A 57,671-nucleotide genomic window follows, 5' to 3' on the forward strand; every position below is an offset into this window, starting at 1 on the left:
TATCCGCATTTCCGGGATCACATTCGTTCAATGCTTCCGCATAGTTCAGGTAGATTTCTCCCAAACGGCAGATGGGCCAGGAGAAACGTCCGTATTCACTATTCTTGTGATTGAGAGAGTGGTCGGACATCTTACTGATCAGGTAACCAGTCTTCGAATAATTGTGTGAAGAACCGGGACCGCTGTTTCCTCCATAATAGAATTCTACATCGATGGTTGTAGAACCGGCTTTCCATTTCTCGCCACTCCAACATACGCTTACATAGAATCTGGGTTCGCGATTCATATACATTGTATTGGTGTTACTGTACGTTGTACCATCCGCAGGATTCTTTACATTCTGAAATTTCCCTTCCGAGTAGTTGGCTATCGGATCAAAAACCGGATTTGCACCATTGTTGGTATATCCGATGATGGGATAACGACCATTGCTCATTGCATAAGCATCTATCATCTTTTGTGTTGCGGATACACCACCGTATGAAAGGTTTCCAATGCCTCTTGGTGTTGTTACATATCTCCATTGTCTGGCATCGAGTGCACGCCCGAAAATCACTTCACTGTTCCAAAGTGACAGATAAATGCCTGCATAAGATTTATAAGGGTTTATTTTCTCATCAGTGTATTCTTTGTGTAATTCATAAAGATTCAGGTCGATGACAGCTTTGTTGGCCTCTGCTGCCCATTCCCATTTCTTCGCATTATACGACTGTGGAAACAAGTGCTTGCCTTCCGTAGAAACTATATTCTTATAGAATGAATCATCACTGTTATACAGTTTTCGGGCAGAATAAAGTAGCATACGGGCTTTGAGTGCCATTGCCGCTCCGATCGTTGGCTTGCCATACCAGTTTGTTTCCTGCTTCTCAGGCAATATCTCGGCTATTGCATCAAACTCTTCACAAATATAGTTCATACACTCTTCCCAAGTAGAACGTTCCTTGCCTAAGTCCAGATCTGCCGAGGTAATGTCCGATACTTCATCGCCGACCAAAATAACCGGACCATACATACGCATCATCATAGCATAGTAGTAAGCACGCAAGAACCGTGCTTCGGTTTTCCATTGGAGCTTTTCTTCAAAGTTGATTTCCGGGCATTTGTCTACATTCAGCATGAAGAAATTCGCTTCACGTATCCCTTGGTAATAGGATTTCCAAAAATTTTGATAAGGAGGAGAGTCTGGTGACCATGCGCCATTGTTCATATAACAGTAACCTCTTTGCAGATAAGTGATACAGGCTTCATCCGATGCTCCCAACCAGGGAGTATTTGATGCTGTATTTGACTCATCGACCATGTAGCTGTACACATTAAACAGGTATCGTTGGGTCGTTGAACGTTTCTGGAAAATCATTTCGATAGTCAGAGTGTCATCAGGCTGTCTGTCCAGATACGAATCACAAGAATTCAGCATCAGCACACAAACAGAAATTCCGATATATTTTATAATGTTCTTCATCTTAATATATTATTTATAGTGTTAGAAGTTTACGTTAATACCGAAGTTGAATACTCGGTTGGCTGGATAATTGGCACCTTGTCCGTGCAGAACTTCCGGATCCCAGAGCTTGAACTTGCTGAAAGTTAATAAGTTCACCCCTGATGCGTAAAGTCGCAAGCCACTTATGTGCATAGTCTCAATCCATTTTGTCGGGAAGTTATAACCAATTTCCACAGACTTTAAGCGTAAATAGCTCATGTCTTTCAGCCAGAATGAAGAACTTCGGAAATTATTTTCATTAGCACCTAACGATAAACGAGGATATTTAGCCTGTGAGTCAGGATTGCTTTCCGACCAGTGATTGTAATAAATGTCTTCATATACGCCGCTTTCTACCATATTTCGCCCTTTAAATGCCTGGATGGCAGAGCCTGATAACATTTGGACTGTGTGACCTGCACCCTGGAAGAATACGGAGATGTCGATCCCTTTCCATATAGCCGATAAACCAAATCCATAGACTATTTCCGGCACGCCTGTCCAACCAAGAGTTTTCTCATCATTCTTGTCAATCTGGCCGTCGCCATTGATATCGATATATTTAATGTCACCAGGTTTCACATCGCCGAAAGTCTGTTTAGGCCATGAATCGATATCTTCCTGTGACTCAAACAATCCGGCTGCTACCAAACCGTATTGTGGCCATAAAGATTGTCCTCTGCGGTTCAGGTATGGATACTTCCAGTCCGGTTCATCATTATCCACTATTTCATTGTGAGCATAGGTAAAGTTGGCTTTTCCTGACAACCGAACTTGGCCTACACGTTGATTGTATTCCAGAGAAGTATCAAACCCTTTGTTTTTCATCTTACCCACATTCACATATGGCTTTGTGGTGATACCCATATACAAAGGTAATGAATTACGTTCAAGAAAGATGCCTTCACGTTTTTCAGCAAAATAATCTACTTGAACCTTTAATGCATTGAAAAAGGAAGCCTCGATGCCCACATTCATTTTCTTTGCGCGTTCCCATCCTACATTCGGATTGGCCCAGTCGCCTACACGTAATCCTTTTTCTGTATGTGCATTTTCGCCGAAGTCATAGCTGCCTCCACCTACTACGGTAGCATTATAGATGAAACGTCTGCCTCCACCAATCTGGTCGTTTCCTACTTCACCATACGATCCTTTGATCTTAAGCATATCTATCACATTAGCTATTGGTCCCCAAAACTTTTCATTAGACACCAACCATCCGGCAGCTACTGACGGGAAGAAACCAAAACGGTGGCCCGGACTGAAATTCTCGGAACCGTTATAGCCAAAGTTGCCTTCGATGAAGTAACGATTGTCGTAAGCATAGGTGATACGTCCGGCAATACCCTGATGACGATAGGGTAGTGCATCTTCTGCATTGCTTACACCTATTTTATTTTTCTGTTTCTGGTTATATAAAAATAAAGCTCCCAGGGCATGTACTCCGAATGTGCGGTTATAATTCATCGATGCTTCGATGTAAGTAGTTGTATATCCGCTGTTGCCTGTGGAGTAACTCAGGTCTTCTTGTCCTACGTTTCCTTGGGTGTAGAGTAATCCGCCTTCTTCATCACGTCCGTTAGCCATATAAGTCGGTACTTGTTTGGAACGTTTAATCCAGTTGTAATTATGTGCATCAAAAGAAATTTTCACATTGGCAGTCAATCCCGGGGTGATGAGTTCGGAAAAGTCTTGCGTCAGTCCAATTAGTGACTGTGCATTGTTCCAGAACTTCTCGTAATATCCCGATTGAGTGAGAAGATTATAAGGATTGTTTCCTTCTGAAGTGGTGGGTCCTGAGAATTTTCCGTCTGAATAGCGTACAGGGAAAGCATTTGGCGCAGTGATAAATGCATAGTTCCAAATGTCAGAAGCATCGGCTCCCGGACCATTCACTTTCTCAAATATGGACGATAAGTTTACATTCAACATTGTAGTGCGATGCAATTTTACATCTACATTAGAGCGGAAGTTATAGCGTTTGAAATAAGTCGAGGTGTTGTACTTGTTCATCGAATCACTTTTGAACATACCTCCTTCGTTATAAAATGCACCGGAAATATAGTATTTGGCAATGTTACCACCACCACTGATACCTAGATTTACTCGTTCGCTGAATGCATAGTTATTGTAAAGCTCTTCCATCCAGTTTACATTTGGATACAAGTCCGGATCCTCTCCTGTACGATATTTTTCAATCACTTCATCGTTGTAGTAGTTCTTTCCACCATTATCGGCACTGTAGGCTTCATTATACATCTCTACAAACTGCATGGCATTCACCATTTTGGGGCTTTTGGTAGGACCCAGCATACCGGCTTCCGCCCGGAAAGAAATTTTAGGTTTTCCTTCTTCACCTGTACGGGTGGTAATCAGGATTACACCATTGGCACCACGAACACCATAAATTGCCGTTGCAGCAGCATCTTTCAATACAGAAAACGTTTGGACATCTTCCGGGTTTACAAGGTCCATCTCACGCTCAATACCATCTACCAGTATGAGTGGCTTCTTGTTGGATCCAAATGTGCTGATACCCCGGATCCAAAATTCTGTGCTGGCACCCGGTTCGTTATTCTTTTGCAAGGTAATCAAGCCGGAGAGCTGTCCACCCAGGTTATTACTCAGTTTGGATACAGGCATTTTCAATGCATCTACTTTGATACTGGAGATGGAACCGACTACACTTTCTTTCTTTTGTGTACCATATCCCACTATCACCACTTCATCCAGTTTCTGGTTGTCTTGCTCGAGTTTGCATAAAATCGGTTGATTACCTTTTATTGTAATTTCTTCGGTTTTGTAGCCAATGTATGAAATAACCAGGATACCTACTCCACCTTTTACTTTCAACTCAAACTCTCCGTCTACATTGGTCACTGTCCCGTCCGGAGTCTCTTTCAGCCAGACCTGTGCACCTATAATCGGCTCGTTGGTTGCTGCATCCAGTACAGTACCTTTTACCGCTTGTAGCGTTGGATTTGTCTGAATTTTAGGCTGCGGAGTTGTTTTTACCAGAATGATATCGTTCGATTTGATCACATAAGACAGTCCGGTACCATTTAAGGCTTCATCCAGAATCTCCTCGACAGCTCCTTTCTTGTTTTTGATATGTACGGAAATATTGTCGATAAGACCTTTCACATACGAAAAACGATAACTACTGGAACCCTCTATCTGTTGTATCAGATCTTTTAGGCTCTTTACTTGGTTTGTGCTACTTAAATGTATTTCCTGTGGCGATTTGTTATCTGCGTTTACCGGTATGGTAAAGCACAAAAGGAGTGCTAGAAACGACCATAGTATGGGCCGCCTCGGATAAAAAATTAATTTCATAAGTAAAAATGTGTGTTAAATTATTTTTTTAGATATATGGTGTCATTAATAGTTTGAAGATGTGTTTCAGTTGCCAAAGTAATGACATCAAGCGAGTGCTTTAGTGAATTGTTCCGGTCAATACATCCGGAGAATACAATATTCCGGCTCGCTTCATTGACTACGACATTGGCATTATAGATACGGTTAAGGATTTCAATTACTTCTTTTAGACTTATATCTTTGAATGTATATCGTCCATTGCGCCATTCGGTGTCTTCAAGATTCGTTTTCTGTATGACCATCTTTTTGTCATCAGTGTTGTAAACTAGTCGTTGTTCGGGTTTCAAAGGGATACTTTTGTCTTCGGCGCAAAACACGATTGCACCTTTTACTAAAGTAGCTTCTACGGTTGGGTCATCCTGATAAGCACGGACATTAAACTCTGTACCTTTTACTACAATTTGTGTGCCTTTAGAACATACGGCAAATTCATTACCGTTTATTTGTTTCCTGACTTTGAAAAAGGCTTCTCCATCTAAATTGACAATACGTTTCCCGGAAAGAAAATCACCGGAATATGAGATCTTTGAGTTGGAATTAATGATTACGACAGAACTGTCAGGCAGCATCACTTCAGATATAGAACCTTTCGGTACAGTGATCTCACTTAAAGCTAAAGATGAGTCCATAGGAGTCAGATACATAGCAGTCATTGTACTGACGATTCCCAGAGCGAAAACGGCTGCATATTTCCATATTCTGCTGAAAGGGGAAGTTGTATGAATTTCAGTTGCTGTTTTTTCATTCTGATCTTTCTGAGATTCATTTTTATCTATATTACTTTTGATCCGCTCGTAAATTGCCTTATATTCAATCATGTTTTCCGGTAAAGAGTCAACGGATACTTGTGTCGTCGCAAATAGGTACATTTGCTGATTGGTATGGCTTTTTTTTCTCCATTCATCAATAAACGTCTGTTCTTCTTTACTGAGAACAGCATTTTTGATGATTTTGGCTAAAATATTAAATGCCTGATTATTTTCCATAATTTTCTATTTGTATTATTTTTGTAAGGCTCTTATAACGTTTTTGTATCGTTTACTATAGTATGGACGAAAGGAAAAGAAAAATCCCCTATCGAGAAACTCTATTTTTTTTAAATGATAATATATTTTTTTTTTGAGATGAAAAATTCTATATTTGCACAAAGTACACAACGACAAATTTGATGGAAATAGATAATCAAATCTTAAATCAATTATATGCTAAAATACGTCAGGATGATTCGAAAGCCTTCGAATCTCTCTATCATTTAATGTATAAGCGTCTGTATAGTGTGGCTAATATGATTCTTCAATATCGGGAGCTGAATGAAGAAGTATTAGAAGAGGTGTTCACTTCGTTATGGATAAATCGTCATAAATCAGTTGTTGAGAATGTTTTTACTTATCTTTATGTTTTGACGAAAAATAAAGCAATTGATACTAAGCGGAAAGAAGATCGTTGGGCATATCTTACTTTAGAGGATGTACACGATGACTTGCTTTGTAGTTCTGCCACTCCGGAAGCGGCTATTGTTTCAAAGGAAGAATTACATATCATTCATTCTATTATTAAGAATTTGCCGGAGAAAAGAAGAAATGTACTGATGCTTACCAAATATCATGGTTTAAAAATAAAAGAGGTAGCTGATATTCTGGGTATTTCAGTGAAGACAGTGGATAATCATTTAGCGGCTGCGATTCGTGATATACAGGAAGAACTTAAAGAGAAAGGAACAGATAAAGTAAGTCAAAAGAGAATTATGAGTTGGTTGCTTTGATTCTTGAATATTTATTTTATTCGAATGGTATATCCTACATTATTAATAATAAAATAGCATGGCGTCTCATTCATGGTAAGTGAGGCGAAAAGTAAGGTAATCATCCGCAGGCTGCTGCTATAAAACTCTGAAAAAGAGTTTATGGGGGAGCCTAGGAGGCAGTAGCAGACAGTCGCAGATGATACTTGTGATAAGTCGGGTATTATCGTTTTACAGTTGAAATATATTGCTCGTACAATGTCTGGTAGCAATTAACCAGTGGGATTCGTATATGCATCGACCTTTGTAATTAGCTTCATTAAATGCGGAAAGTATATCCACCCAATTGTTTTCTCTGCCTGAACAAGGAAAATAATGGCATTCGTTTTTCCCATCTCCGTAGGACACATATACTGATTTTAACTGTTTGCTTAATGCGCAAATCACTTTCTCCGGATTCTTGATGTGGTTCATATCAACAGCAGCATAAATACTTTTAGGAAGGCGATTCGTAATCTTCATCATTTTATCTACTGTTCTGCAAAGCGGTCGTTCCCGGTTTTCGTCTTTTAATAGTTCATATCCAAGCATATAGATTGAGAATTTACGGATACTAAAAGCAAGCAGGATATTAACAATATTTGCAAGTAAGTTTTTTGTCTCATAGTCATATTGATTGGATTATATAGCGTTTACATTCAGACGATTTTACAGTCGTCTGAATGTAATTTTAGATGGATTATTTTTCTGATGTAGAATCTGAATCGTTGATTTGATAAAGTCGGTATCCTCACACGTGTAAATATCCACGAACTGTTGTGGATTGCGATCTATCAGCGGAAACCAGGTACTTTGTATTTGAACAACGAGGCGATGTCCTTCTTTAAATGTATGAGCGATATCCGGCATAGTGAAACGCACTTTGGTTGGTTGCTTCGGAATAAAAGCTTCCGGGCGTTCAAAACTGTTTCTGTATCTTCCACGCATGACATCTCCCCGTACCAACATTTGGTAGCCGTTCATCAAATAACGGTATCCGCTTCCTTTGCCGTCCTTTTGATCATTGTATGCAAAATCTTCAGGAAATTCGTCAATGACTTTGACAATAAAGTCCGCATCTGTTGTTGTCATAGACACATCTAATTCTACTTCCACTTCTCCACCTACAGTCAAAGGTTGTTTCAGAACTTCGGTTTTGAAGCAAAGTACATCCGAACGGCGTTCAGCAAAACGTTGGTCGTCAGTCATGTATTCTTTTGAACGGGCATAAGTTGTTTTATCGGTATAAGGAACGGGCTTTGCAGGGTCAGAGACATATTCCGAATAAGAAATTGTTTTGTCCGGAACTTGAGTGCTAAGTGTTCCTTCTTCATTCAGATAGTAGGATATCTTTTGAGCATCTTTATCCGGCCAGGATACGAATTCTTTCCATTGGTTTTCTCCGGAGAAAAATACATTTGCTTTGCGTGAATCGCTTACCGGAGTTCCTTTCCCCTTTAAGTAGTATTGTAAGAAAGGGTATTCTATTTCATTCTGATAGTAAAGTGCCGTTTTCGTACCAAAGCGGACGTTACCCAGATAACTTCCATCGTTCCCTTCCCACGCACCATGATGCCAAGGACCTATGATTAGTTGCAAGTCTGTGTCTGGGCTTTGCTTATGAATAGCTTTGTATAATTCCCAGGCACCGTAGCAGTCTTCTGCATCAAATAATCCTCCTACTACTAATACGGCGGGTTGAATATTGTAACAAGAACGTCGCGTATCTCTTTGTTGCCACCAGCTGTCATAATTGGGGTGAGTCATTAAATCGTTCCAATAAGCAATACTATCACCTAATAAATGGGTGAGATTTTTCAATGCGCCTGCTTTCAGGAAGAAAGAGTATTCATCTGTTTTATAATAAGGTTTGGAAGGAGTGCTCTTTTCGGTGGGAAAGGGGCGCGGGCGATTCATATAAACCGCCAAGCTAAAACCGTCACGAAGCATGAAAGCACCGTTGTGATGATAGTCATCTCCCATAAACCAGTCAGTCACCGGTGCTTGCGGTACGGCTGCCTTGATAGCAGGATGTTTGCTTAATGCTCCCATTGTTGAATAAAAACCGGGGTAGGAAGTTCCGATGATTCCGATTTTTCCGTTATTATTGCGAGTATGGTGCAATAGCCATTCCGCCGTATCATATACGTCACTCGCTTCGTCAATGTCTTTTTTCTTTTTCTTGTTAGCTATAAAAGGACGTACATTTACATATTCTCCTTCACTTTTCCAACGTCCGCGAACGTCCTGTATAACGAAGATATATTTTTCGCGTGCGTAGTTCTGCCAAACACTCCAAAGACGGCTGCTCATATTCTTTCCATAAGGAGATGCCTTGTAAGGAGTACGGGTAATCAAGATGGGTGAAGGATCCTTTTGATGGATGGGTTCGTAGATTGCAGTATATAAGTGAATTCCATCTCGCATTGGTATCATTTCTTCTCTTTTGGTATAGTTTTCTTTTATCCACGTTTCGTTTATTTCTTGTGCGAATAAACATCCCCCAATAAATAAGAAATAGAAAAGTGGGGCAAAGCAAAAAACTTTGCTCCACTTGTTAATATCATAAGTCATGGTGTTTTTCAGATAGGAAAGTTATACGATAATCAGCTCTATGCCCATTTCTTCAATAGATTGTGCCATAGTTTTAGATATACCGGAGTCAGTGATAATCACATCTATCCGGTCCAGATTGCAGATCTTGCCGAAACCTCTGCGTCCAAATTTAGAGGAATCTGCCAGAATGATTGTACGAAGAGAAGCCTCGATCATTTTTTTATTCAGAATAGCTTCTTCTATGTTTGAATTGGTGATACCATATTCCAGATCAATGCCGTCCACTCCCAGAAAGAGTTTTGAACAAGTGATTTGCTCGAAGAATTGTGAAGTGTAATCACCAATAACAGAGAACGAGTTTTTCCGAACAATTCCTCCCAACTGTATAACCTCTATATTGTTGATAGCATTTAGTAACAATGCTGTTTTAAGAGAAGCTGTTACTACTGTTAGGTGGCTGATCGGTGTAATTTGTTCGGCGAACATATGTACTGTCGATCCTGAAGCAATAATGATAGAATCATTTTCTTCAACTAATTTAGACGCTTCGATTGCGATTCTTTTCTTTTCGTCCTTCCGTAGCTTTTCTTTTTCATGAACGTCTATATCAGAAGTTAGCGGGTTAATAGGACTTGCACTCCCATGAGTGCGATACAATAGCTTCTTTTCTTCCAGGTATTTTAAATCTTTTCGGATTGTAACTGGGGTAACATCCAGCTCTTTGGCGATATCTATCACTTTGATGAAGCCATTCTTGGCTAAATTGTCAAGAATATACTTATGTCTTTCTGCTATACTTGTCATACTCTCATATTTTTTATTACAAAGATAAATTAAATATTAATATGTGGCAAATGAAAGTCGGAAAAGTTTCATTGTCTAATGAAAATAGATGTTTTTGATCAGAAAACATCTCGTAAAAGAAAAATAGTTTATTTGTTTTATTGCATTGTATTTCTTTTTATGTATTTTTGTGCCGTTAAACGATTATAAAGAAAAGAAAACGAAATTGGAAGGCGAAAATTTGCGAGTTGTCTTTAAATGAAAAATAGTATGAAAAAACATTCTTTTTTATTCGGAGGGGCGTTTGCCTTATCTTGGATGTTATTTATGAATGTACCTACTTTACAGGCACAGAGTAAGCAACTAAATGCACTGAAATTTAAGAACACTACTCAGTTGAAGGATTTTTTCAAATATAAAGGCGATGGCTCCATTATTATCAGCGGACACCGGGGGGGCTATGAAGAAGGTTATTCTGAAAACTGTATTGAGGGTTTTGAAAATGTACTGACTCAAATGCCTGCTTTTTTTGAAATAGATCCCCGTTTGACTAAGGATAGCATTCCTGTTCTTATGCATGATCCGACTCTGGACCGTACTACTACCGGAAAGGGTAAAGTGAGCGATTATACATTAAAAGAGCTACGCGAGTTGCGTTTGAAAGACCATGCAGGTAATGTGACTGATTGCAGAATTCCAACTTTGGAGGAAGTGATTATCTGGAGTAAAGGAAAAACAATTATCAACTTAGATAAGAAAGATGTTCCGATGGAAATAGTTGCTGCTTTGATAAAGAAACATAAGGCGGATGATCATGTTATGCTGACTGTACATACCGGAGCACAAGCCAGATTCTATTATGATCGCTTCCCTAATATAATGATGTCTGCTTTTGCACGCAATATGAAGGAATATGAGGATCTGGTAATTTCTGGTGTTCCATGGCAGAATATGATTGCTTATGTGGGGCCTACTATTACTCCGGAAAACCGGAAGATATGTGAAATGCTTCGTACTCGTGGAGTACGTTGTATGATTAGCGTGGCTCCAACACATGATAAATTGAAGACGGAAAAAGAGCGTGCAGCGAAATACAAAGAAGAGGTTAATAAACGACCGGATATTATAGAATCTGATATACCCACTGAGGTATGGAAGGTTTTACAATCAGGTAGATAAATTTTAATACTGTGAAAATGTCAAGAGTAGAAGAAGCTTTGAAGGCTGCGAATGAAACACGTGCCCTTCGCATAGGTGATGGAATATTAGGAGAAGTTGCCGAATTGTTTAAAGAACAGTTTCCGGGAAAGAAGGCGGTTGTTATAGCTGATAAAACTACTTTTCCTATTGCCGGGAAAAGAGTGGAAGAAGAGTTGCGACAAGCAAATATAGAGATACTCCCTTCCTTTATTTTTTTGGATTCTGATTTATATGCAGAATATTCTTATATAGATAGGTTGGTTGATTCGTTGAAAGGACATGATGCTATTCCTGTAGCAGTAGGTTCCGGTACAATCAACGATTTGACAAAGTTATCGTCCCATCTTACGGGAAGAAGATATATGTGTGTGGCGACAGCCGCTTCAATGGACGGATACACGGCTTTTGGTGCGTCTATAACAGCAGATGGTGCCAAGCAAACTTTTAGCTGTCCCGCACCGCAGGCGGTTTTGGCAGATACATCGATCATTAGTAAAGCACCCGGTCCGATGACAGCTTCCGGATATGCCGACCTGTTTGCAAAGATTACTGCCGGTGCAGACTGGATTTTGGCGGATGCGTTGGGAGTGGAAGCTATTGATGAGAAGGCATGGTCTATCGTGCAGGATGGTTTACATGATGCTTTGTCGTCTCCTAAAGAGGCGGCTGAAGGAGAAGAAAAAGCGATTTCTCAACTGATTGAGGGATTGATGTTGGGCGGTTTTGCTATGCAATGGTCGAAATCGAGCCGTCCGGCTTCGGGAGCTGAACATCAGTTCAGTCATCTTTGGAATATGGAACACCATCTGAACAATGGTGAACATATTTCTCATGGCTTTCAAGTAAGTATCGGTATGTTAGCTATTACCGCATTTTATGAACAAGTGTTGCAGACTCCATTCGAACAGTTGGATGTAGATGCTTGCTGCACAGCTTGGCCGGAACCGGAGATAGCGGATAAAATAGCTTTGGATATGTTTGCGGGTACTGACTTCCCGAATATCGGTTTGCAGGAAACAAAAGCAAAATATGTGAATCGCGGACAATTGAAAGTTCAGCTCCAACAATTAAAAGAAAACTGGCCGAAGATAAAAGAGCATTTGTCCGGACAACTCATTCCTTATAGTGAAGTCAAGCAGAGGCTTCAATTGGTAGGAGCTCCAACGGAACCGGAAGAGATTGGTATAACGAGAAAACGTTTGCGTGAGACATTTATCCGTGCACAATTTATTCGTCGCAGGTTTACCGTACTTGATCTTGCAGTACGTACCGGATATATGGATCGTTGGTTGGAAGGATTATTTAGTGAAGGTAAAATCTGGGAAATAACAGACTAAATACGAAAAAGATGGAACTACAAGGAATGGCGCCTGAAGTGGCAAAGAAATTTAAATATTGGCAGACGCGGACCATTATTGCGAGTATGATAGGATATGCATTATTCTATTTTGTTCGCAAGAATCTAAGTATTGCCATGCCTGCCATGCAGGAAGATTTAGGTATTACAAAAGGAGATTTAGGACTGTTTCTAACGTTGCATGGCCTGTTATATGGCGTGTCAAAGTTTGCAAATGGTTTTATAGGTGACCGTGTGAATGCCCGTTATTTTATGGTGACCGGTCTGGTACTTTCCGCTGCCTGTAATATCCTGTTCGGATTTAGTTCAGCAGTGGTGATGTTTGGAGTTGTATGGATGTTGAATGGTTGGTTTCAGGGAATGGGCTTCCCGCCTTGCGCCCGATTGCTGACTCATTGGATTCCTCCTACACAACTGGCCACCAAGATGTCCGTATGGAACACTTCGCATTCTATCGGTGCAGGGTTGGTAGTAATTGTCTGTGGCTATATTGTTAGTATGGGATGGCGCTGGTGTTTCTGGATTCCTTCTATTATAGCTTTGGTGGGGGCTGTCGGACTATGGTTCGCTTTGCGTGACACTCCACGTTCGGTAGGTTTGCCGGAGTTAAATCAGAAAACGTCGGATGATGAGAAAGAAGATACTTCTGCCGAGTTTAAACGTTTTGTACGAAAGAAAGTTTTTGGTAATCCTGCTATTTGGGTATTGGCTATTGCTAACTTCTTCGTATATACAGTACGCTATGCAGTCCTTGATTGGGGACCAACTTTATTGGGCGAATGGAAAGGTATTTCTATTCAGCATGCCGGCTGGATGGTTGCAGCTTTTGAAGTCTCCGGAATTGTGGGAATGCTTGTAGCCGGATGGGCTACCGATCGTTTCTTCGGTGGACGCGGTCCGCGGGTATGTGTCATTTGCATGGCGTTGGCTACGGTATTCATTGGTTTGTTCTGGGGAGTACCTCATCCTCCGATGTGGCTAGCTACTCTGTTGCTGGGAGCAGCCGGATTCAGTATTTACGGTCCACAGGCGTTGGTGGGTATTGCTGCGGCTAATATTGCAACGAAAAAAGCGGCGGCAACAGCTGTCGGATTTACCGGATTGTTCGGATATGCCAGTACACTGATTTCCGGCTGGGGATTAGGGCTTCTGGCACAACATTACGGTTGGGATTATGCAGTCGGAGGATTAATTCTGATTGCCATTATGGGAACTTTAATATTTTTAGCTGCATGGTCAGCAAAAGCGAATGGGTATGATAACGATTGAAAATAAGATAGAAGAGTCATTGAGTATGGAAACGGCAACACGGTTAAGACAGATAAAACATATCGCGCTGGATATGGATGGTACGATCTATAATGGAAGTACACTGTTTCCTTTTACCATCACTTTTTTGAATAAAATGAAGGAATTGGGAATTGGTTATTCGTTCCTGACTAATAATCCTTCGCGCAGTACTGCTGATTATTTGCACCATCTGAAAGAGATGGGAATTGAGGCAACTGCAGATGAGTTTTATACTTCTGCACAAGCAACAATTGATTATATACACACGCATCATCCGGAATGCAAGAGGCTATTTTTGCTGGGTACACCAAGTATGATCCGGGAGTTTGAAGAAGCAGGCTTTATATCTACATCGGATGATGCAGAAGATGAGCCGGATGCAGTGGTAGCTAGTTTTGATATGTCATTGGCGTATCCAAGATTGTGTCGTGCGGCCTGGTGGGTTAGTCAGAAAAAGCTCTATATAGCAACCAATCCCGACCGGGTTTGTCCTACGGATAAGCCCGTGGTACTGGTAGATTGCGGTTCCATTTGTTCGGCTCTGGAATATGCTACAGGGCGTAAACCGGATGTGATTGTAGGTAAGCCTGATCCGCGTATGTTGCATGGAATCATGGAACGCCATGGATTGCGTGCTGAACAGATCGCTATGGTAGGCGACCGTATTTATACGGATATTTTAATGGCTCAGAATGCACAGGCTCTTGGTGTATTGGTATTGTCCGGAGAGACAACTTACGATACAGCCATGTCCGTTCAGCCCGGTCCGGATTTAATCTTACGGGATTTGGCCGAACTTCAGGAATTAATTATATTTGCTCAAAATATAAGTTAGTGAATGCGAAAGTTAATTATTTGTGTCTTGCTATTTTTACTTGGTAGTGGTGAAGGTAGTATGTTGCGGGCGGCAAAATCGTCCGCAACAGTTTTTTTGAAAGCCATGCAGATGAACATCTGGATGGGTGGTTCCAAAGTGGAAGGTGCTGTCGGTATGATTGCGGATGAAGTCATTCATTCGGGTGCAGACGTTGTATTTCTCAACGAATTGAGTGATTACAAAGGTGAGAATTTTATTCTTCATATGGTGAAGGTATTGAAGCAACGTGGATATACGTTTTATGGAACGGAGACATCATTGTCTGTAGGCATATTGACACGTTATCCAATTGAGGAACAACAAATTGTCTGTACCCCGGGAAAGGGGAGCAATGGGGCTGTTGTGCGTGTACAGTTATCAGTTGCCGGTAGAAAGGTGGCTGCTTATGCTACACATTTAGATTATCGTCATTACGCTTGTTATATGCCTCGTGGTTACAATGGTAGTACATGGAAAAAGATGGATGCTCCGGTGACCGATGAAGCGACTGTCTTGGAAATGAACCGAAAAGCTTATCGTGAAGAAACGATCACTGATTTTCTGCAAAAGGTACAGCCGGATATTGAACAAGGATATATCGTATTATTGGGTGGTGACTTTAATGAACCTTCCCATCTGGATTGGCAAGAAGATACGAAAAACTTATGGGAGCACAACGGTGCGGTTATCAATTGGGATTGTTCTCGTTTACTATATGAAGGCGGATTTAAAGATGCCTATCGGGTAGTTTATCCAAATCCGGTTACTCATCCGGGATTTACTTTTCCTGCCGGTAATCAAGCGGTCCCTGTTAAACAATTAACCTGGGCGCCGGAAGCGGACGAACGTGACCGGATTGATTTCATTTATTATTATCCAACTACTTTTATTACTCCTGAGAAGGCTTGGGTGGTGGGACCTGCTTATTCGGTAGTGAAAAGTGAGATAAATAAAGAAAAAGGTCGTGACCGTTTTCTGCGTCCGAAAGGAGGATGGCCTACTGATCATAAAGCAGTAATGGTCTCTTTTAAGGTAAAGTCTGATCCGAATACTTGTGAGAAGACTACTTCCGGTAAATTTGGCAAGACCGGTTCTGCTGTATTCAATACAAAGTATTTTGAAAAGTTATCTGCATCCAAGATCAAAGGAAAAATAGAATAAGAAAGATCGTATTGAAGTGGTACCTGTTTCAACGATCATTTACAGCTTTCAATTCAGGTACTGAGTAGTGATGTTTCCCCCAAATCATAAAGCGATATGATTTGGGGGATTTTGATTGTATAACTTTCTTCTATCCCGTTTTTTTTATTTTAATTTGCAATCTGAATCTAAAATGAGGTAAATCGTTATGCGCTATTCCGTTATTGTTCCTGTTTACAATCGTCCCGACGAAGTGGATGAATTGCTTGAAAGTCTTACCAAACAGCATTTTAAAGATTTTGAAGTGTTGATTGTAGAAGACGGATCTTCCATTTCTTGTAAAGAGGTAGTGGTACGTTACGCAGACCGACTGAATATTAGATATTTCTTTAAATCTAATTCCGGACCGGGGCAAACACGCAACTATGGTGCAGAGCGCAGCGAAGGTGATTATCTTATTATATTGGACTCGGACGTTATTTTACCAGAAGGGTATTTCGAAGCAGTCGAGAAAGAGCTCCAGACTTCTCCTGCCGATGCGTTTGGCGGTCCCGACCGTGCGCACGATTCATTTACCGATATTCAAAAAGCGATTAATTATTCGATGACCTCTTTCTTCACCACGGGCGGTATCCGTGGTGGGAAAAAGAAAATGGATAAGTTTTACCCCCGTAGTTTCAATATGGGTGTTCGTCGCGAAGTGTACGAAACTTTGGGAGGCTTTTCTAAGATGCGTTTTGGCGAAGATATTGATTTTAGTATTCGAATCTTTCAAGGAGGATATGTTTGCCGTCTTTTCCCCGATGCTTGGGTATATCATAAACGCCGTACTGATCTGAAGAAATTCTTTAAGCAGGTTTACAACTCAGGAATTGCGCGCATTAATCTTTATAAAAAATACCCTGATTCATTGAAACTGGTGCATTTGTTACCGGCTGTGTTTACATTAGGAGTAGCTCTATTATTGCTTGGTACTCCCTTTTGTCTGTTTAGCTTTACCCCGATTTTGCTTTATGCATTATTAGTGTGCGTCGATTCAGCGATTCAAAACAAAAGTTTGAAAATCGGTTTATATTCTATAGCAGCTTCCTTTATTCAGCTAATAGGTTATGGTACAGGATTCTGGTTTGCATGGTGGCAGCGTTGTATTCGAAGAAAGGATGAAGTTGAGGCTTTTCGCAAGAACTTCTACAAATAGCCTATACTATTCTCTTGCTTAGACATTTTTTCTCAATATCTTATGTCGTTTTCATATGGCTTAAAAAAAGAGAGACACTTCACATGCCCCTCTTCCCATAATGAATTACTTCATTCTTATCATTACTAATTAAAATTATTTGTGATGAACGCCTAGAGGTTGTTCGTAGTGGGGGGCATAATTCAGGTTATAATACCTCCATCTTTCGAACTGTTGTTGCAATCTTTTCAAATATTCTTCCCAATTTCTGTTTTCTAAAAAAGTCCATCCAATCTCGGCTACTGCATTGGCGCGAGGATAAGTCATGTATTCTACCATTTCCGGAGTACGGAGATATTCGGACCAGACATTGGCTTGTATGCCTTTTATGTGTGATGCTTCTTCGGGAGTCAATTCATTGGGGATAGGATCGTAGCTATACGTCCATTCTAGAGAAGCTACCCGGCCGTTACCTAAAGGAGCTATATCCATATTTGTCTGATAATGATCCAGATATACATGTGTATTGGGAGTCATTATCACTGGATGACCCGACTTGGCAGCTGTGATACCGGCTGCAACACCACGCCATGACATCAGAGTAGCATTTGGTGCTATTCCACCTTCCAAAATTTCGTCCCAGCCAATCAGTTTCTTTCCGTTATCATTAAGGAACTTTTCCACTCGTCTGATTACATAACTTTGCAGTTCATGCTCATCCTTCAAATTTTCCGCTTTCATCTTAGCCTGACATTTCGGGCATGCTTTCCAACGGGTTTTAGGGCACTCATCTCCTCCGATATGCACATATTCGCAAGGGAACAGTTCGAATACTTCTTTTAATATATCCTCAATAAACGGATATATCTTTTCGTTTCCGGCACAAAGTACATCATCGTAAATACCCCATCGGGTTCCTACTTCGTACGGGCCTCCTGTACAACCCAATTCAGGGTATGTAGCCAATGCAGCAAGCATATGTCCCGGAAGATCAATCTCAGGAATAACAGTAACATACCTTTCTTTAGCGTATTGGACGATTTCTTTTATTTCCTTTTGGGTATAGAAACCTCCATAAGGTGTATTGTCGAATAGGAGGGGGCCCTGAGCTGTATAACGGTTCTTTATCGTTTCTTTTCTCATCGAACCGATTTCCGTTAGTTTAGGATATTTTTTTATTTCGATTCTCCACCCTTGATCCTCAGTCAAATGCCAATGGAAACGATTCATTTTCTGCATGGAAAGTAAGTCAATATACTTTTTGATAAACTCTACCGGATACAGATGTCGGCCAACATCCAAATGAAGTCCGCGATATTCAAATCTGGGTACATCCTTAATTTCTACAGCGGGAATATCCCAGGTGCTACAATCTTCTCGTTGTGAAGAGTAGATTTGACTGGGGAGAAGTTGCAATAGAGTTTGGACGGCATAGAAAAATCCGGATGGTTCATTCGCTTCGATTTGTATATTCCGTTTGGTAGCGCGAAGTGAATAACCTTCTTTGCCAAGACTGGGGTCATTGGTCAGACTGAAGATGATGGCATTATTGTCATCTTTGGTTGTTTTGACAACGGGGAGTGTTAAGTTGGCAACTGTTCCTAATCGGTCAGTGAGGAAATGAAGAGGTTCTTTGGCTTTGGGGGTTCTTACGATAATACGTGTTTGTTTGTCGATGGTGAACCATTCTTCATTTTTAATGGGGGTAATTGAGTTGGGTTGGGGGATAACGCATAATCTATTCGTAGGAATAGTACCTTCCAGATAAAGAGTACCGGGTATCCGCAGAGTGTATGCAAGTTGTTTTCCGTCTATAAGTCGTGTATTCTGTACTTTTGCAGAAATCAAATATTCATATTGATCGATTGGATTTCCTGTAAAGTAGATGATTGTTTCTTTCTTTCCGTCCAGAGAAAGAGTTTTTTGTTCGGTTTGCAATCCGTCTGTCTTTTCAATGGAAAGGGTATATGGAAGACTGCTTTTATTCGTGATGCTGACCATCAACTTGTTATTGTTGCTAATTAGTCTGGAATGTATTTCCAAAGAATTATCGATAAGTTTTTTTATCCATTGGGGAGTACCATAAAGCGTATCGCAAGCATACTCAACGAAGCATTGGTCGATAATGGCATTCCGAGTGTAGCCATCACTGCGTTCACGAGCGAATACGAATGTAGTGATTGGATGATTTTTGTAGGGAACAATCGATTTGTATTTTGATAATGTATAGTTGCTGAGCGGTATGATTCCTTTATTGTTTGCCTGCTCAACCAATGTACGGTCGTTGGCAGTATAGATGGCATTGTAACCCGACTGAAGCGCATCTTCTATCTGTTGTTTATCTTTTATTTTAGTATTAAAGTCACACTTCATTAAAGTGAAATCCATCAATTCCGGGATGAGAAGCGGATTATCTTTGGTCTGCGCATTGGCATAGGGAGTGATCAATAAGCAATACATTACAAATAATAGTATGCTTTTCCTGCTTGTACTTTTCATAATATTAAACTTTTAGCAATTGTTTATAATTTGCTTTCTTTCTATTTATGCTGCAAATATATTTAAAAAGAAAATAATATGAAACATTATTTTCTTTTATTTTCTTTTTTGTGGCGATATTAAGATCATTAAACGAAAGGACGTGAAAAAGTTATGTATCAAATCTTCTTATATAGTACATATTTCTGTAATAAAGTTTACCTTTGTAGACCTAATTTTATAAGAATGGAAGTTAAACACAAACTATCCATCAATCAATGGGCACTGGAGGACCGCCCACGGGAGAAGATGATGGAAAAGGGAGCAGCTGCCTTAAGTGATGCCGAGCTACTTGCCATATTGATAGGCTCCGGAAATACTGATGAAAGTGCTGTCGAACTGATGCGTCGTATGTTGCTTTCTTGTGATAACAATCTGAATTCGCTTGCAAAATGGGAGGTGAAAGATTATTCGCATTTTAAGGGGATGGGACCGGCTAAGAGTGTGACTTTAATGGCAGCTCTTGAACTCGGCAAACGACGGAAGTTGCAAAGCGTCAAAGAACGTACTCGAATAACCTGTTCAAAAGACATTTATGCTATTTTTCAGCCTATCATGTGTGACCTGGAACAAGAAGAGTTCTGGGTCTTATTATTAAATCAGGCTACTAAAGTCATAGATAGGGTACGTATCAGCACAGGTGGTATCGATGGAACCTATACGGATGTACGTACTATTCTCCGGGAAGCCATTTTGCAAAGAGCTACACAAATAGCGGTTGTACATAACCATCCTTCAGGCAATATTCGTCCGAGCCAGCCCGATAAAACGCTGACGGAGTATATCCGTAAGGCAGGTGATACAATGAACATTCGTTTAATAGACCACGTTATTGTTTGTGAAGATAGGTTCTATAGTTTTGCTGACGAAGGACTGCTCTGAATAAATTTATTCTTATATTTGCAATGTATTAAAAAGAAAGCCCTATGGAAAAATTTGAAATAGAAGAAAAAATTGTGGCAATGCTGAAGACTGTATATGACCCGGAAATCCCGGTTAATGTATATGATCTTGGTCTTATTTATAAGATTGATGTATCCGATAACGGAGAAGTGGTTCTTGATATGACTCTGACTGCCCCCAATTGCCCGGCTGCCGATTTCATTATGGAAGATATCCGGCAAAAGGTGGAATCAGTAGAAGGAGTAGGTTCAGCCACTATTAATCTGGTGTTTGAACCCGAATGGGATAAGGATATGATGAGCGAAGAAGCTAAACTGGAACTTGGATTCCTCTAAAAAAGTCTTATCTTTGAAAAGTATAATTCCATTTACTGTTTGTAATTTAGTAACTAATCATTTATAACTTTGATGAAGAACGTTTATTTCCTTTCCGACGCACATCTCGGTTCACGGGCAATAGCTCATGGACGGACACAGGAACGGCGTCTGGCAAATTTTCTCGACAGTATAAAGCACAAAGCTTCTGCTGTCTATTTATTAGGAGATATGTTCGACTTTTGGTATGAATTTAAGTTGGTAGTCCCCAAAGGATATACCCGTTTTCTCGGAAAACTCTCCGAACTGACAGATATCGGGGTGGAAGTGCATTTCTTTATTGGCAATCATGATATCTGGTGTGGAGACTATCTGACCAAAGAATGTGGAGTCATCATTCATCGTGAAGCATTGACTACGGAAATTCTTGGAAAAGAGTTTTATCTGGCTCATGGTGATGGGTTAGGAGATCCGGATAAAAAGTTCAAAATCCTTCGTTGGATGTTCCACAGTGATACGTTGCGAACTTTGTTTTCTGCTATTCATCCTCGTTGGAGTGTTGAGTTAGGATTAAACTGGGCAAAGCACAGCCGTCAAAAGAGGGTGGATGGAAAAGAACCTGAGTATATGGGAGAGAATCAGGAACATCTGGTGCTTTATACAAAGGAATATCTGAAAAGTCATCCCAATATCAATTTTTTTATATACGGACACCGGCATATTGAATTGGATTTGATGCTAAGTGCAACTTCCCGTGTTTTGATTCTGGGAGATTGGATCAATTACTTCTCCTATGCTGTGTTTGATGGTGAGAATCTCTTTTTGGAAGAGTATGTTGAAGGGGAAACACAAACTTGATTTTTCTCATTGATATATATAATGTGCCAATTGTTATACGGTTATTACCCGTAATGCAATTGGCACATTTTTTATAATCTGTCAGTACCTTATCCTGTGAATTACTTTTTCGTCACAACCACTTCGGCTTTCACTTTATTGAAGTAGATATTAATACTATAAGTACCATCTACACTCTGCCCTCTTCTTTATCATAAGTATACCCTTCTTTATCTCCTTCGCTTCCATCGGTCTGATTGGAGTAGGTGATGTCATGGTTGGCATAATAGAAATGTGCCAGGAGTAACCTGCCATTACATCAATACGGCTTTTGATGGACTGGATATCTTTGGCGTAATTCAAGTAAAAGTCCAAAAGATGGTTGCGACGCAGGTTATCCCACGTATTGCCTCCTCCCAGATTAGGGAAATTAGTGTATTGTGCACTTTGGATGGAACCGGGTAGTGCGAAGTTACGTCCTGTTGTTTTGGTAACGTCGTAGCCCAGGTTCAGGTTGGCGTGAAGATATTCCAGTCCATGAATTTTATAGTCCAGTTGGATATTTCCTAAACTACGGTTTGTCTTTCTGTTATTATCTTTGTCATATAATAAAGAAAAGGGATTGTAAGTCGCTACCGACTGTACTGCTCCGGGTATTTCCGACTAGTTCCAATAACCATGATAGTTTCCGTTTTCTGTGTGCATCGGTTTTGTCGGGTCAAAGAAAGCGGCTGTGCCTACTGCTCCCGAATCGGCAAAACGATTCTTGTTGATCGTACCTTTTATGTTGATGTCCACGCTTAGGTACTCCTTAAAGAACTTTAGACTAAGGTTGATAGCAGCCTATATCTTTCGTAGGTAGATGTCTTGAGAGTACCCCGTTCATTATTGTAACCGAGGCTGACTCGGTAAGGCAAGATACCTGTTTTACCGGCGATAGCAATGTTTTGGTCGGTGCTCAAACCTGGCTGGTAAATAGTGTCTTGCCAGTTGGTAGACTGATTGGGGTATTTTTAGTACGGTGAACGTTTCGATGTCGTTAGGATTGATCGTAGCTAGCGCATTAGGAGTACTTGGAGCGGCATCGTTGGAAATAGGGATACCATCGATCACAATCAACGGATCGTTGGAGGCATTCAGTGATGTGCCTCCGCGGATACGGATGGTAGAACCTGCTCCAGGGCTGCCATCGCTCGGAGCTACAAATAGCCCCGGTACTTTGCCTTGGATTAATTCTTGTGGTGAAGTAACAGCACCACGATTCATATCTTCTGCTTTATCGCTACTACGGAACCGCTTAAATTACTCTTCTTTACTGAATCGTAGCCGATTACAACGCCATCATTCAACAGTTGGCTATCGTCTTGCAGGGTGACTGTAACGGAGGGAGCTGCTTTTACTTCTGCCTGTTTGTATCCGATATAGGAGATAGTAAGTATGGCATCTTTGGCTACATTCAGTGTAAAGTTACCGTCGAAGTCGGTAATTGTACCTGTTTCAGTACCTTTGATGATGATATTTGCACCGATCACCGGCTCTCCTGTAGCATCTTTCACGTGTCCTTTGACTGTAATCGGCTGTGCATACGCGCTCAATGATAAGAATAGCCCTAGTAATATGGGGAGAACCGTTTGAAAGATTCTGAAATTAGATTGCTTCATGTATTCTTATATTTAAAGTTTGCAGTATTAATAATTAAGTGCATATCCTCAAAACATCTTGTTATAAATACCTATTGAAAACATATATTCTTAAAGGACTATATGGATTATAATTTCTTTAGTCCTTTGCTTTCCGAATGATCTTTTACCTCTTTGATGCTGATCGCATATCCGCCACCGTTAGCGGCACGCAGGTTCAGTTTGCTTTTGCTGGTCAGAATGCCTTTTTTGATTGTATATGCTTGTGGGTTCTCTTTCCAGTCAGCGTCCTTGGCATCTGCATAAACTGTGGCAATATATTGTTTGCCCGGAGTCAGGAAGTCGAATACCAATTCGGAGGTATGGCCGTTTTCTCCGGCTGTGCAGCCTATATACCAATCATCTGTTCCTTTTGCTTTGCGGGCGATAGTGATGTAATCTCCCGGTTCTGCTTCCAGGTATTTGCTTTCATCCCAGTCTATGGCGACATCTTTGATAAATTGGAAAGCGTCCATGAAGCGTTCATAATTTTCGGGAATGTCGGCGGCCATTTGTAGTGGGCTGTACATGGTGACATACAAGGCTAATTGACGAGCTAATGTCGAACGTACTTGTGAATTATTGCCCGGATTCATCTTGTTGCAATGTGTTTCGAAAATGCCCGGAGTATAATCCATCGGACCACCAATCAGTCGCGTGAATGGAAGGATAGTAGTGTGATATACTTTATTTCCTCCGAAAGATTCATATTCGGTTCCGCGTGCTGATTCGTTGCCGATCAGGTTGGGATAAGTGCGACAAACACCGGTTGGGCGGGTAGCCTCGTGGGCATTGACCATGATTTTGTAGTCGGCAGCTTTGGTCACTGCATATAAGTAGTGGTTGTTCATCCATTGTCCGTAATGGTGTTCTCCGCGAGGGATAATGTTGCCTACATAACCACTTTTTACAGAGTTGTATCCGTTGTCTGCCATGAATTGGTAAGCCTGATCCATGTGTCGTTCGTAGTTGCGGACAGATCCGGAAGTTTCGTGGTGCATCATCATTTTGATCCCTTTGCTTGCTGCATAGCGGTGGACTTCCTGTACGTTGAAGTCGGGATAGGGAGTCACAAAGTCGAATACATAGTCTTTGCTGTTGCCAAACCAGTCTTCCCAACCTTCGTTCCATCCTTCTACAAGTACTGCGTCAAATCCGTGAGTTGCCGCAAAGTCGATGTAACGTTTCACGTTGGATGTGTTGGCAGAATGTTTACCGTTCGGTTTTGTCTTGAAGTAGTCGGTTTCACCCAATTTTACGCTGGTCAGTTCGTCAGTATAAGCCCATGAACCTTTTCCGGTGATCATGTCCCACCATACGCCGATATATTTCACCGGTTTCACCCAAGAAGTATCTTCAATCTTGCAAGGTTCGTTCAGGTTTAAGGTAATGCGTGAAGCAAGGATATTGCGGGCGTCATCACTCACGATTACAGTACGCCACGGGCTGTTGCAAGGTGTTTGCATATAACCTTTGTCTCCTTTAGCGTCCGGTGTCAGCCATGATTCGAATATCATGTTTTTGTCATCAAGGTTCAGGTTCATGCAGGAGTAGTCGATCAGAGCTGCTTCGTGAAGGTTGATGTATAAGCCATCATCGGTTTTCATCATCAGTGCTGTCTGAACACCTGTTGGTGAGAACGGAGTCTGAGAAGTGTTGGGAGTAATGGCTTGCTTCATCAAACCTCTGATTTCGGACAGGCGGGAAATGGTGTAGTCATATTCTTGTGTGTCATAATCGCCTGGTATCCAGTAGGTGGTGTGATCACCTGCCATTGCAAATTGGGAATGTTCTTCTTTAATCACGAAGTAGTTCAGTGACTTCTGCTGTGGAAATTCATAACGGAATCCCAGTCCGTCATTGAATAAGCGGAAACGCAAAAGGATAGAACGGTCATTGGCGGGTTGATAGAGGATGACTGCCAGTTCATTATAATGATTGCGTATTTCCTTTTCTTCACCCCAAACCGGTTGCCAGGTTTCGTCAAAAGTGGAAGTGCGCGCGTCTTTCAGTTCAAATCCGTTATAAAGGTTGGTCTTTGAATCGAGCTTATTCATATCTCTGCGGTCTACCCAGTCGAAATCTGTTTTAGCCGCATTCTCTTTCTTCAGTTCCAGACCTAATTTACTCGGTTTGATGACTGCTTTTTCATTGTAGTTTAATTCATACGTTGGTGCACCTTCTTTGTCTAATTGGAAGGTCATTACCAGATTTCCATCCGGTGAGGTCAGTTTCTGCTGTGCGTTCGTAAAAAACGAAATGCAGAGTAAGGCAATAATCAATAAATTCTTTTTCATTCTTTTTATGGTATTAAATTATAATTCAGTTCTCGATAGTTGTTTTATAAGGTTCTGAAGGGGTTTATTAACCGGTTTGTGGAGTATTAATAGTCTACTTCTCAGGTATTAATAGTCTACGAATCAACTATTAATACCTATCAACTCAACTATTAATGGCTAATAATCCGGTTGTTTTTACCCTTAAAAATAGGTTTTGTCCATCTGGAAAGATCGCTTGATGCACTTGTGAAAATTGGAAGTTGCAGACTATTCAATTTAGGTTTTTCAGTGCTTCACATAAAGGATGTCACAAATATAGATGGTATCTTTTCCGTTAAATTTAACTGGAAAGAAAATATAAGTATTTGCAAGCACTAATGTATTGTTATACAATGTATTGATTGCTTGTAGGCTTCTGGCAAATATAAGTTGTTATGAACTTTTTCAGAACGATATGACCCATATCCCCCGGCTTGGGAGAGTTAGTTTTTCTCCTAATTCAACCTTTTCATCGGTCAGTATATTGTAGGCGGAAGAGGCGGGTAATATTTCCCGGTAAGTTGCTAGGTCAATTGTTTGCTCCCGGTTGTTTCCATTCAGGAATACGACAACTGATTTATCACCGTATTTGCGTTCGTATACATAAATTCCTTTGTCTGGAGTAAAATGTTTCAGTTTGCCTTTGGCAATCACTTCGTTGCCTTTTCTCCATTGAAGCAGCTTTTGCAAGAAGGAGAATGCTTCGTTTTGTTGAGGCGTACGGTTGGCGGTATTAAAGGAATTGTTTGTGTCACCGTGCCAACCACCGGGGAAATCACGGCGAAGCAGTCCGTCTCCGTTTGCTTTATCGGCAGCCATTAAGATTTCCGTTCCGTAATATATCTGAGGGATTCCGCGTGTTGTCAGCAAGAAAGTCAATGCTTGCTTGTATCTGTCCAGATTCTTGGTATCCGCATCCGAACGATAGAAACGGGATGTATCATGGTTGTCGAGGAAGATTAGCAGATTCATCGGGTCGGCATATACGATGTCTTGAGCCAGGTATTCATACAGGCGGCAAAGTCCACCGTTCCAGTCTGTTGTTTCTTCATCGAAAGCACTGTTTATCTGATCCATTAGCGGAAAATCCATGACGGTGCGTAAGTTCGAATTCTTGGGTGCGGCTACTTTACTGTCTTTTTGCCAATAGGAGACAAGTACATTGCTGCCTATCCAAGTTTCTCCTACAATATTGAAGTCAGGATATTCTTCTGTAACCGCTTTGCACCAGTGAGACATCATGTCGAAGTCTGCGTAAGGATGCGTGTCCTGACGGATACCATTAATTCCTCCATATTCAATCCACCAAATACTGTTTTGTATCAGATACGTGGCTACATGACGGTTGCGTTGGTTGAAATCGGGCATAACTTGGGTGAACCAACCGTCTACTACTATCTTTTTTGCATACTCTGAGGCATACGGATCTGATGGTGTAGCAGTTTTGAAAGTAGTCTGTGCATAGCTGCCTTTGAAGTTGAACCAGTCTTTGGAGGGCATATCTTTGAAAAGATAGTTCTCGTTTCCACAATGATTGAAAATCATGTCCATTACAACTTTCAGCCCTTTGTTGTGAGCTTGTTTCACTAGATTGCAGAATTCTTCGTTACTTCCGAAACGGCGGTCTATCTGGTAATAGTCGGTAATGGCGTAACCATGATAGGAACCTTCTTTCATATTATTTTCTTGAACCGGATTGAGCCAGATGCTTGTTGCTCCCAGATCTGCTATGTAGTCCAGATGGTTTTCTATTCCTTTCAGGTCACCACCGTGGCGGGCAAATGGATCATTACGGTCTACTTTTGCTTCCAACATTCCGGGGGCGATATCATTGGAAGAATCGCCGTTTGCAAAACGGTCCGGCATGATGAGGTAAAGTACGTCGCCGGCATTAAATCCTTCTACTTCCGAGGCTTTCGGTTTTCTTTGTTTTAACTCGTAGGGGATTGTCGTACTTTTTTTCCCTTCTTTCAGGATAATATTGAATTGTTGGGGAGCTGCTTCCGATAGGTTTAGATATAATAGCAGATAATTGGGATTTTCCTGTTTTACGACTTCTTGCAGAGTGATATCCGCGGAGGATATACTGACTTCCGCAGAAGATATATGATCTCCATAGATTAATACTTGTAGTTCGGGGTTTTTCATTCCCGCCCACCAGAAGGCAGGAGCTACTTTCTTAATGGCAGTTGTTGCGAATGTTTGGTGGCAACTGAATAATAGCAGTAAGATTGCAAATAAAAAATTCCTTTTCATGGCAGCATAGATTTTTAATGTTCGCTCGGAGAACCGATGTCGCAAATGTAAAGGGATGAAGTATGCCAAATTGAAATTAGAATATAAATATAAGTTCGTATGATGATTATAATATTGATTATTAAACTTTTAAATATTTGCGGACTACTGAAAAATATAAGTGATAATGAAAATTGTTATTCTTAATATATTTCATTATCATTACTATATTTATTATATTTGTGACATCTTTAAAATGTACTTTATGAGGAATGTAGCTTATTATATTTTTTCTTTCTTATTCGCTTGTCCGCTTTTGTCTTTTGCAGAATATGCGGATAATAAGGCAGCACTTAAAAGCTTGGATGATGTAATAAGCAGGAAAGAAATATTTCAAGTTCAGAAAGAAAAGAAAATTGATAGTCTGAAGGTTCAACTTGCTCATACTACAGATCCTTTGGGTAAGTATAGTTTGTATGATTCTCTGTTTGATGCTTATGTCCATTATCAAGCAGATTCTGCCCTCCATTATGTAAATGAAAGAATGAATATTCTGCCTCTGTTAAACCGTCCGGAACTGGAGAATGAAATCATAATTGACCGGGCAACTGTCATGGGGGTGATGGGTATGTATATGGAGGCTATGGAGCAATTGGAGAAGATAAATCCTCGAATGCTGAATAAAGAGACTTTATTGTTTTATTATCAAACTTATCGAACTTGTTACGGGTGGCTTGCTGACTATACTACTAATAGAGAGGAGAAAAAGAAATATTTGTTGAAAACGGAATTATACCGGGACTCTATTATCAGTGTAATGTCTCCGGAAACGAACAGAACTATTGTTGCGGCAGAAAAATGTATTGTGAATGGGAAGGCTGATACTGCTTTGGTGATGCTGAACGATGCACTGAGGGATGTGGTTAATGAACGCCAGAAAGTATTCATTTATTATACGATGTCCGAAGCGTATCGTATGAAAAAAGATACAGAAAAAGAAGTATACTATCTGATATTGACGGCTATTGCTGATCTGGAATCTTCGGTTAGAGAGTATGCCTCTTTACAAAAGTTGGCTTATTTAATGTATGAGCTGGGTGATATTGATCGTGCATACAAATATTTAAGTTGTTCGATGGAAGATGCTGTTGCCTGTAATGCCCGTCTGCGTTTTATTGAAGTGACAGAATTCTTCCCGATCATTGACAAAGCTTATAAACTAAAGGAGGAAAAAGAACGTGCGGCTTCTCGTGCTATGTTGATTAGTGTCAGTTTGCTTTCCTTATTTCTTCTTATTGCTATTTTCTTCCTGTATCGCTGGATGAGGAAACTGACTGCTATGAGACGTAACCTGAGTATGGCTAACAAACAAATGTCCGAAGTGAATAAGGAATTGGAGCAAACCGGAAAAATCAAGGAGGTATACATTGCCCGTTATCTGGACAGGTGTGTGAACTATCTGGATAAGTTGGAAACTTATCGTCGGTCGTTAGCTAAATTAGCGATGGCGTCTCGTGTGGAGGATCTGTTTAAGGCGATCAAGTCCGAACAATTTATCCGTGATGAACGGAACGAGTTTTATAATGAGTTTGACAAGTCTTTCCTGAAACTTTTTCCAAACTTTATTTCTTCCTTTAATAACTTACTGGTGGAAGAGGGAAGGGTATATCCTAAGTCTGACGAGTTATTGACGACGGAACTCCGTATTTTTGCACTTATCCGCCTAGGGGTAGTTGATAGTAACCGAATTGCTCATTTCCTGGGTTATTCTTTGGCAACTATCTATAATTATCGTAGTAGAATGCGTAATAAGGCTGCCGGAGATAAAGACCGATTCGAGCAGGATGTGATGAATCTATAAATGGGTAATTTCAAAATAGATAATTTACGCGTATCTATTATTCATAATTCAGCATACAATAATCCCCTTATTCTGACTCTATTGATGAAGTGAAATAGAGAAGAATAAGGGGAAGTTTAATTTCCAAAAGTCTCAGTCTATCAGTTTTTAAATTCTAAATTCGGTTCTTGAAACTTCTTCTTGTAATCTATTCTTTATTATTTATACCCTGCCGCTTTGGCTATTCTTTGAGGTATTTCTGTATTGTCAATCTTCTCGCCGAATAATTGAGAACCCGCACCGATAGCAAATACGGGAACATAACCGGCAGAGTGTCCACCGCTTGCCCAATCTATCATAGCAATATCATTTATTATTTCCTTAGCACAAGCTGCTATTGGTTCGCTTTTTGAATACATACTTTCGGCAAATACTACTTTATTCTTTATGAATGATTCTTCAAACTCATCACGCAATTCTCTTTCTTGTTTCCAGGAAATAGGCACTTCTTTCCAGAATCCCATTTCTTCTCCAAGAAATTCCTTCATATCTTCCCAAGTTACCTTATTCTCTTTGGACTTTCTTAGTTCACTGATACGTTTAGAGAGTCCGTCTGTAGACTTTTTCTGGTACTGAAGGGCTTTCAGATTTAGTTCATATCTTCCTTTGCCTAATGCGATTCCGCCTGTCTCGTGGTCTGCCGTAATAACAATCAGCGTTTCTTTCGGGTGTTTCTTGTAAAACTCATAGGCTACTTTTACGGCTGCATCCATATCTTTTATTTCATTGAATACTGTTGCTGCATCATTGCCATGAGCAGCCCAGTCAATTTTTCCACCTTCTACCATAAGGAAGAAACCCTTGTCTTTGCCTTTCATCAGAAAGTCAATGGCACTTTCTGTGATTTGTACCAATGTTAAGTCGTTATCATCCCGGTCGATAGCGTAAGGCAAGCAATCAGGATCTTTACCTTCTTCTTGTATCAGGATCATTTTCTGTGCTTTATCTGCTTTTGATTTGTAGTCATTGTAACCACGTGCAATAGTATATCCCGCTTCTTCTAAAATAGGGTAGATGCTAGGTGCATCTTTCTTATTATAAGTTTTTGAAGGTTTAAGAAAACCGCCTCCGGCGTAAAAATCAAAGTTAGCTTTGGGGAGATCTAATGCAATCTCATAATACATATTTCTATTGGGTTGGTGAGCATAGAAAGCAGAAGGAGTTGCATGATCAACACTGACGGAAGTGGTTATACCTACTTTTTTTCCGGCTTTCTTGGCTTTCTCGGCAATGGTTTCAAGAGGTTGTTTGTCTTCCCCTACGGCAATGGCACTATTATAGGTTTTCTTACCCGTGGATAGAGCCGTGCCAGCCGCTGCAGAGTCTGTTACAGAGTTGGTTGCAGAAAAGGTGGTTGCCATAGTAGCTACCGGAAATTGAGTGAACAACAATGGCTCAACGCCGATTCGTCCGTTTTGTATCTCGGCATAATACATTTCGGCACCATTTACCTGATTAACTCCCATTCCATCGCCGATGAAATAGAACACGTATTTTGCCTGTCCGTTAGCTACAACAGATATAAGGACGAAAAATAATGTATAAATTAGCTTTTTCATTTTGAACATTTGATAATGAGTTAGTGATTGTGCAAAAGTAGTGAAAAAAGAAAATGGTCGGTAGATATCGGAGGTCAAATATTGGATATTTAATTAGATCTTATTATATATGACATTGTTATATTAAAGAAAGAGGATATTCTGCTTAGAATATCCTCTTTCTTTAATTATAATTATAAATTAAGCCTTAACGCGACCTACGTAAGAACCATCACGCGTATCGATTTCGATTGTTTCGCCTTCATTGATGAACAAAGGAACACGTACGGTTGCACCTGACTCTACAGTAGCGGGTTTCAATGTGTTAGTAGCAGTATCGCCTTTCATACCCGGTTCGGTGTAGGTAACTTTCATCTGAACTTTGATCGGCATATCTGCATAAAGTACAGTCTCAGTAGTAGCATCAGAAACAACTTCCAATATTGTACCTTCGAGCAAGAAATCAACACCATTGATCAAATCATGAGCAATGGGATGTTGGTCGAATGTTTCTTGATTCATGAAGATATAATCTTCTCCTTCTTTATATAAGAATTGGTATGGGCGACGTTCTACACGTACGTCTTCCAGTTTCTCACCGATGTTGAAACGGCGTTCAAGAACGTAACCACTGATTACATCTTTCAGTTTGGTACGCATGAAAGTGTTGCCTTTACCCGGTTTTACATGTAGGAATTCGATACAGAAATAGAGCTTTCCGTCCATACGGATACAAGTCCCGTTTTTGATGTCTTGAGAATTAATCATACTGATATTTTCTTATTTATATTATTGTTATTTAGTTGTCGCTATCTTAATTCGAGTACAAAAGTAATCTAAATCGGTAAAAAACACAAAAACTTTTGAGCAAAAAAGAGTTATCTCTTGGTTAATTTAAAAAAAGTGCCTATTTTTGCAGCCCAATTACGTAGAATAATAACATAAAAACAAGATACAGTAATGAAAAGAACATTTCAACCCTCTAACAGAAAGAGAAAAAACAAGCACGGTTTCCGTGAGAGAATGGAATCGGCTAACGGTCGTAGAGTTTTAGCTGCACGTCGTGCGAAAGGCAGAAAGAAACTGACTGTTTCTGATGAATACAACGGACGTAAGGACTGATAAACATCAGCCATCAGGCATACAAGGAAGGCAGAGTTGATAAAAACTCTGCCTTCCTTGTTTTTTATTCTATATCTTATGACTCTCATAAAAGGAGAACCTTAGAAAACTAAGAATAAAAACTCAAGTCTTTGCCTTCTAATTTGGTGTGTTAAAAAAAAACTATTCTGTTTTTAATATCTCACTTTTTGTCTTTCTTTGTGAAGAAATTATAGAAGGACAAAAGGTAGTATGATGTCTTATTAAGACACTAGAAAACTATATATATGATTATAGGGTTGTTGAAATCTATAGGAGTGGGGATTATAGTTGCAACAATTATGGCGATGAGAAATGTCCTTGCGTTTCAAGGAAGGACATTTTCATCGCTTTCTATTCCAAAATTCAACTTATTTGTCGTATCTTTGACCCAGATTAACAGCAATGCGTATGACTATTAAAGAATTCTTTTCTTTTAAAACAAATAAATATTTCTGGCTGAATATCATTGGCATGGTTGTGGTAGTGATATTACTATTATTTGGTGTGATGAAATGGCTTGATACTTACACCCGTCACGGTGAGGCTGTTGTTGTTCCGGATGTGAAAGGAATGACTGTGGACGAAGCTTCAAAGATGTTTCGCAATAATGGGCTGGAATGTATTGTATCAGATTCTAATTATGTAAAAAATAAACCTGCTGGCATCATTCTTGAACTCAATCCCGGAGCTGGGCAGAAGGTAAAAGAGGGACGCATAATCTATTTAACTATTAATACGCTAAATATCCCTTTACGTGCTGTTCCTAATGTGGCAGATAACAGTTCTCTTCGCCAGGCTCAGGCTAAAGTGCTGGCCTCTGGTTTTAAGTTAAATGAACCGGAAATGATGAGTGGTGAAAAAGATTGGGTTTATGGTGTAAAATATAGGGGCCGTTTGCTTACTGCCGGAGAAAAAATACCTTTGGGTGCTTCTCTGACATTAATGGTAGGAAACGGAACGGAGAATATATTGGAAGACGACTCTGTGGAGAATGAAGTAACGGAACCTGTTACGTCTGAATCGTCGTCTACTCAGGATGATAGCTGGTTTTGATTGTAAACAACAGAAATAAGCTCGCATGATAGAGGAAGAACTTCCGGATGAACTGGAAAATGACTTGGATGATATAGAACCGGTTGGTGATGAAGCCCAACTGTATGAGCATTTTCGTGTGGTCGTAGATAAGGGACAGGCGATGGTGAGAGTGGATAAATATCTGTTCGAACGTATTGTCAATGCTTCTCGTAACCGCATTCAGAAGGCTGCTGAAGATGGATTTGTTATGGCTAACGGTAAATCGGTAAAGAGTAGCTATAAAGTGAAGCCGCTTGATGTTCTTACCGTAATGATGGATCGTCCGCGTTATGACAATGAAATTATCCCGGAAGATATTCCCCTTAATATTGTTTATGAAGATCCATATGTCATGGTAGTGAATAAGCCTGCCGGTTTGGTCGTACATCCGGGACACGGAAATTATCACGGTACTTTGGTGAATGCTTTGGCATGGCATATGAAAGATGTGCCCGGTTATGATGCCAATGATCCGCACGTCGGATTAGTTCACCGGATCGACAAAGATACTTCCGGCTTGGTGGTAATTGCTAAGACACCCGATGCCAAAACGAATTTAGGTCTTCAATTCTATAATAAGACTACAAAACGCAAGTATCGTGCTTTGGTGTGGGGAGTTGTAGAAAAAGATGAAGGAACGATTGTTGGCAGCATTGCCCGTAATCCGAAAGACCGGATGCAGATGGCTGTAATGTCTGATCCGACTATAGGAAAATATGCGGTAACTCATTATCGTGTGTTGGAACGGTTGGGATATGTAACTTTAGTGGAGTGTGTGCTTGAAACAGGGCGTACGCACCAGATTCGCGTCCATATGAAACATATAGGACATATTTTGTTTAATGACGAACGCTACGGCGGTCACGAGATATTAAAAGGTACTCACTTTAGTAAGTACAAACAATTTGTAAATAATTGCTTTGACACTTGTCCTCGACAGGCTTTGCATGCAATGACATTGGGATTTATTCATCCCGTCACAGGTGAAGAGATGTTTTTTACTTCTGAACTTCCGGATGATATGACCCGGCTTATCGAGAAGTGGAGAGGCTATATAAGTAATAGAGATTTAGAATGAAACGCACAATTGCTATCGTAGCTGGAGGTGATACCTCCGAATTTCATGTATCCCTGCGTAGTGCACAGGGAATCTATTCCTTTATTGATAAGGAAAAGTATACACTGTATATCGTTGAAATGCAAGGAGTCCGTTGGGAAGTCCAGTTGCCGGATGGTACAAAAGTGCCTGTAGACCGCAATGATTTCAGTTTTGTGCTTGGAACGGAAAAGATAAAGTTTGACTTTGCCTATATTACTATTCATGGAACTCCGGGAGAAGATGGGCGTCTTCAGGGATATTTTGATATGCTGCACATTCCGTATTCCTGCTGTGGAGTATTGGCTGCTGCTATCACTTATGATAAGTTTGCATGCAGTCAGTATCTGAAAGTATTTGGTGTACGTATTGCCGAGTCGCTTCTTTTACGCCACGGACAATCCGTTACCGATGAAGATGTACTGGAAAAGATTGGTTTGCCTTGCTTTATCAAACCAAGCTTGGGCGGATCGAGCTTTGGAGTAACAAAGGTAAAGACAAAAGAACAGATACAACCTGCCATTATAAAAGCTTTTGAAGAGGCCCAGGAAGTTTTGGTGGAAGCTTTTATGGATGGAACAGAACTGACATGTGGCTGTTACAAGACAAAAGAAAAGTCAGTGGTTTTTCCTCCCACAGAGGTTGTGACTCATAATGAATTTTTTGATTATGATGCCAAATACAATGGTCAGGTGGATGAAATAACTCCTGCACGCATTTCGGACGAATTAACTAACCGCGTGCAGTTACTGACTTCAGCTATTTATGATATATTGGGTTGTTCCGGTATCATTCGTGTGGATTATATCGTGACTGCCGGTGAGAAAATCAATCTTCTGGAGGTAAATACGACTCCGGGAATGACTGCTACCAGCTTTATTCCCCAGCAGGTACGTGCTGCCGGTCTGGATATAAAGGATGTGATGACTGATATTATCGAAAATAAATTTTAATTCCTTGCTATGGATATAACAGAGTTTAATGAGATTCGTCCTTATTATGATGAGGAACTTCCTCAAATTCTGGAGGAACTGATTGCTGATCCGGCTTTTCAGAAAGCAGCCTGTAGCGCAATACCGAACGTACCTTTTGAACTTCTGGCACAAAAAATACGTGCATGCAAGACCAAACTGGATTTCCAGAAAACATTTTGTTATGGTATCTTGTGGAAGATAGCTCAGGAACATACAGATGGCTTGACTTTAGACCATTCGGCTCTACCAAACAAAGAAAAGGCTTACACTTATATGTCGAATCATCGGGATATTATTTTGGATTCCGGTTTTCTTTCTATTTTGTTGGTCGATGAAGGAATGGATACGGTTGAAATAGCTATCGGAGATAATTTACTGATCTATCCATGGATTAAGAAATTGGTTCGTGTTAATAAGTCGTTTATTGTACAACGTGCATTGACTATGCGTCAGATGTTGGAATCATCAGCTCGAATGTCACGTTATATGCATTATACTATTGCCGAGAAAAATCAATCTATCTGGATAGCTCAGCGTGAAGGTCGTGCCAAAGACTCAAATGACCGTACGCAAGATAGTGTGTTGAAAATGTTGGCAATGGGAGGAGACGGTGATTTGGTCGAACGCCTGATGGAGATGAACGTTGCACCTCTTGCCATTTCTTATGAATATGATCCTTGTGACTTCCTTAAAGCTCAGGAGTTTCAGTTGAAGAGAGATGTGGAAGGGTATAAGAAAACGACACAGGATGATCTTGCCAATATGGAAACGGGACTTTTCGGATATAAAGGAAGGGTTCATTTCCAGATAGCTCCTTGTATTAATGACAAGTTAGAGAAGTTGGATCGTTCATTGCCGAAGCCGGATCTGTTTGCCAGTATTTCTTCTTGTATTGATCAGCGGATCCATTCTAATTATCGGATATACCCGGGCAATTACATAGCTTATGATTGGTTGAAGGGTACAGCTGAGTTTGAACAATATTATACACAAGAAGAAAAACAACGTTTTACTGACTATATTGATAAGCAGTTGGGAAAAATAAAGATTCCTAATAAGGATGTAGACTTTTTGCGGGGGAAATTGTTAGTGATGTATGCTAATCCCTTAATAAACTATTTAGCTGCTCGCCAATGAAAAGAAACAAACTGCATATTATTTGGTTGATTGGATTACTCCTATTCGTATCGGCTTGCGGAGATGATGAATATCATTATCCTTCCGTTAAGTTGGATTTTGTTACAGTGAAGTCTGGAGTGAATGGTAAACTCCAAACACTTCTTCCTGACAAAGGAGGTGCATTGGCTGTATCGAAAGACCGTACTAATTCTACTATCTCTCCAAATAACTCTAAACGTGTATTAGCTAATTATGAAGTGACTTCTTCTGATGGAGTGACTTCTGCCACTATATATTCTTTGCAATCTCTGGTAACTTTGACACCTAAGTTTAAAGGTGATCCGGGATATGGAGACCTTACAAAAACCGACCCGATAGATGTTGTAAGTATTTGGATGGGACGCGACTATCTGAATATTATCTTGAGCTTGAAAGCAAAGGGAGGTGTTCAACACATTTTTGATCTTTTGGGAGAAGTACAGGAAGAGTCGGAAAATGGTGAGAAAGTTGTTGTACTATCTCTATACCATGATGCGAACGGAGATCCGGAATATTATAACCGGAGAGCTTACATTTCTGTTCCTCTGACTAAATTGGCTGGGAAACCGGATCAGGTTGTGCGGATAAAGTTTAAATATTATACCTCTGATAAGGATGGTAATATTGTAGAGTCGGATAAATATTCTAATGCCGATTTTAAAGGATTTGAATATATCTCAGATGCAAATTGAATAATGAAATATATATGTTTAAAATGCATCAATTAGTTGTGGGAATATTATTATTTCTTTCTTCTCTTTTCTCTTGTCAGCAACAGAAAGGAGATTTCAAGTCAATGAATGTGGAAGAGTTTGATACATACATTCAGGATGAAGGAGTACAACGTCTGGATGTCCGTACGTTGGCTGAATATTCAGAAGGACATATTGCCAAAACGCTTAACATCAATGTTCTTGATGACTCTTTCCTTACTATGGCCGATTCGTTACTTCAGAAAGACAAACCGGTAGCTTTGTATTGTCGTAGTGGTAAGCGGAGTAAGAAGGCTGCAAAGATACTTAGTGAAAAGGGATATAAAGTCTTTGAACTAGATAAAGGATTTAATTCATGGGAAGCGGCAAAGAAAGAGATAGAACGTTGATGTCTCATTCGGTATAATGCTGTCTAAAATCTGTTTATTTCCAGAATAGAGCATCGATTTCTGCTCCAATATTGAAGTTGTGCAAAATAATTCTATTGCTTCCGGTCACAGGTGTTGGAGTCCTATCAACTTCTGGTGGATAGTAGGTATAACTCCCTTTACCAATTCCTGTATTGTAGTTAATGAATAATTTGACACCCATATTTTTCCCGGTGATATGCATTATAAAAGCATTCAAGTCTATGTTAGGAAGAGGATGAGTAGTGCTGTGAATCAATGGAACTGTTTTTTCTTGATTTTTATAACGTATTTCAGCCTTATAACTGCTTATCCAACCTATACCTCCCAAAACACTGCCTCCCACATAAAGATTTGGAATAATTCGGGTAGTATAATTAATTCCTCCCAAGAGATTGGAATAACTTATGGAACGGGCTTCAAAACTCCCAATAGAGGTCTCACTGTCCGGATGAACTTTAAAAAAGCGATCAGTAACAACATGTGGGGATGTTTGTGATACCGAAAATTTTCCACCAATTCCCCAATGGGATTGGAAGAACCAAGCTCCTGTAAACGAAGCGGTTGCTCCCCCTAATCCTTCAATTTCTATGCCGTTTGGTAAATGTACTTCACGATTTCCTATGCTGTATCCCATTTGAATACCGAAGAATGAATAAGAATCACTTTCAACGCTTGAATCTCCTCGTAACGGTGTGCGCACAATGCCTTTCTTTTTGAATATAAGATCTGCCAGATAATAGCCTAACTCAGTAGATATGATTCCGATGCCCGCACCCGTTAATACATCCGAAAACCAATGTTTATTATTAAGCTGCCGACTGACGGCTGTACCTGTGGCTAGAGAGTACCCCAAGATACTATAGATCGGACTACGGGTGATTCCATATTCTTTATGTAACATGGTAGCAAGCATAAAAGCGGTAGCTGTATGCCCGGATGGAAAAGAATTATGTCCGTTTTTATCCGGACGTTCTTTGTCGATGGAACTTTTGAGCATATTGACAGTTATTGCCATAATCCCCGTTGTAAAAGCATCTGAAGTGAGCATTCTCCCCCATGAACTACGTCCTTCCACTCCGAAGGATTTTAATCCGAGCATTACAAGTCCAGGTGAATATTGCAGGAAATCGTCATAATGGAAATCAAACCGGGGAATATAAGAATTGCGCATATTCTGAAAAGCTTTGTCTTTATGGTAAGTCAAAGCGCCAACAATGATAAGAGGAACACCGATATGGGATATTTGGTATAGTTTATTATCCAAAATTCGATGTTGAAGATTGATAACTGGAGTTACTGACGGGATATTATCTATGCTTTGTCCTTTTAGAGGTGTGGATAATATACAAGCAATGAAAAGATAACCTACTAATTTTGTTCGTATCATGCTTACAAAGTTAAGGGTGTTATTTATAGATATAAGGTTTTTATTTTATATAAAATGATATCTTTAAGTAACACCCCTAAAAATGGCGCGATATTACAATCCTATTTCAATCCTTCCAATAATTTCTTTAAAACTACTGTGGCTGAGATTTCTCGGTTGGCAGCTTCCGGAATTACGATGGATTGGGAACTTTCAATAACATCATCCGTTACGATCATATTTCTACGAACCGGGAGGCAATGCATGAAATAGGCGTTGTTGGTAACTGCCATTTGTCGGTCACTAACTGTCCAATCACGATCTTTACTTAATATTTGGCCGTAGTTATCACCTGTATAAGCGGCCCAGTTCTTTGCGTATACAAAATCGGCCCCTTCAAAAGCCTTCATTTGATCATATTCAACCTTGGCATGACCTACAAATTTAGGGTCAAGTTCGTATCCTTCCGGGTGAGTAATCACAAAATCATAATCAGTAGCATTCATCCATTCTGCAAAAGAGTTAGGAACTGCTTGGGGCAGTGGACGCGGATGAGGTGCCCAGCTCATTACTACTTTGGGACGTGCTGTTTTTTTGTACTCTTCAATGGTAATCAAATCGGCAAAACTCTGAAGAGGGTGCCGGGTAGCAGCTTCCATTGAAAACACCGGTCGTCCGGAGTATTTGATAAACTGATTGAGAATAGTTTCTTCATAATCAAAGTCACGATCCTCAAAACGTGCAAACGATCGTACTCCAATCAGGTCACAATAACATCCCATGACAGGAATGGCCTCTAGAATATGTTCAGGTTTATCACCGTCCATGATCACACCGCGTTCAGTTTCCAGTTTCCATGCACCTTGGTTAATGTCTAATACAATTACATTCATTCCTAGATTGGTCGCAGCTTTCTGTGTGCTGAGCCGGGTACGCAAGCTAGAGTTGAAGAAGATCATCATCAATGTCTTATTACGTCCCAATTCTACATATTTGAAACGCTCTTTTTTGATTTCGAATGCTTCTGCAAGGGCGGATTTTAAATCGCCGATGTCCTGTACACAAGTAAATTTCTTCATGATTCTCTATAATTAATCGTTATTGTTCAATTGAGTATTTTTACAGTTTACCTATTTTTCATTCACTGCTTTACCATCTAGTTTGTCCTTCTCCTTCGATGATCCATTTGTAAGAAGTGATTTCTTCCAATCCCATTGGACCGCGAGCGTGTAATTTTTGAGTACTGATACCAATTTCTGCTCCTAATCCGAATTGAGCGCCATCAGTGAAGGCGGTGGAAACATTGGTGTATACACAGGCTGCATCCACTATCTTGGTAAACAAGACTGATCGTTCTTGATTTTCGGTAACGATACATTCGCTGTGTTTAGAACTATAATCTTGAATATGTCCTAATGCTTCTTCAAAACTTTCTACAGTCTTAATAGCCATTTTATAATCCAAGAATTCTGTTCCGAAACTTTCTTCTGTTGAATGTTGTAAAAGCTCCGGCGGATAATGTTTTTCCAATACTTGATAAGCTTGCGAATCAGCATAAATGATCACACGACTGTCTTTCAACATCTCACAAAGGAGAGGAAGATCGGCAAGCCTTTTCTTATGCACAATGACGCAGTCTAGCGCATTGCATACACTGACACGCCTGGTTTTTGCATTATGAATGATATCTGCTCCCTTATTGACATCTCCAAATTCGTCAAAGTATGTATGACAAATACCTGCTCCTGTCTCAATGACAGGAATACTTGCATTGGCGCGGACAAATTTGATTAGACCACTACTACCTCTGGGAATAATTAAATCTACATATCCCACTGCGTGTAACAGTTCATTTGTCGCTTCACGGTCGGCAGGGAGCAATTCCACAATGTGAGGATTTACATTGAATTTTTTTAGTACCTTATGAATTACGCTGATAATAGCTTTATTCGAGCAATCGGCATCACTTCCTCCTTTCAGCAAACAGGCATTACCACTCTTTAAACAGAGTGAAAATACATCGAAACTAACATTCGGGCGTGCTTCATAAATAATACCTATTACGCCGAATGGTACACTTATTTTAGTCAGCTTCATCCCATTAGGTCGTACGGTCTCTTTCAGTATTCTTCCTACGGGTGAGGGAAGAGTTGCCACATTACGTATATCGCCAGCAATACTTTTCAGACGTTCTTCTGTTAGTTTTAGTCGATCGTACTTCGGATCTTTTTTGTCCATCCGGGTAAGGTCTTTTTGATTTTCGACCAAGATAAACGGCGTTTCTGTAATAGTTGCGTCCGCTAATGCATTTAATATCTGATTGATTGTATCATCATTCAGTAAAGCCAATTCACGACTAGCTGCTTGTACGGTAGCGAAGGTTTCGTTTAAATTTGTAGTCATTTGCTCCCTTTTTACATTAAATAGAAAGATAAATAGTGCAAATATAGTGAATGATGTGAATAAAACTTGCCGAATTCTAGAATAAATGCTTGGTTTTATTCTTTTGTCCAGATTCTGAGATTCAAATTCAACTCATCAACAATTTGTACCAGTTCACTTACAGTTTGGAATTCCGATTCTAATTTTTCGCGGGTTAGCTGACTCCAAATACTAACTTCGAAGTGATTCTTACTTTCCGGAATGGCAATATATACATGGGAATGTTGAAAACTGACTGTTATTCCATCACCTAGTCGGTGGTTCATTGTTACTAATCGTTCCATCATAGAGGTAGATAGGATGTAACGTGCTTCTATTTCGTCTGTTGAAAAGACATCGAAAGAACGCTCAAACTCATTACTCTCTAACTTTACCCGTTTTTCGCTGCCAAAGCGGAATTTTATCCAGGCATTCCGGTAAAGGATTGTACTGCCGGAGAAATCTTTGTGGAAATCTGCAATGAATAAGAATCCTTTGAAGATATCAGTCCAATATTCTTTTGTTCCATTTTTGGATGTTGATACATGGCGCTCTTCAGCGTGTACCTCTGAGAAGCAGATATCTGTTTTGTCTACGCGCCCGGAGATAAAGTCTTCAGATGAATAACGGTCAGGGGTAGAAAATAGCTTGCAAGAACAAAAAGTTTCTTCGGAGATTCCCATTTCCGGTTCATAGTTTGCGCCCGGAAGTACGCTTTCCAGAAGCAGTGGAATGATATCTGTTTTATAGTATTCGTTAAGTTCTCTTGAATAACTATTGGCTATTGCTCCTCCAATTATTAAGCCGAAGACAGCAATGATCCAGATGAAATTACCTAATGTCGAAATAAATAAAAGTCTTATAAACAATATTATTACTGCTGTGATAGCTCCCTTTCGTATTCCTTTGGATTTTAATAATTGGCGTTTAGTCTCAAAAGTTTTGATATACGATTCTAATCGACTATAGACTGTATCGAATGAGGTTTCCATAGCTAAAAATCATGTTAAGATTGAAACAAGTTTTTGGTATTGACATTCTCCCGCTCTTCTTCAGGAATAGAAAAAACTTTTCTGGATGTGAATCCAAATATCCTTGCAATCATATTGGACGGAAAAATCATGACTGCGTTATTATAATCTGTTACGTTAGCGTTGAAAGTCCTTCTTGCTGCGGATAGCTGTTCTTCCACTTCATTCAGAGTACGTTGTAGGTGCATAAAGTTGTCAGAAGCCTTCAACTCCGGATAACTTTCAGCTACAGCTATAAACAGACGGCTTGCTTGCGTGAAAGCTTCATCGAAGGCAACTTTGTCCTCACTGTTTAACTGCTCATATCCTTTGGCCCGCATTTCTGTTACTGTTGAGAAGATATTCTCTTCATGTTTGGCATACTGTTTCACCGTAGCAACGAGGTTGGGTATTAAATCAAATCTTTTTTTCAACATGACGTCGATACTTGCGAATGCGTTATCAATATTATTACGTTTTCTAATCAAAGTGTTATAAACTCCGATGATATAAAGCAGACAGACTGCAATAAGAATACCTAAGATAGTCATAATTGTGTGCTTTTTTAGTTTTATGTTTATGAGACGAATGTAATTCTCTATTTTCGTCTACTTTTCAGCAAAGATAAAACAATGGAGTGATAAAATCTTGTTGTTATAGGAAATTAATCATTTTCTTTCTAATCATTGGGCTTGCATGGTCATAAATCAATTCTATTATAGCCAGCTTTATGGTAACAAGTATGAAACGTGAGTTCCTGATCATGTGCGTTGCTTTAAAAGTATAATTCAAGGAAATAAATACTTCAAGATGAAAACTCGAAGATTAGTTTATTTCTTTAAAAGCTTTTGATTTATAAAGAGCCGACCCTCATTTATTCGATTTCCGTTTATGGGGAAATTGTTTCTTTTCTGAATAGATAGAATTAATATTGTTGATAACTATTTCTTAAATAAAGATTTGATTATTGCACTAAAAGTCTTAAATATGTGTTGATAGATTAGGATACTTAGCTTATCTATTAAAAGGTATATAGGAATTTCGTGATTCAGACTCAAAAATGGGGGCAATAGTGAAAAGAAGTAAAGAGAAAGCGAAGGAAAATAAAGCTTCTTTTGTATATTTGCTGCATAAAAATAAATTAAGAATGTGGATATGGAGAAACTATTATATAAATTGAAAGAATTTTGCAAGCCTGCTTCTCACCTGGATTGGTGGATTTCGTGGGGAGGTATTCTGCTTGGCAGTACTATTTTGGCTGCAGGGTTTGTGTTTTTTATCAATCCTTATAATATTGTACCTGGAGGAGTCTATGGAGCTAGTATTGTTCTCCACAACTTATTTCCTTCTATTCAGGTAGGCACATTTGGATATATGTTTGATGTCCCGTTACTTATTCTTTCGGTCATATTGCTGGGGGCTAAGTTAGGAGCACGAACTTTGGTTGCTGCATTAATTACTCCTCTTATAATGAACGTAATATCCCGTTGTGCCTATTCTACTCGTGAAGCTCTTGATAGACTTGATCCTACTCAGTTGCTCGGTGGTTGTATGAATATGACGGATCATTTGATGCTGACCTGTATTATTGGCGCGGCTATTATTGGTGTGGGTAGTGGCATTGTTGTACGCAATCAGGCAACTACAGGTGGAAGTGATATTATAGGAATGATATTGCAGAAATATTTTCATATTCGCTTTTCGAATGCTATTTTGTTGGTCGATGCCGTAGTAGTTTGTTTCGGACTGTTAGTGATAGGATTTGGTGTGGGGAGTGCAGAAGATGCTGGTCAGCCTTCATGGTATTTATCTTTCTATTCGCTCATTTCTATTTTTGTTATTTCACGTGTGATTGCTTATGTGATTAATGGAGCAAAGGATGATAAATTATTATTTGTCATTAGTGATAAAGAAATGACGGAGCTACATCGATTTATACTCAAAGATCTGGATCGAACAGCAACTTGTATCAAAAGTTGCGGTCTCTATACAGGAGCAGAGAAAGAAATGCTCTTTTTGGTAGTCAGCCATAAGGAAGTAACCAGCGTGAAACATAAAATTAAAGAGGTTGATCCCCGTGCCTTTGTTGTGGTTACCGATGCTTATGATACATTTGGTGAAGGGTGGAAGCAACTTCCCTCGAAAGATGAGTTGCAGCCGGAGTAGATAGAAGTTGATATGATTGGTTTGGTAAGTCTGATACGAATTTTTTTTGTATTTTTGCCTGTGATTTAATATTCATTCTGCAAGTGTAAAAATAGATGGGATGAAGTATAATAAAGCGTTAAAATGAAAAATAAGTACGGACAATATTTTACTCCTAAAGATGTAGCCAGTTTCATGATAGATATGGTTGAGAAACCAGTAAAAGCATTAGTTTTAGAACCGTCTTGTGGGGAAGGAGTATTTTTGGATGTTCTTTTAGAAAGGGGATATTGTAATATTGATGCTTATGAAGTAGATAAATCTTTGGTAACTCAATATCCGTTTGTAAAATATGAAAGTTTTGTTAGCGCTAATATTCAACAAAAATATGATTTAATCGTTGGTAATCCTCCGTACATCAGATGGAAGAATTTGGAAAAAGAACTAAAGAAAGAACTTGTAGGTAATGATTTGTGGAACAAGTATTTTAATTCTTTATGTGATTATCTTTATATTTTCATTTTACGTTCTATCGAATTGTTGAAAGAGGAAGGAGAATTGATTTTTATTTGTCCTGAATATTGGATGAATACAACTCACTCTCTGTCGTTGAGGAATTATATGATGGAAAATGGCTATTTTGAAGCAATCTATCATTTTAATGAAACACCAATTTTTAGTGGTGTAAATGTGTCTATTGTTATCTTTAAATATATAAAAACAAAAAAACAGGCGAAAAGAACGGAACGAATAAGACTTGTTAAATATTTTAATGCAAAAAGAATAGAGTATTCTGATTTGTGCAAGATAGCAAATGGTGAACAGCTTGAAGGTGCTAAGTATCTCGAAATATCTCAATTTCAAGTAGATAAGCGATGGGTATTGCAGGATGACGAACTCAGTCGTAAACTTGAACTATTTATGAACTCATGTATTTGTCAGGTTCAGCATCAAGCCCTGGACCTTTTTGATGAAGATAGTATTTTGACAATTGGAGATGTTTGTGATGTAGGAAATGGGTTGGTTAGCGGGCTGGATAAAGCTTTTCAGATTAAGGATGCGGAAAAACTGAATTTGAAAGAGCTGGAAGCTACGATTAAAGTATATAAAGCGAAAAATCTGACTCCATACTTACCTAAGGAGCATACATTATACATAAATATAGAAGTTCCCATTGATGAAGAGGATTTAAAGACGCAATATCCGAATTTTTATGATCAATTGTTGAAGTATAAGGATGATTTATTAAAAAGATATCTGTATAATAAGGATATAAAATATTGGGAGTGGGTGTTTAAAAGAAATTATCAACTCTTTAAAAGAAGTGGTAGAAGAATTTTTGTACCTTGCAAAGAGCGAGTATCAAACAAGAATTTTTTTAGATTTTCTCTTGTAGAAGATTGTTATTTTCCTACACAAGATGTTACTGCAATATTTAAAAAGCCTACCACTAAGGAGAGTATTGAATATATCGTAGCGTATCTGAATATGCCCATTGTCTTTGAATGGCTGAGAAACTATGGTATTGTAAAGGGACATATCGTCGAATTTTCAGAAAAACCTGTTACTAGTATTCCTTTTAGGAGAATTAATTGGGATGATCCAATGGAGGTACGTCTGCATGACGGAATTACTCAAAAAATAAATAATTTATTAGAAAATGGTGACATGAATTTGGTTGATAGTATAAATGCCGATCTTGCTATGTTGCTGAAACTGTGAAGAAATGAATATTGATTTTAATGAATTAAGAAAGCAGGTTATAGGGAATACAATTCCCAGACCTTTATCTGGTACCTTATCTGGACACGCTGCCGGGGAGCCTTTTGATAAACATGTGTATTCTGCCTTAAAAGATAAATATCCCGGATATACATTTCGACGGTATGAATATCTGAATGAGTTATTTAGTATGAATCCTATGATTCAGAGATATGTAAATAGGATGAATCTATTAAAGTCTCCGACTGTTTCATTTTTACTTAGCAGAGGGAAGAGTGCTACAGATAAATGGAGTCGAACAAATCAGTTTGAAGAAAAGCAAAATGATACTGCTGATATTTTGGTGGTGAAAAACGATTATTATAATTTGCTTGATATAAAAACAAGAAATATGTCAAAATCATCTCAGCCTCCTAATATTATATCAGCTTATAAACTGGCTCAGTTATGCAAAAAGATGATAGAGAATGGAGAATATGATAATTTTTCCATTGATTATTTTGAAATAGATTGGATTTTGGAGAGTAACTTTCTGAAATGTACAGATGCTCATCATGCTTGCCTGTTTAAGAGTGATCCTGAAAAATTATATATAAATTGGGCTGCTGCCATGCAAATACAATTCCATGTTTGCAATGTTGACCAAAGTTTTGGAGGTACTAGAATGGATTGGGCGAATGCTTATTTAGAGCATTTTGTTTACCAAGCAAAAAAAAGAGCTGATGATATGATTGAAAAATTTGTCAAACCGTTTAGTAAGTATCCAAGTTGAAAACTTGTGATGTCACCCCAAAAAAGAGTTATTCTTTGGGTGACATTATAGTGGATGCACGTTTACTCAATGTATAGATAGTCATAGTGCACTACTGCTTTTTTCCCATGTTTACCTATGGCTTCTCGTGCCTGTGTGGAGTCACAGTTAGCTTTTCCTACTCCGACTTGATTCCCTTGGTAGTCCATAATTCGTACAATGTCATCTTTTTCAAACTCTCCTTCAATGTGCGTGATTCCAACGGGGAGAATACTCACAGCTTTTTCTGAGTTTAAAACTTTTGTTGCACAGTCATTTATATGAATTTCACCTTTAGCAAATCCTTCGCTATGTGCAATCCACTTTTTAATACTGGATACTGGTTCATTGGACGGAATAAAGTGTGTACAAAGTGTATTGTCTGCGTCCTGAATCAAATTTACCAGAATATTATCCTGTTTTCCATTAGCGATAATCACGGAAATTCCTTCATCAGCAACTTTTCGTGCAATGTTTGTTTTTGTCAGCATCCCACCTCTCCCAAAACTTGATTTGGAAGCTTGGATATAGTTGGATAAATCTTTGCCATGTTCAATCTCACGTATAACGGACGAACTTGGGTCTGCAGGTGAACCATTATAGATTCCATCAATATTACTTAATATAATGAGAGTCTGTGCATCCATCATCGAAGCAATCAGTCCGGAAAGTTCATCATTATCCGTAAACATGAGTTCGCTGACGGAGATTGTATCATTTTCATTAACAATTGGAATTACTCCATTTTCAAGCATCACCGTCATACAGTTTTTCTGATTCAGGTAATGGCGGCGGGTGCCGAAACTTTCTTTGGTAGTTAGTACCTGACCAACGGGAATGCTATGTTCACGAAAAAGTTCATAGTAGCGGTTGATTAGCTTAGCTTGACCTACGGCAGAAAACAATTGACGTTGGTCTACACTATCGAGCTTCTTCTGAGGATGTATTTCGCTCCGTCCTGAGGCTACAGCTCCCGAAGAGATGAGAATAATCTCTACCCCGGATTTATACAATTCTGCAATCTGATCAACGAGTGCCGACATACGGGTAACATCTAACGTTCCATCCCGGCGTGCCAATACATTACTACCAACTTTAACTGCAATTCGTGTAAATTCTTGTTTCATCCTAACTATCGATTTGAAATCACAAATATAGAACTTTTTGTCGATATGTTACAAAAACAGGTCGAAAAGAATTATCTTTGTCATCTAAAAGACAAAAGAATCACAATGAAACATTTCAATCCTCAAGTTGAAAAAATGACCTCTTTTATCGTGATGGATGTATTGGAGAGGGCGAATGAATTACAGAAGCAAGGTATTGATATTATTCACCTGGAAGTGGGAGAACCCGATTTTGATGTACCGTCTTGTGTAACAGAAGCTGCAAAGATAGCTTATGAACGGCATTTCACTCATTACACTCATTCATTAGGGGATCCGGAGTTGCGTCAGGAAATTGCTGCCTTTTATCAGCGGGAGTATGGAGTAACAGTTGATACAGATTGTATTGTTGTGACTTCCGGTTCTTCTCCGTCTATTCTTTTGGTACTGATGTTGCTATGTGATACAAATAGCGAAGTCATCCTATCTAATCCGGGATATGCTTGTTATCGTAATTTTGTTTTGGCGGCTCAGGCAAATCCCGTATTAGTTCCATTATCAGAAGAAAAAGGATTGCAATATGATATAGAAACTATTCGGCAGTATGTAACTCCTCGTACTGCTGCCGTTTTTATTAACTCTCCGATGAATCCGACAGGAATGTTATTGGACGAAAGTTTTATGAAAGAAATAGCATCTTTGGAAGTTCCTATAATTTCTGATGAAATCTATCATGGACTGGTATATGAGGGCCGTGCGCATAGTATTCTTGAATATACTGATCAGGCTTTTGTCTTAAATGGTTTTTCTAAACGTTTTGCTATGACAGGACTTCGGTTGGGATATTTGATTGCCCCGAAATCATGTATGCGCGCTTTGCAGAAATTGCAGCAGAATTTATTTATCTGTGCATCCAGTATTGCCCAACAAGCGGGAATCGCAGCATTAAGACTGGCAGAACCGGACGTGGAACGAATGAAACAGCTTTATGATGAACGGCGTCGATATATGATTTCCCGTCTTCGTGAAATTGGCTTTGAGATAAAGGTTGAGCCTCAGGGAGCTTTCTATGTCTTTGCCAATGCACGTAAGTTTACGGTAGATTCATATCGTTTTGCCTTTGATATCCTCGAGCACGCACATGTTGGTATTACTCCCGGTGTTGATTTTGGTACAGGAGGGGAAGGATATGTCCGCTTCTCCTATGCTAATTCGCTCGAGAATATCAAAGAAGGATTGGATCGAATCAGTCTGTACCTTGCTCGTCACGGTTCTTTATAAGTTCAGTAGCTGCTTCATATTCGTCTTCCGTAACAAGAACAGATACGGCAGGCGCTATATAAGGAGCCAATGTTCCCATAATACCATCTTTAACAACGCAACGGATATCATTGCTTTCCAATAAACCTTTAATAATTTCTGCTTCCCAAGGGGAGCCGGAGAATACTTCTACCGCTTTGCTATAATCTTCTTCTTTCATAATTGTGTGGCATTAAAAGTTGCTGTTTTACAAATATAACAAAAAAGATGGATGAATGGATTTATTTTTACTTATTTATTCTAGCGATATTCGTTGAACCTCGATAGGACAGTTTAGGAAGGTGGTAGCCGATTCGATAAATTTATCTTCTGCCTCTGTTGTATAAAACAGACAGTTACTGTTTCGGGTACATTTTGCATCCATCTCCGGATGTCTTCTTAAATAATCTTTCAAACTTTTGGCTACATATTCTCCTTGTGCGATTACACGAATTTGTTCGGGTACGTACTTGCTGATTTTAGGAAGTAAAATTGGATAATGGGTACATCCCAGAATAATGGTATCGATTTGGGAATCCTTTTGTAAAAGCTGGTCTATGTATTTTCGTATAAAGTAATCTGACCCTTCATCCCGTGCTTCATTGTTTTCAACAAGTGGTACCCACATTGGGCAAGCTACTCCGTTTACGTGGATGTCTGGAAAAAGTTTATGTATCTCTAATGGATAAGATTCGGATTTGATAGTACCCGCTGTTGCCAATATGCCGATATGCTGGCTTTGAGTGATACTTCCAATACATTCTGCAGTGGGGCGTATCACTCCAAGGACACGTCGTGTAGCATCTATGTTGGGAAGATCGTTTATTTGTATACTCCGTAAAGCTTTTGCGGAGGCTGTATTACAAGCTAAAATAACCAAATGGCATCCCATCTCAAATAATTTATTGACGGCCTGCAGAGTAAACTCGTATACAATTTCAAAGGAACGGCTACCGTAAGGAGTACGTGCATTATCCCCTAAGTAAATATAATCATATTCAGGTAGTACTTCTTTTATTTTGTTGAGGATAGTCAGACCGCCATATCCGGAGTCGAAAACTCCGATCGGGCCGGGTGTATGAGATAGATGCTGTTTCATGACAAACTGTTATTTGTATACGCAAATGTACATGAAAAAAAGGGAAAGAGAAAGAAGTCTTTACTTCTTTTCTCTTTCCCTTTCGGTATTTTTTTAGCTTATGGTTTATTTAATGCCTAGCTGTGTTTTAACTTTTGGAGTGAGATTAGTACTTTGTGCTTCATTAACATAAGGAATAGAAGTTCTGGCAAGGTCGAAAACGTAAATTACACCCTCAGCAGCACCAACAGCTTTGATGGCATCATCTAGTTTCTTATAGATAGGAACCATCTTTGCATTCTGAGCCTCTTCCATATCTTGCATTGCTTTTTGACGGAATTGATCTATTTTTTGGCTCATGTCTTGCAATTCTTTTTGTCTTCTTTCAGTAATGTTGGCCGGAAGAGAATCTTTGGCAACTACTTGTTGGAACTCCTGATATTTTTTGCTGAATTCTTCGGTAGAGCTTTGTAATTCATCAGAGAGTTGTTTTTCTAATGTCTGGAGTTCAGTCTGTGCTTTAGTAAATTCAGGCATCACAGTGATAATCTCTTGAGAATTAACATGACCAAATTTCAGGTTTTGTGCAAATACACCCATTGGGAGTGCAAGCAACATTACAAGTGCAATTTTTTTTAGCATAGTTCTATTATTTATTTGAATGATTTTTAGTTATTTCTAGATGCAAATGTATGAAATTAAATTGAATATCCTAATTTTCTCAACACTTCATCGCTTATATCAATACGTGGATTGGCAAAAATGATACCAGTTGCGGAGGCTCTGTCGATTACAAGGTCATATGCATGTAGTTGTGAAAGTTCTTTCACAGCATCGTAAATATCGTCCTGAATCGGAGCGATTAGCTCCTCTCTCATTTTTACAAGTTCACCTTCCGGACCAAAGTAAGTACGTTTCAGTTCAGCAGCTGCTTTCTCTTTAGCTACGATTTCGTCTTCTTTCTTGGATTTTTGATCAGTGGAGAGGGTAGCTGCTCTTGCCTGATAGTCCTGAAACATTTTTTGTGCTTCTTTGGCTATAACTTCTACCTCTGCCTGATATTTCTTTGTAGCTTCTTGCAATTGCTCATTAGCGCTTTGATAGGCCGGAATATTCTTGAGAATATATTCCGTATCGATTAGTGCAAACTTTTGTGCATTTGCCATCATACTGATGGCAAACAACAACATGACAGATAGAATAGACTTTCTCATAACATTTAGTTTTTGAGTGATACAAAATTAGAACTCTTGTCCTAAGATAAAGTGGAATTGACTTCCTCCATATTCTTTAGACCCTTGAACTTTGTCGAAACCATATCCCCAATCGATTCCCATCATACCAACCATCGGCAGGAAGATACGAACACCGAGACCGGCAGAACGTTTCAAGTCGAACGGATTGAACTTCTTGATATCGTGCCAAGCATTACCAGCTTCCAAGAACCCTAACACATAAATATTGGTACTTGTTTCCAGCATAAGCGGATATCTTAATTCAATACCCAGACGCGTATAGGCGTAACCTTCTTCTCCCCATGGAGTTAATGAACTATTTTCGTAACCACGTAAAGCAATACTTTCTGTTGCATAGCTTGAATAACCAGTCATACCATCACCCCCCACATCGAATGTTCCAAACGGAGATTTTTTGTATTTATTGTAGTGACCTACCAAACCAAACTCTGTACGTGTCATCAGAACCAGCGTTTTTTTGTACTTCTGGTAATCCATTAATGAAGTATATGTTTTGGCTTTAAATTTCCATTTGTGGTATTCTACCCATTTATAGAGTTTATCAGCATTCTCCTGTGAACTAACCGAACCATTTTCATTATAGTAGCTCTTGTAGTCCTTTCCGCTAAACAATGAGTACGGAGGAGTAAATTGAACTGATAATGAGAAATCCGAACCTGTACGTGGGAAAATAGGATTGTCAATAGAGTTACGAGCTAATGTTAAATTGATGCTAAGGTCATTACATTTACCGTTTTGTACGATGAAGTATCGCCAGTCTTTCAAATTATAACGTTGATAAGCTAGTTCTGCAGAAAGAGTGAAGAAGTCATCCGGCCAGTTTAAACGCTTACCCCAACCAGCAGAAAGTCCCCACATCTTAATAGATTTATCTGGGTCATAATAATTCTCATAACTGTTGTAGTTGTTGTAGTTATAGCCATAGCCGCCGTAAGACATATAGTTATAATAGTTATTAAAGTAGCTAGAGTTATAATAACGGTCACTGATATCAGTCTGTACAGAGAAGAAGGCTGATAGAGAGAATGAATTTGGACGTTTACCCCCAAACCATGGGTCAAAGAATGAAATACTGTAAGATTGATAGTATTTAGCATTCGTTTGTCCACTTAGAGTCAATGTTTGACCATCACCTTGAGGCAAGATACCACGATAGTTCTCTCCCGGATGCAATAAGTTAGCAACTGAGAAGTTAGTGAATTTCAAACTCAACTTACCGATGATACCAGTTTGTCCCCAACCAGCAGAGAATTCTACTTGGTCGTTAGCTTTAGAAGTTAGCGGCAAACCTATATCTACAGTTCCGTTTGTCGGATCCGGTTGGATATCAGGTTGTAGATTTTCAGGATCAAAATGTCCCATTTGCTGAATTTCACGCAATGAACGCATTAAGTCTTCCTTGCTGAACAACTGTCCGGGACGGATACGAAGCTCACGGCGGACTACATTTTCATACAACCGGTCGTTACCACTAATCTTAACTTTATTAATAGTTGCTTGGCGACCTTCATAAATTCTCATTTCAAGGTCGATAGAGTCTCCTACAATATTTACTTCCACCGGATCAAGGCTATAGAACAAGTAACCATTGTTGTAATACAGATTACCGATAGCATCATCATCAGAATTGATTCGCTCGCTTAATAACTTCTGGTTGTATACATCTCCCTTTTTCATGCGGAGCAGATTATTTAAATCCTCAGATGCATAAAGTGTGTTACCAACCCAAGCAACATTACGAAGGTAATATTTCTGACCCTCATCTATCTTCATATATACATTGATAGTCTTATCATCATATTGAGAAATACTGTCTTTTGTAATCATAGCATCACGATATCCTAGCTCGTTGTATTTATCTATGATCAGCTGCTTGTCAGCTTCATAGTTTTCTGGAACGAACTTCTTGGTGCGGAACAAATTGAGAAGTTTACCTTTTTCGTTGGTTTTCTTCATTACCCGTTTCAACTTGGATGCTTTAATTGCATTATTACCAACAATCTGAATTTCGTGAACTTTCACTTTTTCTTTCTTGTCGATATTAACGTCTACAATCACTTGATTTTCATTTGCAGGATCATCCTTTTGGTTAATGATTACTTCAGCATTTTTAAATCCTTTGTCGTCAAAGTAACGTTTGATTAATATTTTGACACGATCTACAGTGTTCGGAGTAATCTGCATACCTTTCGCCATACCTAATCTAGATTCCAAGTCAGTACGCTCAGACTTCTTGATTCCATTGTATCGTACGTCACTGATACGAGGCCGTTGTGTCAAATTGATTTTTAGCCAAATTTTGTTGCCTTCAACCTTTTCAGCAGTAATTTGAACGTCGGAAAACAAACCATGCTTCCAATAACTTCTGATAGCTTTAGTTATCTCGTCACCAGGGACGGAGATAACTTGTCCGACTGAAAGTCCGGACAAACCAATCAATACATAGTCTTCATAGTTCTTCACGCCTTCGACTTTAATATCTGCTATCTCATACTTCTTAGGAGTTCCAGAGTATAAGATAGCTGGTTTAGAATCTTCTTCCGTGTTGGCATTCTGTGCAAAACCTGTTGCTGCAAAGCAGAAAAGGCAGATAAATGTTACGAATATAAAGGAAATACGATAATGCATTTATTTTATAATTTGATGTTTCAATTTATGTTAGCTGATTTGTTCACTTGTCTTACCGAATCGGCGTTCTCTTTGTTGATACTCATAAATGGCTTTTCTGAATTCTTCATTATTGAAATCGGGCCAAAAAGTATCACAAAAATAAAGTTCCGAATAAGCACATTGCCATAGTAGGTAATTACTTAATCGGATTTCTCCACCCGTACGAATCAGTAGATCAGGATCGGGCATAAAGTTAGTTGTTAGATGAGAGCTAATATACTCATCAGTTATTTGGTTGGGAGTAATCTCACCGTTATTTACTTTTATTGCGATATGACGAACTGCTTCAGTAATTTCCCAGCGGGATGAATAACTAAGAGCAAGAATCAAGCACATACCTGTATTTTTACTTGTGTGTTCTATACAAGCAGATAAACTTTCCTGTACTACAGTTGGTAATTTCTCAAAGTCGCCAATGATACGGAAGCAAATATTGTTTTTCATTAACGTCTCTTCCTCAATTGAATTCAGTAATAAATTCATCAAAGCCGCAATTTCATCCTGTGGGCGGTTCCAATTTTCAGTAGAAAAAGTATATAAGGTCAGATACTTAACTCCTAGACGAGCAGCTTCCTCCGTGATGTTTTGTACCGTTTCTGCACCAGCTTGGTGACCGAAGGTACGTTCTTTCCCCTGTTGCTTTGCCCATCGTCCATTGCCATCCATAATGATAGCTACATGTTTGGGTATTCGAGTCTTATCTATCTGCTCTATATAGGACATGACAAACGTCTGAATTATTGTTTAGGGTATTTTGCAAGATCAAACCAAAGTTGATTCAAACGACCGCGCCATACTTCTGATTCATGGCTGTATGGACCTCTTTCTGCTGAAGTATTGCTTCCGGCAACTTTTATGTTTTCGGTAAATCTCACATCAGTTTCACTACCAAAGAGAATATAAATATATTCATTCTTTGTATCAAGTACAGTAGTATAATTCTTTCTTCCTCTGAATTCCGGATCGTCTATAGAAGGACGTAGAAAGATTCCACTTACATTCCAGTTATAATTAGGGAAAGCAAATTTATTTGCTTTTTTCCAAGCAAGTCCAGACTGAGAAACGTAGAATGCATTAAATTCGTCTCCATAAATATAGAACTGGTTATTATAATAAATAATCGACGGATTCTCTATTGCAGGACAATTGCTAGTTGAATTGCTAGGAGGTAAAGCTGTCCAAATGTCTCCCATATATCCCCATGGTACAATTGTTTTTGTATTATTTCCTACAGTGGGTTGATCCTTGTATTTTCCGATAAGCATAATACCTTCAAGATTGGTTGCAGTAGTATAAATGGTATAAGAAATATTACTGATTGGGAAATCCTCAGGAACTTCTTGCAATTTTATTTCATCTTTCGTAACTACTTTAGCCTTTATTTCATCTGTCGAATTAAAATACTTTTTGCCATTGATCGTTTCAATGAATGTTATTTTGTTACTTAATGGAGCAAGGAGTAGACTGATTTGTTTATTGCTGAACAAATCTGAAACGTTCCATGATGTTCCATCAACAGATTCATAGACTAATCCATTATTTGCCGAAGAAGTTGCATATAACTTGCCTTCATAAGACAAAATAGATGCTGGAAGAGTATTGTTGAAAATATTGCCTTCTACAGTACTTAAGCCCCATGAAGATTTACTTCCAATTTGGCTATGATATACTTTTAACGTGCCATTTACTACAGAGTAGTTGAGGATTTCATCATTCAAAATGACAGCTTTTTGTTCTCCTGTAATAGCATTGTCAATTCCTCCTCTGTAATTCCAACTCATAGAATCCGGATCATGTTTATGTACGCGTACATTAATTGTATAAGTCTTAGTATACTGATAATTCGGAGCATAGACTTTAAATGTAACAGGTTTCCTTAAATCCATAGAATCTTTAACCTGATTACCATCCATAATAATGATCGAATCCTGATCATTTTTGCTCTTCACCGTTATGATTCCCGATGCAGTAGTCAAGGTTTTAATTAGTATCCTATCGATGATAGTGTCGGCATGTACAGGAAGTGAGTCCTCATTATAGATTTCACCTTTTTGTTGGTCAATTGTGAATTTATAGTTGATGCCATAAATGGTGTCCAGTTCAAACGAATGTATAGTCGCATCCGGGCTATATTCTACTTCGTTATCGTCGCCAAAACATGACGTTATAACGAATGACACCATGAAAAGACTCGCAATGATTGATAAAAACTTTATTCTCATTTGAAAGATTGTGTTTATTTACAAGTTGCAAAAATAGAAACATTTTTCCCGATAAAGAACATTCTCAGCAAGTTTTATATAAAATTATAGATAATAATGCTGATTTTATCGACCTAGAACTCCTTGAACAGGACTATCTTAGCTCACTCTCGTGAATATAATGCAAAATCGTTCTATCGAAGTGCTCCTCTACTGAATAACTAAAATTATTGCTTATTTCAGGTGCTTTAACACCGGAATGTAGTTTAACAGGGCATTGTTCAACAAACGCTTCATCCCAAAAGTTAGAGTCTATAAACGTTTGTAGTAATTGCTTTCCTCCTTCTATTAATAACGACTGTATCTTTCGCTGATATAGAATATGCATTATCTGTGCTAGAATATTCTCGGCAAAATCAATTTTGATAAATGTGAGGTTAGATTGATCTAGATGTTCCTTTTCTGTAAAAATGAGGGTTGGTATGTTTCCGTCAAACAAGCAAAGTGTATTAGGTAAAGACAATGTCCGGTCTAAAACGACTCGTACTGGGTGGTTTCCATACCAATTGCGGACAGTTAATGAAGGATTGTCCAATAGTGCTGTTCGTTTACCAACCATAATCGCATCAGTTTCTGCTCTTTTTTTGTGAACCAACATAGAGGAAAGAGAGGAAGAAAGAATGACAGGTGTTCCGTCCATTCGTTCTCGGTCGATAAAGTGATCACCGGATTCAGCCCATTTAAGTGTGATATAAGGTCGTTTAAGTGTGTTGAAAG

At 39.2% G+C, this 57,671-nt stretch carries 51 protein-coding genes (2 of these 51 cut by a window edge); 23 read left to right on the forward strand and 28 right to left on the reverse strand.

From position 1 onward, the window contains the following. The 3 genes in view from PHO71_RS11495 to PHO71_RS11505 are tightly spaced (at most 21 nt apart) and all read right to left on the reverse strand, a layout consistent with a single transcriptional unit that may run on beyond the window. On the reverse strand, positions 1 to 1,462 hold the 5' portion of the coding sequence (locus PHO71_RS11495) for a RagB/SusD family nutrient uptake outer membrane protein (RefSeq protein ID WP_300203323.1). The gene continues 362 nt to the left of window position 1, outside the view; the window shows 1,462 of its 1,824 coding nt (coding positions 1-1,462); its start codon is at positions 1,460 to 1,462; its stop codon lies beyond the left edge, outside the window. A gap of 21 nt (positions 1,463 to 1,483) precedes the next feature. Continuing rightward, positions 1,484 to 4,819, reverse strand: coding sequence for a SusC/RagA family TonB-linked outer membrane protein (locus PHO71_RS11500; RefSeq protein WP_300203325.1), 3,336 nt, complete (start codon positions 4,817 to 4,819; stop codon positions 1,484 to 1,486). A gap of 20 nt (positions 4,820 to 4,839) precedes the next feature. Further along, positions 4,840 to 5,847 carry a FecR family protein gene (locus PHO71_RS11505; protein ID WP_300203327.1) on the reverse strand — a complete coding sequence of 336 codons (1,008 nt, stop codon included), beginning with the start codon at positions 5,845 to 5,847 and terminating at the stop codon, positions 4,840 to 4,842. Positions 5,848 to 6,029: 182 nt separating this feature from the next. On the opposite strand from PHO71_RS11505, the gene PHO71_RS11510 reads away from it, so the two are divergent. After that, positions 6,030 to 6,623 (forward strand): sigma-70 family RNA polymerase sigma factor, encoded by a 594-nt coding sequence (locus PHO71_RS11510; RefSeq protein ID WP_300203329.1) that lies wholly within the window; start codon positions 6,030 to 6,032, stop codon positions 6,621 to 6,623. A 210-nt stretch (positions 6,624 to 6,833) separates the two neighbouring features. On the opposite strand, the gene PHO71_RS11515 is transcribed toward PHO71_RS11510, so the two are convergent. The 3 genes from PHO71_RS11515 to PHO71_RS11525 form a co-directional block, all read right to left on the reverse strand. After that, positions 6,834 to 7,127 carry a hypothetical protein gene (locus tag PHO71_RS11515; protein WP_300203331.1) on the reverse strand — a complete coding sequence of 98 codons (294 nt, stop codon included), beginning with the start codon at positions 7,125 to 7,127 and terminating at the stop codon, positions 6,834 to 6,836. 183 nt (positions 7,128 to 7,310) lie between these two features. Next, positions 7,311 to 9,077: a CocE/NonD family hydrolase gene (locus PHO71_RS11520; RefSeq protein ID WP_300203333.1), complete on the reverse strand. Its 1,767-nt coding sequence runs from the start codon at positions 9,075 to 9,077 to the stop codon at positions 7,311 to 7,313. 159 nt (positions 9,078 to 9,236) lie between these two features. Beyond that, positions 9,237 to 10,001 carry a DeoR/GlpR family DNA-binding transcription regulator gene (locus tag PHO71_RS11525; RefSeq protein WP_300203335.1) on the reverse strand — a complete coding sequence of 255 codons (765 nt, stop codon included), beginning with the start codon at positions 9,999 to 10,001 and terminating at the stop codon, positions 9,237 to 9,239. 249 nt (positions 10,002 to 10,250) lie between these two features. Between PHO71_RS11525 and PHO71_RS11530 the strand changes: the two genes are divergently transcribed. From PHO71_RS11530 to PHO71_RS11555, 6 genes are all read left to right on the forward strand, one after another. Continuing rightward, positions 10,251 to 11,159, forward strand: coding sequence for a glycerophosphodiester phosphodiesterase family protein (locus PHO71_RS11530; protein ID WP_300203337.1), 909 nt, complete (start codon positions 10,251 to 10,253; stop codon positions 11,157 to 11,159). Positions 11,160 to 11,176: 17 nt separating this feature from the next. Further along, on the forward strand, positions 11,177 to 12,517 hold the full coding sequence (locus PHO71_RS11535; RefSeq protein ID WP_300203339.1) for a sn-glycerol-1-phosphate dehydrogenase: 1,341 nt from the start codon (positions 11,177 to 11,179) through the stop codon (positions 12,515 to 12,517). Between the two features lie 11 nt (positions 12,518 to 12,528). Continuing rightward, positions 12,529 to 13,806, forward strand: a complete 1,278-nt coding sequence (locus tag PHO71_RS11540; RefSeq protein WP_300203341.1) for an MFS transporter — start codon at positions 12,529 to 12,531, stop codon at positions 13,804 to 13,806. Next, positions 13,793 to 14,662 (forward strand): HAD-IIA family hydrolase, encoded by an 870-nt coding sequence (locus PHO71_RS11545; protein WP_300203343.1) that lies wholly within the window; start codon positions 13,793 to 13,795, stop codon positions 14,660 to 14,662. The genes PHO71_RS11540 and PHO71_RS11545 overlap by 14 nt, the downstream gene beginning before the upstream one ends. Positions 14,663 to 14,722: 60 nt before the next feature. Continuing rightward, positions 14,723 to 15,844 carry an endonuclease/exonuclease/phosphatase family protein gene (locus PHO71_RS11550; protein WP_300203434.1) on the forward strand — a complete coding sequence of 374 codons (1,122 nt, stop codon included), beginning with the start codon at positions 14,723 to 14,725 and terminating at the stop codon, positions 15,842 to 15,844. A gap of 187 nt (positions 15,845 to 16,031) precedes the next feature. Beyond that, complete coding sequence (locus PHO71_RS11555) at positions 16,032 to 17,021, forward strand: glycosyltransferase (protein ID WP_300203345.1); 990 nt, start codon at positions 16,032 to 16,034, stop codon at positions 17,019 to 17,021. A gap of 135 nt (positions 17,022 to 17,156) precedes the next feature. Here the strand turns inward: PHO71_RS11555 and PHO71_RS11560 are convergent, their stop codons facing one another. Beyond that, the gene (locus PHO71_RS11560) at positions 17,157 to 19,499 is read right to left on the reverse strand and encodes a beta-N-acetylhexosaminidase (protein WP_300203346.1); all 2,343 of its coding nucleotides are present in this window, start codon (positions 19,497 to 19,499) and stop codon (positions 17,157 to 17,159) included. A 225-nt stretch (positions 19,500 to 19,724) separates the two neighbouring features. On the opposite strand from PHO71_RS11560, the gene radC reads away from it, so the two are divergent. The 4 genes from radC (at position 19,725) to PHO71_RS11580 (ending at position 22,057) form a co-directional block, all read left to right on the forward strand. Next, positions 19,725 to 20,420, forward strand: coding sequence for a DNA repair protein RadC (gene radC / locus PHO71_RS11565; protein ID WP_300203348.1), 696 nt, complete (start codon positions 19,725 to 19,727; stop codon positions 20,418 to 20,420). 44 nt (positions 20,421 to 20,464) lie between these two features. After that, a complete protein-coding gene (locus PHO71_RS11570) occupies positions 20,465 to 20,776 on the forward strand; it encodes an iron-sulfur cluster assembly protein (RefSeq protein ID WP_300203350.1) in 312 nt (103 codons plus the stop codon). 72 nt (positions 20,777 to 20,848) lie between these two features. Beyond that, positions 20,849 to 21,613, forward strand: a complete 765-nt coding sequence (locus tag PHO71_RS11575; RefSeq protein ID WP_300203351.1) for a UDP-2,3-diacylglucosamine diphosphatase — start codon at positions 20,849 to 20,851, stop codon at positions 21,611 to 21,613. A gap of 273 nt (positions 21,614 to 21,886) precedes the next feature. Further along, positions 21,887 to 22,057: a hypothetical protein gene (locus PHO71_RS11580; protein WP_300203352.1), complete on the forward strand. Its 171-nt coding sequence runs from the start codon at positions 21,887 to 21,889 to the stop codon at positions 22,055 to 22,057. 198 nt (positions 22,058 to 22,255) lie between these two features. Here PHO71_RS11580 and PHO71_RS11585 read toward each other — a convergent pair whose 3' ends face one another. From PHO71_RS11585 to PHO71_RS11605, 5 genes are all read right to left on the reverse strand, one after another. Beyond that, positions 22,256 to 22,390, reverse strand: a complete 135-nt coding sequence (locus PHO71_RS11585; RefSeq protein WP_300203354.1) for a hypothetical protein — start codon at positions 22,388 to 22,390, stop codon at positions 22,256 to 22,258. A 129-nt stretch (positions 22,391 to 22,519) separates the two neighbouring features. Next, the gene (locus tag PHO71_RS11590; protein ID WP_300203356.1) at positions 22,520 to 22,858 is read right to left on the reverse strand and encodes a TonB-dependent receptor plug domain-containing protein; all 339 of its coding nucleotides are present in this window, start codon (positions 22,856 to 22,858) and stop codon (positions 22,520 to 22,522) included. Further along, a complete protein-coding gene (locus tag PHO71_RS11595; RefSeq protein ID WP_300203358.1) occupies positions 22,855 to 23,253 on the reverse strand; it encodes a carboxypeptidase-like regulatory domain-containing protein in 399 nt (132 codons plus the stop codon). Before PHO71_RS11595 ends, PHO71_RS11590 begins: the two co-directional genes overlap by 4 nt. Before the next feature lie 107 nt (positions 23,254 to 23,360). After that, positions 23,361 to 25,568 carry a glycoside hydrolase family 97 protein gene (locus tag PHO71_RS11600; protein WP_300203360.1) on the reverse strand — a complete coding sequence of 736 codons (2,208 nt, stop codon included), beginning with the start codon at positions 25,566 to 25,568 and terminating at the stop codon, positions 23,361 to 23,363. Positions 25,569 to 25,994: 426 nt separating this feature from the next. Next, positions 25,995 to 27,845: a glycoside hydrolase family 13 protein gene (locus PHO71_RS11605; protein ID WP_300203362.1), complete on the reverse strand. Its 1,851-nt coding sequence runs from the start codon at positions 27,843 to 27,845 to the stop codon at positions 25,995 to 25,997. A 244-nt stretch (positions 27,846 to 28,089) separates the two neighbouring features. On the opposite strand from PHO71_RS11605, the gene PHO71_RS11610 reads away from it, so the two are divergent. Further along, positions 28,090 to 29,685 carry a DUF6377 domain-containing protein gene (locus tag PHO71_RS11610; RefSeq protein WP_300203364.1) on the forward strand — a complete coding sequence of 532 codons (1,596 nt, stop codon included), beginning with the start codon at positions 28,090 to 28,092 and terminating at the stop codon, positions 29,683 to 29,685. A 197-nt stretch (positions 29,686 to 29,882) separates the two neighbouring features. Here the strand turns inward: PHO71_RS11610 and PHO71_RS11615 are convergent, their stop codons facing one another. Both PHO71_RS11615 and efp read right to left on the reverse strand, forming a co-directional pair. Continuing rightward, positions 29,883 to 31,283 carry an alkaline phosphatase gene (locus tag PHO71_RS11615; protein ID WP_300203366.1) on the reverse strand — a complete coding sequence of 467 codons (1,401 nt, stop codon included), beginning with the start codon at positions 31,281 to 31,283 and terminating at the stop codon, positions 29,883 to 29,885. Positions 31,284 to 31,463: 180 nt separating this feature from the next. Continuing rightward, positions 31,464 to 32,030 (reverse strand): elongation factor P, encoded by a 567-nt coding sequence (gene efp / locus PHO71_RS11620; RefSeq protein WP_300203368.1) that lies wholly within the window; start codon positions 32,028 to 32,030, stop codon positions 31,464 to 31,466. Between the two features lie 192 nt (positions 32,031 to 32,222). Here efp and rpmH point away from each other — a divergent pair, with 192 nt between their 5' ends. From rpmH to PHO71_RS11655, 7 genes are all read left to right on the forward strand, one after another. Continuing rightward, a complete protein-coding gene (gene rpmH / locus PHO71_RS11625; protein ID WP_300203370.1) occupies positions 32,223 to 32,384 on the forward strand; it encodes a 50S ribosomal protein L34 in 162 nt (53 codons plus the stop codon). A 429-nt stretch (positions 32,385 to 32,813) separates the two neighbouring features. After that, positions 32,814 to 33,458: a PASTA domain-containing protein gene (locus PHO71_RS11630; RefSeq protein WP_300203372.1), complete on the forward strand. Its 645-nt coding sequence runs from the start codon at positions 32,814 to 32,816 to the stop codon at positions 33,456 to 33,458. A gap of 25 nt (positions 33,459 to 33,483) precedes the next feature. Next, positions 33,484 to 34,557 carry an RluA family pseudouridine synthase gene (locus tag PHO71_RS11635; RefSeq protein WP_300203374.1) on the forward strand — a complete coding sequence of 358 codons (1,074 nt, stop codon included), beginning with the start codon at positions 33,484 to 33,486 and terminating at the stop codon, positions 34,555 to 34,557. Next, entirely contained in the window at positions 34,554 to 35,528 is a 975-nt protein-coding gene (locus PHO71_RS11640) for a D-alanine--D-alanine ligase (protein ID WP_300203376.1), read from the forward strand. Before PHO71_RS11635 ends, PHO71_RS11640 begins: the two co-directional genes overlap by 4 nt. 9 nt (positions 35,529 to 35,537) lie before the next feature. Then, positions 35,538 to 36,686 (forward strand): acyltransferase, encoded by a 1,149-nt coding sequence (locus PHO71_RS11645; protein WP_300203378.1) that lies wholly within the window; start codon positions 35,538 to 35,540, stop codon positions 36,684 to 36,686. Continuing rightward, positions 36,683 to 37,399, forward strand: coding sequence for a NigD-like protein (locus PHO71_RS11650; RefSeq protein ID WP_300203380.1), 717 nt, complete (start codon positions 36,683 to 36,685; stop codon positions 37,397 to 37,399). The genes PHO71_RS11645 and PHO71_RS11650 overlap by 4 nt, the downstream gene beginning before the upstream one ends. Before the next feature lie 14 nt (positions 37,400 to 37,413). Beyond that, entirely contained in the window at positions 37,414 to 37,809 is a 396-nt protein-coding gene (locus tag PHO71_RS11655; protein WP_300203382.1) for a rhodanese-like domain-containing protein, read from the forward strand. 34 nt (positions 37,810 to 37,843) lie between these two features. Here PHO71_RS11655 and PHO71_RS11660 read toward each other — a convergent pair whose 3' ends face one another. The 5 genes from PHO71_RS11660 to PHO71_RS11680 all read right to left on the reverse strand — a co-directional run bounded on the left by PHO71_RS11660 (position 37,844) and on the right by PHO71_RS11680 (position 43,178). Continuing rightward, positions 37,844 to 39,217 carry a phosphatase PAP2 family protein gene (locus tag PHO71_RS11660; RefSeq protein ID WP_300203384.1) on the reverse strand — a complete coding sequence of 458 codons (1,374 nt, stop codon included), beginning with the start codon at positions 39,215 to 39,217 and terminating at the stop codon, positions 37,844 to 37,846. A gap of 101 nt (positions 39,218 to 39,318) precedes the next feature. Continuing rightward, positions 39,319 to 40,275 (reverse strand): acetylornithine carbamoyltransferase, encoded by a 957-nt coding sequence (locus tag PHO71_RS11665; RefSeq protein ID WP_300203386.1) that lies wholly within the window; start codon positions 40,273 to 40,275, stop codon positions 39,319 to 39,321. Positions 40,276 to 40,345: 70 nt separating this feature from the next. Further along, entirely contained in the window at positions 40,346 to 41,599 is a 1,254-nt protein-coding gene (locus tag PHO71_RS11670) for a glutamate-5-semialdehyde dehydrogenase (RefSeq protein ID WP_300203388.1), read from the reverse strand. Between the two features lie 95 nt (positions 41,600 to 41,694). Further along, entirely contained in the window at positions 41,695 to 42,609 is a 915-nt protein-coding gene (locus tag PHO71_RS11675; protein ID WP_300203391.1) for a DUF3137 domain-containing protein, read from the reverse strand. 14 nt (positions 42,610 to 42,623) lie between these two features. Next, positions 42,624 to 43,178 (reverse strand): LemA family protein, encoded by a 555-nt coding sequence (locus PHO71_RS11680; RefSeq protein ID WP_300203393.1) that lies wholly within the window; start codon positions 43,176 to 43,178, stop codon positions 42,624 to 42,626. A 604-nt stretch (positions 43,179 to 43,782) separates the two neighbouring features. On the opposite strand from PHO71_RS11680, the gene PHO71_RS11685 reads away from it, so the two are divergent. The 3 genes from PHO71_RS11685 (at position 43,783) to PHO71_RS11695 (ending at position 47,266) form a co-directional block, all read left to right on the forward strand. Continuing rightward, entirely contained in the window at positions 43,783 to 44,793 is a 1,011-nt protein-coding gene (locus PHO71_RS11685; protein WP_300203395.1) for a YitT family protein, read from the forward strand. A gap of 123 nt (positions 44,794 to 44,916) precedes the next feature. Next, positions 44,917 to 46,494 carry an N-6 DNA methylase gene (locus tag PHO71_RS11690; protein ID WP_300203397.1) on the forward strand — a complete coding sequence of 526 codons (1,578 nt, stop codon included), beginning with the start codon at positions 44,917 to 44,919 and terminating at the stop codon, positions 46,492 to 46,494. 4 nt (positions 46,495 to 46,498) lie between these two features. After that, on the forward strand, positions 46,499 to 47,266 hold the full coding sequence (locus PHO71_RS11695) for a HincII family type II restriction endonuclease (protein ID WP_300203399.1): 768 nt from the start codon (positions 46,499 to 46,501) through the stop codon (positions 47,264 to 47,266). A gap of 62 nt (positions 47,267 to 47,328) precedes the next feature. Here the strand turns inward: PHO71_RS11695 and proB are convergent, their stop codons facing one another. Further along, the gene (gene proB, locus PHO71_RS11700) at positions 47,329 to 48,411 is read right to left on the reverse strand and encodes a glutamate 5-kinase (protein ID WP_300203401.1); all 1,083 of its coding nucleotides are present in this window, start codon (positions 48,409 to 48,411) and stop codon (positions 47,329 to 47,331) included. 105 nt (positions 48,412 to 48,516) lie between these two features. On the opposite strand from proB, the gene PHO71_RS11705 reads away from it, so the two are divergent. After that, positions 48,517 to 49,671 (forward strand): pyridoxal phosphate-dependent aminotransferase, encoded by a 1,155-nt coding sequence (locus PHO71_RS11705; protein WP_300203402.1) that lies wholly within the window; start codon positions 48,517 to 48,519, stop codon positions 49,669 to 49,671. Here PHO71_RS11705 and PHO71_RS11710 read toward each other — a convergent pair. The 8 genes from PHO71_RS11710 to ribD form a co-directional block, all read right to left on the reverse strand. Beyond that, complete coding sequence (locus tag PHO71_RS11710) at positions 49,637 to 49,870, reverse strand: DUF2007-related protein (protein WP_025073929.1); 234 nt, start codon at positions 49,868 to 49,870, stop codon at positions 49,637 to 49,639. The two genes, PHO71_RS11705 and PHO71_RS11710, sit on opposite strands and share 35 nt — an antisense overlap. Before the next feature lie 75 nt (positions 49,871 to 49,945). After that, positions 49,946 to 50,788: a glutamate racemase gene (gene murI / locus PHO71_RS11715; RefSeq protein WP_300203406.1), complete on the reverse strand. Its 843-nt coding sequence runs from the start codon at positions 50,786 to 50,788 to the stop codon at positions 49,946 to 49,948. Positions 50,789 to 50,893: 105 nt separating this feature from the next. Continuing rightward, positions 50,894 to 51,409 (reverse strand): OmpH family outer membrane protein, encoded by a 516-nt coding sequence (locus PHO71_RS11720; protein ID WP_300203408.1) that lies wholly within the window; start codon positions 51,407 to 51,409, stop codon positions 50,894 to 50,896. Between the two features lie 56 nt (positions 51,410 to 51,465). Further along, on the reverse strand, positions 51,466 to 51,981 hold the full coding sequence (locus PHO71_RS11725) for an OmpH family outer membrane protein (protein ID WP_300203410.1): 516 nt from the start codon (positions 51,979 to 51,981) through the stop codon (positions 51,466 to 51,468). Between the two features lie 27 nt (positions 51,982 to 52,008). Further along, complete coding sequence (locus tag PHO71_RS11730; RefSeq protein ID WP_300203412.1) at positions 52,009 to 54,651, reverse strand: POTRA domain-containing protein; 2,643 nt, start codon at positions 54,649 to 54,651, stop codon at positions 52,009 to 52,011. Between the two features lie 30 nt (positions 54,652 to 54,681). After that, the gene (locus PHO71_RS11735) at positions 54,682 to 55,416 is read right to left on the reverse strand and encodes an isoprenyl transferase (RefSeq protein WP_300203414.1); all 735 of its coding nucleotides are present in this window, start codon (positions 55,414 to 55,416) and stop codon (positions 54,682 to 54,684) included. A 14-nt stretch (positions 55,417 to 55,430) separates the two neighbouring features. Further along, positions 55,431 to 56,915 (reverse strand): DUF6242 domain-containing protein, encoded by a 1,485-nt coding sequence (locus PHO71_RS11740; RefSeq protein ID WP_300203416.1) that lies wholly within the window; start codon positions 56,913 to 56,915, stop codon positions 55,431 to 55,433. Positions 56,916 to 57,048: 133 nt separating this feature from the next. Next, a protein-coding gene (gene ribD / locus PHO71_RS11745) for a bifunctional diaminohydroxyphosphoribosylaminopyrimidine deaminase/5-amino-6-(5-phosphoribosylamino)uracil reductase RibD (RefSeq protein ID WP_300203436.1) crosses the window boundary here: on the reverse strand, positions 57,049 to 57,671 show its 3' portion. It continues 424 nt past the right edge of the window; only the last 623 of its 1,047 coding nucleotides appear in the window; its start codon lies beyond the right edge, outside the window — the gene reads right to left on this strand; its stop codon occupies positions 57,049 to 57,051.

Source organism: Bacteroides sp. (assembly GCF_028690125.1).
GTDB lineage: Bacteria > Bacteroidota > Bacteroidia > Bacteroidales > Bacteroidaceae > Bacteroides.

Coding starts and splice junctions, on each gene's coding strand:
- rpmH (WP_300203370.1), top strand. CDS start 32,223: ATGAAAAGAACATTTCAACCCTCTAACAGAAAGAGAAAAAACAAGCAC.
- PHO71_RS11690 (WP_300203397.1), top strand. CDS start 44,917: ATGAAAAATAAGTACGGACAATATTTTACTCCTAAAGATGTAGCCAGT.
- PHO71_RS11695 (WP_300203399.1), top strand. CDS start 46,499: ATGAATATTGATTTTAATGAATTAAGAAAGCAGGTTATAGGGAATACA.
- PHO71_RS11675 (WP_300203391.1), bottom strand. CDS start 42,609: ATGGAAACCTCATTCGATACAGTCTATAGTCGATTAGAATCGTATATC.
- PHO71_RS11670 (WP_300203388.1), bottom strand. CDS start 41,599: ATGACTACAAATTTAAACGAAACCTTCGCTACCGTACAAGCAGCTAGT.
- efp (WP_300203368.1), bottom strand. CDS start 32,030: ATGATTAATTCTCAAGACATCAAAAACGGGACTTGTATCCGTATGGAC.
- PHO71_RS11560 (WP_300203346.1), bottom strand. CDS start 19,499: ATGAAAAGTACAAGCAGGAAAAGCATACTATTATTTGTAATGTATTGC.
- PHO71_RS11680 (WP_300203393.1), bottom strand. CDS start 43,178: ATGACTATCTTAGGTATTCTTATTGCAGTCTGTCTGCTTTATATCATC.
- PHO71_RS11720 (WP_300203408.1), bottom strand. CDS start 51,409: ATGCTAAAAAAAATTGCACTTGTAATGTTGCTTGCACTCCCAATGGGT.
- PHO71_RS11595 (WP_300203358.1), bottom strand. CDS start 23,253: ATGAAGCAATCTAATTTCAGAATCTTTCAAACGGTTCTCCCCATATTA.
- PHO71_RS11550 (WP_300203434.1), top strand. CDS start 14,723: ATGTTGCGGGCGGCAAAATCGTCCGCAACAGTTTTTTTGAAAGCCATG.
- PHO71_RS11735 (WP_300203414.1), bottom strand. CDS start 55,416: ATGTCCTATATAGAGCAGATAGATAAGACTCGAATACCCAAACATGTA.
- PHO71_RS11660 (WP_300203384.1), bottom strand. CDS start 39,217: ATGATACGAACAAAATTAGTAGGTTATCTTTTCATTGCTTGTATATTA.
- PHO71_RS11525 (WP_300203335.1), bottom strand. CDS start 10,001: ATGACAAGTATAGCAGAAAGACATAAGTATATTCTTGACAATTTAGCC.
- PHO71_RS11510 (WP_300203329.1), top strand. CDS start 6,030: ATGGAAATAGATAATCAAATCTTAAATCAATTATATGCTAAAATACGT.
- PHO71_RS11615 (WP_300203366.1), bottom strand. CDS start 31,283: ATGAAAAAGCTAATTTATACATTATTTTTCGTCCTTATATCTGTTGTA.
- PHO71_RS11730 (WP_300203412.1), bottom strand. CDS start 54,651: ATGCATTATCGTATTTCCTTTATATTCGTAACATTTATCTGCCTTTTC.
- PHO71_RS11655 (WP_300203382.1), top strand. CDS start 37,414: ATGTTTAAAATGCATCAATTAGTTGTGGGAATATTATTATTTCTTTCT.
- PHO71_RS11610 (WP_300203364.1), top strand. CDS start 28,090: ATGAGGAATGTAGCTTATTATATTTTTTCTTTCTTATTCGCTTGTCCG.
- PHO71_RS11555 (WP_300203345.1), top strand. CDS start 16,032: ATGCGCTATTCCGTTATTGTTCCTGTTTACAATCGTCCCGACGAAGTG.
- PHO71_RS11575 (WP_300203351.1), top strand. CDS start 20,849: ATGAAGAACGTTTATTTCCTTTCCGACGCACATCTCGGTTCACGGGCA.
- PHO71_RS11600 (WP_300203360.1), bottom strand. CDS start 25,568: ATGAAAAAGAATTTATTGATTATTGCCTTACTCTGCATTTCGTTTTTT.
- PHO71_RS11540 (WP_300203341.1), top strand. CDS start 12,529: ATGGAACTACAAGGAATGGCGCCTGAAGTGGCAAAGAAATTTAAATAT.
- PHO71_RS11500 (WP_300203325.1), bottom strand. CDS start 4,819: ATGAAATTAATTTTTTATCCGAGGCGGCCCATACTATGGTCGTTTCTA.
- PHO71_RS11665 (WP_300203386.1), bottom strand. CDS start 40,275: ATGAAGAAATTTACTTGTGTACAGGACATCGGCGATTTAAAATCCGCC.
- murI (WP_300203406.1), bottom strand. CDS start 50,788: ATGAAACAGCATCTATCTCATACACCCGGCCCGATCGGAGTTTTCGAC.
- PHO71_RS11640 (WP_300203376.1), top strand. CDS start 34,554: ATGAAACGCACAATTGCTATCGTAGCTGGAGGTGATACCTCCGAATTT.
- PHO71_RS11650 (WP_300203380.1), top strand. CDS start 36,683: ATGAAAAGAAACAAACTGCATATTATTTGGTTGATTGGATTACTCCTA.
- PHO71_RS11685 (WP_300203395.1), top strand. CDS start 43,783: ATGGAGAAACTATTATATAAATTGAAAGAATTTTGCAAGCCTGCTTCT.
- PHO71_RS11740 (WP_300203416.1), bottom strand. CDS start 56,915: ATGAGAATAAAGTTTTTATCAATCATTGCGAGTCTTTTCATGGTGTCA.
- PHO71_RS11605 (WP_300203362.1), bottom strand. CDS start 27,845: ATGAAAAGGAATTTTTTATTTGCAATCTTACTGCTATTATTCAGTTGC.
- PHO71_RS11725 (WP_300203410.1), bottom strand. CDS start 51,981: ATGAGAAAGTCTATTCTATCTGTCATGTTGTTGTTTGCCATCAGTATG.
- PHO71_RS11630 (WP_300203372.1), top strand. CDS start 32,814: ATGACTATTAAAGAATTCTTTTCTTTTAAAACAAATAAATATTTCTGG.
- radC (WP_300203348.1), top strand. CDS start 19,725: ATGGAAGTTAAACACAAACTATCCATCAATCAATGGGCACTGGAGGAC.
- PHO71_RS11705 (WP_300203402.1), top strand. CDS start 48,517: ATGAAACATTTCAATCCTCAAGTTGAAAAAATGACCTCTTTTATCGTG.
- PHO71_RS11590 (WP_300203356.1), bottom strand. CDS start 22,858: ATGAATCGTGGTGCTGTTACTTCACCACAAGAATTAATCCAAGGCAAA.
- PHO71_RS11710 (WP_025073929.1), bottom strand. CDS start 49,870: ATGAAAGAAGAAGATTATAGCAAAGCGGTAGAAGTATTCTCCGGCTCC.
- PHO71_RS11520 (WP_300203333.1), bottom strand. CDS start 9,077: ATGATACCAATGCGAGATGGAATTCACTTATATACTGCAATCTACGAA.
- PHO71_RS11570 (WP_300203350.1), top strand. CDS start 20,465: ATGGAAAAATTTGAAATAGAAGAAAAAATTGTGGCAATGCTGAAGACT.
- PHO71_RS11635 (WP_300203374.1), top strand. CDS start 33,484: ATGATAGAGGAAGAACTTCCGGATGAACTGGAAAATGACTTGGATGAT.
- PHO71_RS11535 (WP_300203339.1), top strand. CDS start 11,177: ATGTCAAGAGTAGAAGAAGCTTTGAAGGCTGCGAATGAAACACGTGCC.
- PHO71_RS11515 (WP_300203331.1), bottom strand. CDS start 7,127: ATGATGAAGATTACGAATCGCCTTCCTAAAAGTATTTATGCTGCTGTT.
- proB (WP_300203401.1), bottom strand. CDS start 48,411: ATGAAACAAGAATTTACACGAATTGCAGTTAAAGTTGGTAGTAATGTA.
- PHO71_RS11530 (WP_300203337.1), top strand. CDS start 10,251: ATGAAAAAACATTCTTTTTTATTCGGAGGGGCGTTTGCCTTATCTTGG.
- PHO71_RS11645 (WP_300203378.1), top strand. CDS start 35,538: ATGGATATAACAGAGTTTAATGAGATTCGTCCTTATTATGATGAGGAA.
- PHO71_RS11545 (WP_300203343.1), top strand. CDS start 13,793: ATGATAACGATTGAAAATAAGATAGAAGAGTCATTGAGTATGGAAACG.
- PHO71_RS11505 (WP_300203327.1), bottom strand. CDS start 5,847: ATGGAAAATAATCAGGCATTTAATATTTTAGCCAAAATCATCAAAAAT.